This window comes from Litchfieldella anticariensis FP35 = DSM 16096, from assembly GCF_000409775.1.
GTDB lineage: Bacteria > Pseudomonadota > Gammaproteobacteria > Pseudomonadales > Halomonadaceae > Litchfieldella > Litchfieldella anticariensis.
Genome location: NZ_KE332388.1, coordinates 120,372 through 177,605, shown reverse-complemented (window position 1 = coordinate 177,605; position 57,234 = coordinate 120,372). Strand labels below are relative to the sequence as shown.

Here is a 57,234-nt window from a genome sequence, read left to right as displayed (position 1 = left end):
CGCTCGACCGCTCTATCGACGTGCATGTGTGCCGTCTGCGTCAACGTCTCGGCGAGGACGCCCAGCATTCGCAGTTGATCCGCACTGTGCGCGGTGCTGGCTATGTGCTGGCGTCCCAGGTGGAAGCCTTGCAGTGAGTGATGTGGGGCTTGGGCGTCGCCTGCGGCGGCGTCTCGCGCGTTACCTGCCGCGCACGCTGCGCGGTCGCTTCGTATTGATCATGATCGTCGGCGTGCTGGGTGCCCAGCTTTCCAGCTACGCCATCTGGACCGCCCAGGCGCGCTCCAGCCAATTGAAGCAAATCGACGAGTTGTCGAACAACGTGGCGTACAGCGTTGCCTCCACCGTGCGCTTCTTCCGTTCCTTGCCGTACGAGTACCGACATATCGTGCTGGATCAGCTACGCGATATGGGCGGTACGCGGTTCTTCGTCAGTATCAACGACCATCGCATTCCCATTCGCGATATCGGTGACGGCCCGGCCAAGACACTAGTGGTGAACAACTTCCAACGGGTGCTGGAGTCGGAGCTCGGGGTGCGTGAAGCTTTGGTGGAGTTCTCGTATCCCGAAGACTTACGCCTGCTCAACAACGAAGTATTGCTTCGCGACTTGCCACCGCGCTGGGGGCACTACAGCCTGCTGTTGGATCCGCTGGAACCACCGATACTGGTGGTGCAACTACAACTCGAGCCGGAGTCCTGGCTCTACGTGGCAACGTTGCTGCCGGTGCCGGATCTGTTCAACGAGCATGCTTGGCTATCCGAAGATCGCTTGTTCGCCGCCGTGATCGTGCTACTGGCGGTAATCGGTCTCTCACTGCTGGGTATTCGTAGCGTAACTCGTCCCCTGGCGCGACTGGCACGGGCGGCGCGACAGCTAGGCGATGACTTGGATACTCCTCCGTTACCGGAGCGTGGCCCCCGTGAGACTCTCGATACCACCCAGGCTTTCAATCGCATGCAAGAGCGTATCCGTCAGCAGGTCGAGGAGCGCGAGCGGCTGTTTTCGGCGATTTCCCACGACTTGAAGACCCCCATTACCCGCATGCGTCTGCGTGCCGAGATGCTCGACGACGAGATACAACGCGAACGCTTCTGTGCGGCATTGGACGAACTGGATCTATTGGTCAAAGGAGCACTGGCCTCGGTCAAAGGGTTGGACCTGCATGAAAACATCGAGCGTATCGATCCGTGCCGAGTGCTGAACGATCTGGCCGATGAACTGCGTCTGCATAATGGGAAAGTGAGTATCGAGGGGGAGGCGGCACCGCTGGCGGTCAAGCCGTTGGCTTTCAAGCGTTGTCTGGGCAACCTGTTGGAAAATGCCATTTTCTATGGCCGACGGGCCGAAGTGGTCCTTGTTGACGACGAACAGAATCTGACTATCACGATTCGCGATCATGGCCCGGGTATTCCCGACGCCCAGTGCCAGCGGGTCTTCGAGCCTTTCGTGCGGCTGGAGCCATCGCGCAGCCGCCACACTGGTGGCAGTGGTCTGGGGCTGGGCATCGCGCGCCATATCGTACGCGCTCACGGTGGCGAGCTAATGTTGGGCAATCATCCCGATGGGGGGCTAGTCGTCACCCTCGAATTTCCTCACCAGTGACCGGTCTTGCAACACTTTGCAGCATTAGGAAACACAGGAGGACAGCGGCGATCGGGTAGTCTGATGCTATTCCTGCCACTCCTTTGCTAGAACCTCCACTTTGCTAGAACCACAAGGATGCGATCCATGAACGTCTACGATATCGCCTTTCTCGAAAGCCATATCCGCAAGACCATGGCTTTCTATCACCCACGGGCCATTGATCCGCATGGCGGGTTCTTCCATTACCTGCGCGATGACGGCGAGATCTACGACCGCCACCATCGTCACTTGGTCTCTAGCGCACGTTTCGTTTTCACCTATGCTCGCTACGGCGAGTATTTCCAACGACCGGAATATCTGCGCTGGGCACGCCATGGTCTGAAGTATCTTGAGCAGGTGCATTTCCAGAGCGATTATCAAGGTTATGCCTGGACGCTGCGCGATGGGCAGGTCGAGGACGACACCAATCATTGCTATGGACTGGCCTTCGTGCTGCTGGCCTATGCCACGGCACTCAAGACCGGTATCGAGGAGGCGCGTGATGGCCTCTATGCCGTGCATGAACTCCAGACACGACACTTCTGGGAACCGCAATGGCAACTTTATGCTGATGAGGCGGATCGCCACTGGCGCGCTTCCGACTACCGTGGCCAGAACGCCAACATGCACAGTTGCGAGGCGTTGATCGCGGCATTCGACGCCACCGGTGACGAGCAGTTCCTGACGCGGGCGCTGCAAGTGGCCCAGGCGATCTGTTTGCGCCAGGCGGGACAGGATGAGCAGGATAGGGGCTGGATCTGGGAGCATTACGATCGTCAGTGGCGTCTGGACCTGGATTATCACCGTGACAACCCGCGTCATCTGTTCCGCCCGTGGGGCTATCAAGTCGGCCACCAGACGGAGTGGGCCAAGTTGCTGCTGATGTTGGATCGACGCTGCCCCCAAGCTTGGTTGCTGCCGACGGCGTGTCGCTTGTTCCTCACCAGTGTCGAGGCCGGCTGGGACACCGAGCACGGAGGGCTGGTCTATGGCCTCGATCTCGAGGGCAACATCTTCGATGGCGACAAGTATTTCTGGGTGCAGGCCGAGAGTCTGGCGGCCGCGGCAATGCTCGGCAACCGTACCGGCGAGCGGCGTTTCTGGCGTTGGTACGAGCGGCTGTGGGACTTTAGTTGGCGGCACATGATCGATCACCAGCATGGCGCCTGGTACCGCATCCTGAGTCCCGACAATCAACGTTACTCTGATGAGAAGAGCCCTGCCGGGAAGGTCGACTACCACACCATGGGGGCGTGCTACGACGTGATCGAGACCCTGTCGCGAGGGAATGTTTCAGCTTCGTAATAAAGCCGCAATATTATCCAGCACTAGGTAACCCCTCTTGAGGCCTTGAATGCGCTAGCGTGTCATGAGCCGTTCCGGATACGGCTCATGACAATCGACGAGATAATCAACAATAAATGGAGACACGCCCTATGTGCGCATTCAAGCAACCCCTGACTCTCAGGAAGACCCTGCTTGGTCTGGCTGTCGCCGGTACCCTGGGTGCGACCCAGGCCCAGGCCGGCGATGTCGAGGTCCTGCACTGGTGGACCTCGGGTGGTGAAGCCCGTGCCGCCAACGTTCTCAAGGAGTTGGTGGAGGAAGAAGGCCATCATTGGGAAGATTTTGCCGTGGCCGGAGGCGGTGGCGAGACCGCCATGACGGTACTCAAGTCGCGGGCCATGTCCGGCAACCCGCCTTCCGCCGCCCAGATCAAGGGGCCCGAGATCCAGGAGTGGGGCGATCTGGGGCTGTTGGGCAGTCTCGATGATGTCGCTGAATCCGAAGGTTGGGACGAAAAGTTGCCGGGTGTCGTTGCCAATGTGATGAAGCATGACGGGCAGTACGTGGCGGTACCGGTCAACGTTCACCGCGTCAATTGGCTGTGGGCCAATCCGGAGGTGCTCGAAGAGGCCGGGGTGGCATTGCCCACCACGCTCGACGAGATGTTCGCCGCCGGTGAGGCGATTCGTGAAGCCGGTTACGTGCCGTTGGCTCATGGCGGCCAAGCCTGGCAGGACGCCACTGTATTCGAGACCGTACTGTTGGCAACCGCCGGCAACGATTTCTACCGCCGCACCATGGTCGATCTCGATCCCGAGGCCCTGGGCAGTGAGCAGATGATCGAGGCGTTGGAGAACTTCAAGCGCATGCGCGAGCTGATGGACGATGGCATGTCCGGCCGCGACTGGAATATCGCCACCTCGATGGTGATCAGCGGCAAGGCCGCCATGCAACTGATGGGGGATTGGGCCAAGGGTGAGTTCACAGCGGCGGGGCTCGAGCCCGGCAAGGACTACCTGTGCGCCCCGGCGCCGGGCACCGAGCATTCGTTTACCTTCAACATCGACAGTCTGGCGATGTTCCGCGTCAGCGAGGAGGCCGACCAGGAGGCTCAGCACACCCTGGCACGCTTGGTATTGGAACCCGAGTTCCAGAAAACCTTCAATCTGGCCAAGGGGTCGATTCCAGCACGCCCCGATCTCGATATGAGCGAGTTTGACCAGTGTGCCCAGAAATCCCTCGAGGACTTCCAACGTACCGCCGACGAGGGTGGACTGGTGCCCAGCATGGCCCATGGCATGGCCGTGCGCTCCGATGTTCAGGGGGCGATCTTCGACGTCGTCACCAACTTCTTCAACTCTCCTGACATGAGCGCCGAGCAGGCCGCTCAGCGTATGGTGAGCGCCGCCCAAGCTGTCATGTGAGTCCTGTCCATGGCGCCGTCTGGTTGGCGGCGTCGTGGCGTCACGCGAGGTTATCCCCATGTCGACCGTTACCACTTCGACACGTCCGGTGGACGCTGCACCGGGACGGACGGCCGCTGCACGCCTGCAAGCCTGGTTGCCGCGCCTGGTGCTATCGCCGTCCATCGCCATTTCACTGTTCTTCGTCTATGGCTTCATGCTGTGGACTTTCATACTGTCACTGACCAGTTCGCGCATGCTGCCGAGTTATGAGTTCGTCGGCTTCGCCCAGTATGCACGTCTGATGGAAAACGAACGCTGGTGGGTCGCTGCCACCAATCTAGGCATTTTCGGTGGCCTGTTCGTGATCATTTGCTTGGGGCTTGGGCTGTTGCTGGCGATTCTTCTCGACCAGCGAATTCGCCAGGAAGGCGCATTGCGCACGATCTATCTCTACCCGATGGCGCTATCGTTCATCGTCACCGGGGTGGTCTGGAAGTGGTTGCTCAATCCCGGGCTGGGCATTCAGGCAATGGTGCGCGGCTGGGGCTTCGAGAGCTTCACCTTCGATTGGCTGATCGACCCGAAGATGTCGATCTATACCCTGGTGATCGCCGCCGTGTGGCAGGCCTCGGGTTTCGTCATGGCGCTGTTTCTGGCTGGCCTGCGCGGGATTGACGACAGCATCATCAAGGCTGCGCAACTCGATGGTGCGGGCTTGCCGCGCATCTATTGGCGTGTGGTGATTCCTTGCCTGCGACCGGTGGTGTTCAGTGCGGTGATGATCCTGTCGCACATCGCCATCAAGAGCTTCGACCTGGTGGTGGCGTTGACCGGCGGTGGGCCGGGTTACTCCTCCGACCTACCGGCGACCTTCATGTACACCCATGCCTTCACTCGTGCCCAGATCGGGTTGGGGTCGGCAAGTGCCATGCTGATGCTGGGCGGGGTGCTGGCAATCTTGATTCCCTATCTCTACTCGGAATTGCGGAGCCGCAAGCATGGATAATGTGATTCGTCGACGCACCCCGGGAGCGCGTCTGGCACGGGCAGTACTGTATACCGTGCTGATCCTGGCAGTACTGTTCTATTTGATGCCGCTGGTAGTGATGCTGTTTACCTCGATCAAGCCGCTCGAGGAAATCCGTGCCGGCAGCTTGCTCGCAATACCACTCGACCCGACTTTCGCACCGTGGGCCAAGGCGTGGGGCGAGGCTTGTACCGGCATGCGCTGCGAAGGGGTGAGCGTCTACTTCTTCAACTCCATTGCCATCGTGGTGCCGGCAGTACTGATCTCCACCACCATCGGGGCGCTCAATGGCTATGCGCTGACCAAGTGGCGCTTCAAGGGCTCGGAGCTGGTCTTTGCGCTGATGCTGTTCGGCTGTTTCATTCCCTTTCAGGTGGTGCTCTTGCCAATGGCCCAGACGCTGGGCTGGTTGGGGCTTTCGAGTTCGCGAGCGGGATTGGTGCTGGTGCACGTGATCTTCGGTATCGCCTTCACCACGCTGTTTTTCCGCAACTTCTATGTATCGGTGCCCAGCGAGTTGGTATCGGCGGCCAAGCTGGATGGGGCCGGTTTCTTTCGTATCTTCTGGCGCATCCTGTTGCCGGTGTCCAAGCCAATCATCGTGGTCTCGGTGATTTGGCAGTTCACTCAGATCTGGAACGACTTTCTGTTCGGAGTGGCGTTCTCGGCCCATGACACCCAGCCGGTGACGGTGGCGCTCAACAACCTGGTCAACACCTCCACCGGCGTCAAGGAGTACAACGTCGACATGGCGGCGGCGATGATCGCCGCATTGCCCACCCTGGTGGTCTATGTGCTGGCAGGAAAATATTTCGTCCGAGGGCTTACCGCCGGCTCGGTCAAGGGATAACAAGAAGAGGTATCCGACATGTCCGCATTGGAAATTCGTGAGGTCCGCAAGGACTTCGGCAGCACCCGGGTGCTCAAGGATGTCAGCTTGGCTATCGATTCCGGTGAATTCCTGATCCTGGTCGGCCCCTCGGGTTGTGGCAAGTCGACCCTGATGAACGCTATCGCTGGCCTGGAGCCGGTGACTTCGGGTCAGATCCTGATTGCTGGCAAGGATGTCACCTGGCAGACCCCGGCGGAGCGCGACATCGCCATGGTTTTCCAGTCCTATGCGCTCTACCCGAGCATGACGGTTCGCCAGAATATCGCCTTCGGCCTCGAGATGCGCAAGGTGCCCAAGCGCGAGCGCGAAGAGGCGGTGGAGCGCGTCGCCGACCTGCTGCAGATCTCGCATCTGCTCGATCGCAAGCCGTCCCAACTCTCCGGTGGTCAGCGTCAGCGGGTGGCGATGGGCAGGGCGCTTGCCCGCGAACCCAAGATTTATTTGTTCGACGAACCGCTCTCCAACCTGGATGCCAAGCTGCGCGTGGAGATGCGTACCGAGATCAAGAAGCTGCACCAGCGTCTGGGTACTACTATCGTCTATGTTACCCACGACCAGATCGAGGCCATGACGCTCGCCGACAGCATCGCGGTAATGCGCGACGGCCACATTCTCCAGCTCGGCACCCCCGATGAGGTCTACAACGATCCGGTCGATATGTTCGTCGCCGGTTTCATGGGCTCGCCGTCGATGAATTTCCTCACCGCGACGTTGGAGCATGAGGCCGTCGATTATCGACTCCGTGTTTCGACCCAAGGCGAAGAGGATGTGCTGTTGCCATGGCCGCAGGCGCATGAGACGCCGGCGATGGCTGAGTATGTCGGACGAAAGGTCGTGCTGGGGCTGCGGCCCGAACACTTCAGCGAGGAGGATGAGCGCCTCGGCGAACATGCCGAAGGCACACTATTCTCGGCCCGGGTCACGGTCGTCGAGCCTACTGGCGCCGATATCCTGCTGCGTTTGCCGCTGGGTGAGAAGGAGGTAACGGCAAGAGTTGGGCCCAAGTGCCGGGTGGCAGCAGGTAAGCGCCTGGCGTTGCGCATCGATATGGGAAGGGCGGTACTGTTCGATCCGCAAACTGAACAGCGCTTGGCATGAGACAGCCGGCTGGCTCCACAGCCGGCCGGCGTTCCGCTTGGGCTCAACGCACCGTGATCACCGTACACTTGGCCGCATGCGTCACCTTATGCGACGTACTGCCCATGACCAATCCGGCAAGATCGCCAAGGCCGCGGCTGCCAAGGACGATGGCATCCACGCCCAAATTCTTGGCCTGGCTCAGGATGGTACGTGCCGGCTCGCCTTGATCGAGGTGGGTTTCGATCTGGCTGACACCTAGTTCTTCGGCGTTGGCCTTGGCCTTCTCGATGATCTGCGTACCGGCACGTTTCAGGTCCTCGGGGTTGGCCTCGAGGGGAATGGCACCAATTCCCCATACCAAGGTGGTCTCGTGGGCGAGGGCTTCGGGAATGTGCAGGATATGCAGTTTGGTATCGCTGTTCTTGATCAGTTCGCAGGCTACGCGTAGCGCCTTCTTGGCGTTTTCCGAGCCGTCGACGGCCACCAGTAACGATTTGAACATGGGGGTACCTCTTCGGTCGTTTTTGTCGCCTGGCCACATGGCCAGCTGCCCTTCAGAATAGACTAAAGGACAGGGGCATCGTCTTGACCTATATCAATAGGGGTATCGCACAGGCTCGATAGCTCATGTTGCGTCTTGTTCCTGTTCCAAACGTCGCAAGCGTTGCCAGAGTTCGCGGCGCAAGTCAGCGATGCGTGGTACCTCGTTTTCGGCGAAGGGCAGGGGGCGGGTCAGACGTAGGGTACGTAGCCCCAGGCGAGCGCTGAGCAGCCCCACGCCGAGCCCTTGACCGGCACGCGTCGACAGTTTGCCGGCCAGGTTCATCGACAGCAGCTCCATGCTGGCCTCGCTGGCCATCTCACTGGCACCGGCAAAGGCCATGTTGTAAAGCACAGCACGGAATAACCGCAGCCGGCTGGCGTAGCCCAGCTCCAGGCCATAAAGTCGAGCCAAACGATCGATCATGGCCAGGTTGCGCCATGCCACCAGGGTCATGTCGACTAGTGTCAGGGGGCTGACTGCTACCATGATGGCAGTGTCTCCGGACATGTGCGAGATCAACCGGCGTGCTTCACGATCCCGTGGTGCCAATAGGTGATGAGCCAGCAGCGACCATGTTTCGTGGCCATCGTGATGTGGTTGATGAGCCTGCATGAAGGCTTGCCAATGGGGATGGTCATCGTCCAGCCCAAGTTGTCGACGCAAGGTGTCGGCAAGCTGCTTGGCCTGACGAGGGGTTGCGGCATCGAGTGACTCCAGGCGTTCGCGCAAGCGAATATGGCGGCGTAGGCGTCTGAGACGCCAGAGTTCCCGTGCCAGTGCCGCCCCTCCCAGGCCCAAGGCCAGTAGGCCAAGCAGCCCCCAGGCACCACTGCTCCAGTCGCCTCCGAGCGTAGAGCCATACAGGAGTTGGCCGAGTTCCACGGCACCCAGCGTCAGACCGCCGCCCAGCAGCGTCATTAGCCCCCAGCGACGCTTACGTGGACGGGCCAGGTCATCGGCTATCAAGGCTTCTGTTCGTGCAGCCGTTTCTTCCGCCGGTAGGGGAAGCGTGTCCAGGTCAGGATCGAAAGCCTCGGTCGGGCGGGGATCCTGGGTGGATGTCTCACGACCGCCTTTGTCATCGAGGTGGAAACGCCGGCCCGGACGTGGGTCGTCATGCCGTGCATTACTCATTGCAACTTGTCTCCAAGCAACCAGTCCAGCGCTGCATCAAGGCGGATATGAGGCAATTCCCCCTTGGAATGGGGGGCTGGCCGGAAGGCGCGAAAGTCAAATCCTTGGCGGGCCCAGAAATCGGTATCGGGTAGGCGAGCCGGTACCTCGCCGGGAAATATCAGCACCTCTCCACCCTCGAGGGTAGTACCTCGCAGAGCCGGAGTACGCTTGCCCTGATATTCGACCTCGCGGGCCTCGGTGGCACGAATCGAGGCCAACGACATCGCCTTGACCGGGATATCGGCGAAACGCAGATCCTGCAAGGGCTCGGTCAACAATGCTTCGAGCAGGGCGACCAGGTTGGCATGCTGTTCCGGGGTGACATGGTCGGTCTTGGTGGCAGCAATGGCCAGTCGGTCGATGCGTGGCGAGAACAGCCGCGAAAGTAGGCTGCGTTTGCCATAAGCGAAACTTTGCATCAGTGTCGCCAGCGCCTGGGACAGGTCCTCGAAGCGCTCGGGGCCGGCATTCAGCGCACTCAGCACGTCGACCAGCACGATCTGACGGTCAAAACGTCGGAAGTGGTTGCGATAGAAAGGCTTGACGATGTGCTGCTGATAGTGGACGAAACGCCGGACCAGGGTCCGGTAGACACTTTCTTCGGGCAGGGTTTCCAGTGCCGTACGCTCGCTTTCGCTAAGTTCCGGCAGGGGGAAGAACTGCAGCACCGGGGCGCCCTCGAGGTCGCCAGGCAGCAGAAAGCGTCCCGGTTGCAGGTTGGAGAACCCCGCCTCGCGGGCATTGCGCAGGCCCTGAGCATAGAGCGCGGCAATCTCGGCAAGCTGCTCTTCATCGGCATCGGCGGCTGGGTCAAGCGATTCCACGGCATCGAGCCAGTCGGCAAACAGGGCGCGGCGCTCATGGTTGAGCTCGGTCGCGTTGGAAAGCGGCTGGTCGAGACTCCAACTCAGATAGTCATGATCCAGCAGCGGCAGGTCGAGGAGCCATTCGCCAGGATAGTCGAACAGATCCAGAGTGAGCGTGGCGGTGTCGGCCCGGAACAAGGGCCGGCCAGCCGGTCGGTAGCGGATCGAGAGGCGTAGTTCACTGATGCCGCGCGTTGGTTCTGGCCAGCGGGGTGGCGTCGCTTCGAGCGCTGCCAGAGCCTGGTCATAGGGAAAGCGTGGCACGCCAAGGTCTTGTTGGGCCACACGTTTGGCACCCAACAAACGGCCTTCGCGGGCCGCGGGGAAAAGGTCGAGCCGTGCCTCCCATCCGGCGTGGCGGAGTTGGTGGACCAGCGACGTCAAGAAGGCGGTTTTACCGGAGCGTGACAAGCCGGTGACCGCCAAGCGTAGCTGGCGATCACGGCTTCGTTCGAGCAGATCATTGAGTTCGCGTGCCAGGGACTGGCGCATCAGGGTCGATTCCGTTCGCAGGTATGTCAGCCACTAATGTGTGGGCGTTGGCCGCGTCTGACAAGCCGTTGCCAGGTCAGTAGGGCAATGGGCACCAGCGACAGCGGAATCAACAAGGCGTTGAGCAGCGACCAGCCGAGCGTACTGACCAAGGGGCCGGCAAGCCAAGCGGTTAGTGCTACGGTGGAAAAGACCAGGAATTCGTTTGCGGCCTGGGTGCGAGCCTTCTCGATTGGACGATAGGATTCGGTAAGCAGGCCGGTGGCCGGTAGGAAGGTGAAGTTCCAGCCCAACCCCAGCAGGATCAGCGCGACATAGAATCCGGTTATTCCGGCCTCGAGCTGGGCCACCACGGCACAGCCCATGAGTAGCGCACAACCGGTGACGATCATGCGCGTTGTCCCGAAACGGGCGGTGAGATGACCGGTCACGAACGAGGGCAGGAACATTGCCAGCACGTGCCATTGGATGGTGGTGGCGACATGGTCGAAGTGGAAACCGGCGCTGGCCATGGCCAATGGGGTGGCGGTCATTGCCAGGTTCATCACGCCATAGCCGATCAGCGCCGAGACCACGGCGACGATGAACAGTGGTTGACGCATGATCTCGCCGAGCGGGCGTGGCTGTCCTTCACCATGGGTGACGTCGGGTGGTGGAAGGCGTGTCAGGGACAGAATGACCAGCGCGACCAGATAAAGAACGCCAAGCCCCAGGAAACTGCCGAGGAAGGGGGTCTCTGCCAGTTCGCGGCTGACTCGCGCCAGCCAGGGGCCGAAGAAGGCGGCCAGTACGCCACCACCCATCACCAGCCCGATGGCGCGGTCGCGTAGTGCCAGTGGGGCGGCCTCCACAGCGGCAAAGCGATAGAGTTGGCCGAAGCCGATACCGATGCCGATCAGCCAGGTGCCCAGCATGAACAGGAAGAAGCGTTCGTCGATCAATGCCTGGGCGGCGACCGCCACACCGATCAGTCCCATCAGGTTGCCGAGCATGAAGCCGCGTTTGCGCCCCAGCCGGCCCATGATCAATGAAGCGGGAATGGTCGCGCACATCAGGCCCAGCCACTGGGTGGCTACCGGTGCGGTAGACCAGGCGGCATTGGGAGCCAGATTGGAACCGATCAGTGGTGAGACGGCGATCAACAGGATGTTGCCGCTGACCAACAGGGCTTGGCATAACGACAGTAGGGTGACGGTAAGCGGCATGAACAGTCTCCTAGGCTTCCTTGGCGGATGAGAGCGAGTGGTTGTCCTGGGGGCGGCGGCCAAAGCGTTGACGATATATCGTAGGCGAGACGCCGTAATAGCGTTGGAAAAGTCGTCGCAATTGTTCTGCGCCGCCTAGTTGCCAACGACGGGCCAGGCGCTCCAGGGAGGGTGGTTGAGTGTTCTCGATCAATGTCAGCCTGGCATGTTCCAGGCGCAGACGGGTTAGGTAGGTGCCGGGCGTGGTATCCAACTGGTGGCGAAACAGTCGCGACAGATGACGTGGCGAGACGGCGATGTAATCGGCCATGTCCTCCAGGCGATAGGCCTTGCCGGGATTGGCATGTAGTTGATCCAGTAACCGCCGCAGGGGACCGCTGGCCTTGTGTTGTTGGGCCAGGACTTCGCTGAACTGCGATTGGCCTCCGGGACGGTGCAGGAACATCACCAGCTCACGAGCCACGCGGCCAGCAAGCTCGCTTCCCTGGTCGGACTCGAGCAGTGATAGTGCCAGGTCGATGCCTGCCGTAACACCGGCACTGGTATACAGGCCTGCGGATTCCAGATACAAGGCATTGGCTATCACGTCGACGCGTGGATAGTCGCTGGCAAGATGCTGGCAGTGGCGCCAGTGTGTGGTTGCCTGGCGTCCGTCCAGCAGCCCGGCAGCGGCAAGCAGGAAGGCGCCGGTACACACGGACCCCAAGCGTCGCACTGCCTTGGCCTGGTCGCGAAGTATCTGTAGCAAAACCGAGTCCTGACGCTGTGCCATCACTCCGCTGCCGCCAGCGATCAGTAGGGTATCGAGCGGAGCGAGAGTATCGAGTGCTTGCCAAGCGTGCCCTGCCTCTAGGGTCAAGCCGCCGTTGGTGGTCACGGGCCCCGGGCGCTCGGCCACCAGATGCAGCCGATAGAGTGTGCGTTCACTCAGTTGATTGGCGGTAGCGAAGACTTGCCACGGGCCGCTGACATCCAATAGTTGGCAGTCGGGATAGGCCAGCAAGGCGATGGTACGAGACATGACGACACTCTCCTGTAGCGCTTCTCGAAAGTGTCGGTGTTGGAGGGGATGTCTGCAATGACCAGCAACCCACCGATAAGGACATTACCGTCAAAAAAATGCCCTGCCGATGAGGGCAGGGCGTGTAGATGTGCGAAACGAGGCTGTTTCTAGCCCGCGAAAGCCAAGTAAATGGCGATGACCAGGACCACCAGCACGATACCGCAAGGAATCGCGCCCTTCCACGGGGTCAGGTCGACGGCACCACTGTCTTCATGCACCCACTCCGTAGGGCGCGGACGAAGTTTACCGATCAGCAGCATGATGGCCACCAGCAACACGAAGACACTGGCCACGAAGTGGAACTCGTGCATGATGATGGGCAGTTTGTTGAAGGGCGGCACGAAATAGCCGGCGGCAATCAATAGGCAGCCGCCGATCAGAGCGACCTTGGCTGCCATGGGCGGTACACGTTTGGTCAGGAGACCAACGATCACGACCGCCAGGATGGGAATGAAATAGATGGCGTTCATCTTCTGCAGGTAGCTGAACAGACTTTCCTGGCCAGCCAGCAGCGGTGCGATGGTCATGGTCACGACCGCCATGATCCAACCGAATACTTTGCCTGAATTGACCACCTGCTCGTCGGTCGCGTTCTTGTTCAATACCCCCTTGTACAGCCCTAGGCTGAAGATGGTGGTAGTACTGTTGAGCGCCGAGTTGAATGAGGAGAGGATCGCACCGACCATCACCGCGGCGAAGAAGCCGGTGAGGTAAGGTGGCAACACATTGAACACCAAGTGGCCGTATGCCGCGTCGGCGCGTACGCCCTGATCGGCATACAGGTGGTAGGCGATGATGCCCGGCAGCACCAGATAGAGTGGTCCCAACAGTTTGAGTAGACCGGTCAGCAGTACCCCTTTCTGGCCTTCGGCGAGGTTCTTGGCGGCAAAGGTACGCTGGATGATCTGCTGGTTGGTGGTCCAGTAGAAGAGGTTGATCAGGAACACGCCGGTGAACAGGGTCGAAAAGGGCACCTGTTGCTCGGGACCACCAATCGAGTTGAGCTTGTCGGGATTGCTTTGCTTGAGTATCTCCCAACCGGCCAGCAGTCCCCCATCGTCACTGACGGCTTGCAGGCCAAAATAGACAATCACGAAACCGCCGATCAAAAGTCCTATGCCGTTCAAGGCATCGGATACCGCCACGGTACGCAGGCCGCCGAACAGGGCGTAAATCGAACCGATGATGCCGACGACCCATACCGTCATCCAGAGCAGTACGGTATTGGACTGGATGCCGGTCAGCCCCGGTAGATCGAGCATTCCCTGCAAGCCTATGGCGCCCGAATAGAGAATGATCGGCAGCAGGATCACCGCATAGGCAATAAGGAAGATGATGTTGCAGATCAACTGAGTGCCGCTGTCGAAACGAATCAGTAGCATCTGCGGCACAGTGGCGATACCGCTTCTCAAAAAGCGTGGCAGGAAGAACAGCCCCAGCGCGACCAGCGCCAATACGGCAACCACTTCCCAGGCCATCACACTCAAGCCATCAGTGAACGCAGAACCATTCAAACCCACCATCTGTTCGGTGGAGAGGTTGGTCATCAACAATGAGCCGGCGATCAACGGAAAGGTCAAGGTGCGCCCGGCCAGGAAATAACCGCCGGTGCTACTGTGATCGTCACGCCGGGTAAGACGCCAGGTGATGAAGGCCACCAGCCCGGTAAAGAATAGAAATGATGCCAGGGTAAGGGCATGCATGGGACCGAATCCTTTCAGTGGAGGGTGTGTTTGGGGCGGTAAGGAACCAGGATATGTGCGTAAACTTACCTGTTAGTCACAAATTCTATTTTGATGTCACGCTTCTTCTATTCGCCTTTAGTCGTGTTTTGCGTCGTAATACATGAAATATTACTGAGGTATGATGGGTGTCGCAGGAGGAGATACCAGTCCGAACAATTGTAGCAGCATGGGGCTGGCTGCAATCAAAAAGCCCAATACGGCAACACTGCCCCCCAATACCTTGCGGCGTCGGTATTTGACGAGTGTCAGGCCGATGAGACAGACGATCAAGCCCAGGATATTGAAAGCGAACCGGCTCATTTCCAGCACTTCATAGGCTGTCATGTACACTCCTTAAGAAGTGAGTGATAGATTGGGAGCGATATCGTCCTCGGCTATTTTCAGAGAGGCAACGATGACCATTCCCTTGCTGCATCGTCGAGGGGCCAACAAGGAATCCTGCCATGAACGAGACGGCTGTACAGGAAGTGCTGGCATTCTGGTTCGATGAATTGACACCGCGCCAATGGTTCATCAAGGATGAAGCACTTGATCGCATGATCGCCACACGCTTTTCAGCGTTGCTCGAGGCTGCCAGTAACGGTGAGCTATGGCAATGGCGCCGCTCGGCCCTAGGGCGGTTGGCCGAAATCCTGGTACTAGACCAGTTTTCGCGCAACATTCACCGCGACACGCCAGCGGCCTTCGCTCAGGACCCCTTGGCCCTGGTATTGGCCCAGGAAGCTGTGGCGAATGGCACCGATCGCTATCTGGATACCTCACACAAGCCATTCCTGTATATGCCATACATGCACAGCGAGTCGCTGCTGATTCACGACGAAGCGCTACGGCTCTTCGATCAGCCGGGGCTTGAAGAAAACCTGCGATTCGAGCGACGGCACCGTGACATCATTGCCCGCTTCGGGCGTTATCCTCATCGCAACGCCGTTCTCGGGCGAGGGTCGACACCGGAGGAGATCGCTTTCCTGCAGGAGCCTGGGTCTTCATTTTGAGTCAAGCTACAACGTAGTTTCGAGTGTGTGCCCCTTCGATATGGATGGATAGAAAAGGAGAGACTGATGGGTGTGATTCTATGGTTGATCATTGGCGGTCTGGCGGGTTGGATTGCCGGTAACGTCATGCGTGGAGGCGGCTTCGGTATTCTCGGAAATATCGGGGTCGGTATCGTCGGTGCACTAATAGGAGGCTTCCTGTTCAGCCTGCTGGGATTGGAAGCAGGTGGCTTCATTGGCTCGCTGGTGACCGCGACAGTGGGCGCCATCGTGCTGTTGTGGGTCATCGCTAAGGTAAGAAGCGGTTGAAGCGACGGATTTGCTCTCACCTGCTACGAACATCGCCCGGCTATTCAGCCGGGCGACTCTTATGACACAGAACATGACGTGTCACCTCCTAACACCGCACATCCTGCTTTCTCGACACCTATCCCACGTAGGAACCATTGGAGTGGCGTTCACACGTGACTCTAATGGCTGACCGTAGCCAGTGATAACGGGCGACAGCCCGTTTGCGTTCAAGCAGTTCGCATTCTCGTGGTTTGGCAGCGGCGGTGGTTATCATAGACATGGTTGGCATGATGTCGAGAGGGCGGAAGAGCATCGAAGAAGGAAGCAAGAAATGAAAACTATCAATTTTATCAGTCAATAGAGAAATTCATATGCTCATAATCATGAAAGAACAGTTGATTGCCAACAACATGCGGTCAAAGGGGGGCGTCAAGAATATCCAATCAGTGTCGAAGTGGATTCTAAGTAGTTGATAAAATTTTTAGCTGTTGAAAGGAAACTGACATGGCTACATTCAAAGTAAATATACCGGCAGGGCCTCTCTGGAACCAACAGGATGCGGAAGAAAAGGCGCCGAAGGTTGCCGCGGCTCACCAAGGGACCTGGACAGGCCAGTGGAATACGGTAGTAGAAGGTGAAATGAGTGTTGTTGAGGTGGAGCTGCCGGTTAAACCGACGGGATCCAATGAATTCAAGACGAGCGTTCTGGCAGGGCCGCTTTGGAGTAATGATGAGGCACAAAAGGTCGGCAGTGCCATTGCGGCCTCCTACGGTGCTGAATTCACCGGCGAATGGTGGACCATTGTCGAAAGTGTCATGAGTGTCATTGAAATTAAATACACTTTCTGATTTGCTTCAGGCTCTGTAGTTCGTTGCCGGAGCCCGCGCCGGCAGCAGGGGGCTTCTCTAGGGGAGTAACCCCATCCGAAGGGCCCGGACCGCAGCATTCATGCTGCGGTCCATCCAGGATTATTTCTCCGCTGTAGCCGACGCTAGGTCTGGTACGAAAAGTCGGCGAGCGATGGTCAGGCAAGGCGAAATTGGTCGAAAAACGGACCGGGCTCGCGTGCGAGTTTACGGGGGTGTAAATGAGCATTTTGAGACTGATTTCAACGCAGCATAACCGAGCGCAGACACTTTTCGTACAGAGCCTAGCTTTCTGCAGGCTCGGAACTTGACCCCGTCCCGCCTATAACTCCCCCACGAAAGACATGACCATCCCCAAAAGAGATCCTAACTAAGCTTATTTTCAGCAGCCTTTCCGGCAGGGTGGCGTTCTCTCGGCGGCAATGCCAATCGAGCCGTCAACGTCACTGAAAGTTGCTCTTTTTATCAATGCTCTTTCATCAGAACAGCTTCAGGGTTGTGTGAGGTCTCGTCCTCTTTTCCCTAGCAGCAAGATTGCGATGATCGGAGCCTTCTTTACCTTCATTTTCTCAGTCATTGATAATGTATCATGCTTTGACAACGTAGAAATTGTAGGCAATGTATTACACCGTGTAAGATATTCCTTACGCCAATTGGTACTATTTTCTACATTTGTGATGGTTATATACTTACAGGGAATTCAGCGCTCTTTGCTATAATGGGTTAATGCCATGAATTTGACCATTTTATTAAGGATGCTTACCGAGCATTAGATGGTTGATACATGGAGTTAGTGTGGTACGTATGGGATGGGGGTAACGCCATGATAAAGTCAAGAACGAATCCTTCAGCTGTCAAATTCCTCGATATTGATTATTTTGATAAACAGAAGCTTGCAATGGAAGTAAGGGAAAATACAGGCTTTGAATTTTTTTCTCTTGTGCTGAGGCCGTGCATACCGTTCACAAACAACTACTTGTATATAATAGATAATTATGGATGTGAATGGGAGGGCTTGTATCAAGATAAAAAATTTTGGACGATAGATCCTGTTTTACAGCATAAAAATTATGTCAACAAAAGCGGGATTTTATGGGAGAATAGTTTATTTGATAAATCTAACGAGTTATGGAGGTCAGCTAAAGACTTCGGGCTTTGTTCAGGGATGAGTTTTCTGGTTTCTTTTTCAGATATGCCTGTAAGAGGCGTTTTTTCCATTTCATCTAAAGATTATTATTATGCTAATAATCAAGATGTTAAGATGCAGAGATATAATGTTTGTCCATTGTCAATCAAGGTAATGGATTGTATAAAGGGTAAAGTTGATGTGGGCAAGTCGGTTGCAAATCCCGTTTTTCTATCTGTTAGAGAAGCCGATATATTAAGATATTCTGCTGATGGATTGACGTCTTCGGAAATTTCTAAAAAGCTGTATGTGACAAAAAGCACAATTGATTTTCATATAAAAAATGCGATAGATAAGCTTGGGTGTAAAAATAAAGTTCAAGCTGTCTCGAAAGCTTTACTGTTAGATATATTGTAATTCCATAAGATCAATACGGCGTCATGAGAATTAATTATATTCAGGGTTTGTAAATAAAATAACTGAAGTTGCAGGGATGAAGAAAATGAACCATGGATTGACAACTAAAGTGGTGGTTTATGATGATCTATCTGATTCAAAAGAAAGGGAGATATATACTGTAAGAAAAGAAGCATTTGTTGATAGACGAGGATGGGATATACCAACCTATGATGGGGGGGCGTGGGAGCGGGATCAATATGATGACTCTAGTTCAATGTACATTGTTGTTGAGACAGAAGAGCATATACAAGGATGTGTTAGGGTTAGACCTTCCTTGATCCCTAATGTGACAAGAGGAATCGTAAGTGAGTTGTCTTTGCAAGAGGATTATTTCCTGGCTAAAGTAGGAAATGGGCAGGTTTGGGAGGCAAGTCGATTTGCCTTGAAAACGACTCGAAACTCTAGTTTTGTTAGGGTAGATGGCGTCGATATCCGCACCGTCCTTTTATTTGGTGAAATGTTAAATCTAGCGTTGCAGAATAATACCTCATGCTATGAGGTGATTGTCGATGGCTTGATGAAAAAGGTCTTGAGTCGAGCAAAGTGGGATCTGGATATCGTTCATAAGGGAAGAGGAAGCAAAAATGAGTCTGTGTATTATGGATTGTTGGGTTGCTCTGAAAATCAGTATAAAAAAATGAAGTTATTAATAGATAAGGCTTTTGGACTGCTTGTATAGTTGGCTGTTAGTTTAAGAGTGATGTAGTCTGGTGTGTGTTCCAATATGTAACACGAAAAATCTTGCTAATACAGATTTGTTTAGATAACTAAGGAGGATCCGTCGGGCCTGCTTCAGCCGGGATTCCAATCTCTTCTGGTGGCGACCATCCCTCTCCTGGGTCCGGGCCTGTTCCAGGAATTCGCGGTAGTTCAGGTCTTGCTTACAGAGGCTGTCGAGTGAGGTCTGGAGATTGGCCGCGCGGTGGTTTTATGGTCAATCAGAGCGCTGCGCGGCGATTGTGAATTTCTCTTTCACACATGTGTAGATTCAATTTGTCCCACTTGTCCCGATAGGGCTACGTTGCAAGGTGCAAGATCGACGGTTCGCACGGCCTGGGACGTTCCTGAACGTCAGGGAGCCGGAAGCAGAGTCGGCTTGTGGGTTCGTGCGAGTTGGGTTTGGACGACACATCAGCAAACGAGGTGCTGACCATGGCGAACAACCCGCATACGAAACCGAACAGCGGTGGGCCGAATGATAGGGATTTCAGGACCACTGGCGACAGCAAATCGGAGAACTTGGAGACGTATCGCAGCGATGCCGAAGGGCACGATCTGCGCACCAACCAGGGCTCGCGGATCTCCGACAACCACAACTCGCTGAAGGGCGGCGAGCGTGGTCCGACGCTGATGGAAGACTTCGTCTTCCGCGAGAAGCTCAATCACTTCGACAACGAGCGTATTCCCGAGCGCATCGTGCATGCTCGGGGGGCGGCGGCACATGGTTACTTTCAGCCCTATGACAACGCTGCCCAGTACTCCAAGGCCGGGCTGTTCCAGGATCCGGCCAAGAAAACGCCAGTGTTCGTGCGTTTCTCCACGGTACAAGGGGCGCGTGGCTCCAACGATACAGTGCGTGACGTACGTGGTTTCGCGACCAAGTTCTATACCGACGAAGGTAACTGGGACCTGGTCGGCAACAACCTGCCGGTGTTCTTCATCCAGGATGCGATCAAGTTCCCCGATTTCGTGCATTCGGTGAAGCCCGAGCCGCACAATGAGATCCCCCAAGGGCAGTCTGCCCACGATACCTTCTGGGATTTCGTGTCGCTGATGCCGGAATCTACACACATGGTGCTGTGGACGATGTCCGATCGTGCCTTTCCGCGTCACTTCCGTAACATGGAAGGCTTCGGCGTGCACAGCTTTCGGCTGATCGACAAACAAGGCAAGGCGCGTTTCGTCAAGTTCCATTGGAAGCCGGTAGCAGGAACCTGCTCGCTGATCTGGGACGAGGCCCAGAAGCTGTGGGGGCGCGACCCCGACTTCAACCGCCGTGCGATGTGGGACGACATCGAGAAGGGCGATTACCTTGAATACGAATTGGGCATCCAGGTGGTCGAAGAAGAGGATGAGCACATGTTCGACTTCGACATTCTCGATCCAACCAAGATCATTCCCGAGGAGCAGGTGCCGGTCACCTTGATTGGCAAGATGGTTCTCAACCGCAATCCGGACAACTTCTTTGCCGAGACTGAGCAGGTGGCGTTCAATCCGGCCAACGTCGTGCCGGGCATCGACTTCAGCAATGACCCGTTGCTGCAAGGGCGGTTGTTCTCGTATCTCGACACTCAGATGTTGCGCCTGGGTGGGCCGAACTTTCATGAGATCCCCATCAACCAGCCGGTGTGCCCATTCCATAACAACCAGCGCGACTCCATGCATCGCCAGACGATCAACAAAGGCCAGGCTTCCTACGAGCCCAATTCGATCGATGGCGGTTGGCCGAGCGAGACGCCGCCGGCGTCGGAAGACGGTGGTTTCGAGTCCTATCAGGAGCGTATCGATGCCAGCAAGATTCGCGCGCGCAGCGAATCGTTCGGCGATCATTACTCCCAGGCGACCCTGTTCTGGAACAGCCAGAGCGAAGCGGAGAAGGAACATATCATCGATGCCTATACCTTCGAGCTTTCCAAGGTTGGGCGGCCGTGGATCCGCGAGCGGGTAATCAAGGAGATCCTGCCCAATATCGATCTCGAGTTGGCACGCCGGGTCGGCGAGCGACATGGTATCGAGGCGCCAAGCAGCAAACCGGCACCCGCCGAGGAGCTAGGCAAGAGTTCGCTGCAGGAGTCACCGGCCCTGAGTTTGATGGCCCGTCTACCGAAGAATATCCGCAGTCGCAAGGTGGCCATTCTGATGGCCGATGGGGTCGATGCCGACGCTGTCGAAACGGCCCGGAACAAGCTCGAGGCTGAAGGGGCCGAAGGTGTGTTGATCGCTCCCAGCATGGCGCCGGTGAAGGCGGCCAACGGTCAGTCCATCACGCCCGACGCGATGCTCAATGGTCAGCCTTCGGTAACCCTTGATGCGGTGATCGTCCCCGGTGGCGAGCTAAGCGTCAGGTCTCTCGCCCACTTTGGGCAGGGCTTGTATTACGTACAGGAAGCCTACCGCCACCTCAAGGTGATTGCCGCGGTCGGGGAGGGCAAATCGCTGCTGTCAGCTGCCAACGTGCCCATCCAGGAAGATGGCATTGTGCTGGGTAACTCGATTGATGATATCTTCACTACGTTCAGCGAAGCCTTGGGTAAGCACCGTGTCTGGTCGCGCAATGCCAAGGCCGCCGAGATGCCGGCCTGATCGCAAGGAAAAAGCGATGACACGACCCCGGCCAACTTGGTCGGGGTTTTTTCGGTCCGTGGAGCACGGTCGTACAGGCTGCCGTCCAGTATCTCCAACAAGGAAAAGTCATCACTTCATGGAAAGAAAGCCTCAGACAGCAAAGAAAGAGCGATTCGTCGGCCTTGAGTGGCTGCGATTCGCGCTCGGCTTGTACATCGTTATCTTCCATACCCTGCATGCGTACCCATCGATCAGGAGTTGGTCGCACTATGTGACCGATATCGGGTTCTTCTCGACTAGCTCCTTCTTCGTGCTTTCCGGCTTCTTGCTGGCCCATGTGTATCTCGATGAGAGTCGACAGTTGCGGGAGCCGGCGCGCAGCTTCTGGATCAAGCGCTTTGCGAACCTCTACCCGATCCATATCGGCGCGATGGTACTGGCCATCGTCGTGACATCGATGGTCGGCTTTCTGGCCCTGACGCCGGAAGATGCCGGTATGTCGATGCGCTTCGTGCTGTACGACGTCAATAACGACCTACGACTGACCGATCCCGAATCGTTACGTCATACCATGGGTAATACGGAGTTGGTGGTTAACCTGGGGCTCAACTTGACGCTGTTGCATGCGTGGAATCCGTTCTATCTGACGTTCAATCCTCCCTCGTGGTCGATTTCCGCGCTGATGTTCTTCTATCTGACGTTCCCCTGGTTGGCACCGTGGCTATTTCGTGTCAAACATGCCGGGCGCGCGCTGGTATTGACCAACCTGCTGTACCTGGTGCCGCCGCTGGTCGTCATTGCCTTGACCGATTACGGTATGCCGGAAACCGGTATCCTGCATCGCAATCCATTGGTTCGTTTACCTGAATTCGCGGCGGGGATTCTGCTGTGCGTGTGGTATACCCGTTATCGTGCGGCGCAAGGGTACCTGAGTGGCTGGCAACAGGTAGGCATTGCCGTGTTCATCGCCACCTCTATCGTGACGGCTGTATGGCTGCTGGGGCTTGGCCATACCTCGTACTATTTGCTGCATAATGGGTTGTTATTGCCGGCACAACTGGGGTTGATCCTGCTGGCCACACAGTGGCGGACGCCGCAGAGTTCGCATGTACGCCGCCTGGCCGCTCGCTTGGGTGGGGCATCGCTTCCGATGTTTGCCCTGCATGTGCCGCTGTTCGTGATCTTCACACGCACCGAGCAAATACTTTCCGGCGATCCCATGCTCTGTTTCAGCGATCTGCGAGGTTGCCTGGACGCGGCCGGCGACATTTCATTGGCACTCTACCCTCTGTTTCTCCTGGTCACGGTAGTGTTCTGTGTGATGTTCCAGGAACGATTCGTTCTGCGCGTACGTAGCATCCTGGAGCGATACCTGTTGCCGCGAGCCGTCCCTGCCGTTCGCTCTGATAAGGATGGTGTGGTGCGCTGAGTCTAATGCGCGAGCCAATGCAAGCGCCCCGCTGAATTTTTCAGCGGGGCGCTTTGGTTTGACTCTACGTCGATGACGATAGCGTCAGGCGGTAGCGGTCGTTTTGCTACCGACCAACTCGGTCAACGTTTCCTCGATGATGTTGAAACCTTCCTCGAGAATCTCGTCCTCGATGGTCACCGGCATCAGGAAACGGATGGAGTTGCCGTACAACCCGCAGGAGAGCAGGATCAGCCCCTTCTCGCGGGCCTTCTTGCATAGTGCCCCAGCCAGATCGGCGTCCGGCGTGTGAGCCGTCTTGTCAGAGACCAGGTCGAAGGCCGCCATGGCACCCATGTTGCGCGGGTTGTCGACACACTCGAACTGCTGCTGCCACTTCGCGAAGCGCTTGGCCAGCTTATCGCCCAACGCTTGGCTCTTCTCGAGAATGTTTTCCTCTTCGAACACTTCCATCACGGCGAGGGCGGCGGCGCAGGAGACCGGGCTACCAGTATAGGTGCCACCCAGCGAGTTGCCGCCCGAAGCATCCATCACTTTGTCGGTACCGACAACGGCGGAGATTGGCATGCCGTCCGCCATGCTCTTGGCCATGGTGATGATGTCCGGCTCGACGCCACTGTGCTCGATGGCGAACATCTTGCCGGTGCGTCCGAAACCGCTCTGCACCTCGTCGACGATCATCAGCATGCCGTGCTCGTCGCAGATGTCGCGAATCGCCTTGAGGAAGCTCGTTGGTGCCGCGTAGAAGCCGCCTTCGCCGAGCACCGGCTCCAGCACGATCGCGGCGGTGTCGCTAGGGTTGGCGTCGGTCTTGAGGGCCATCTTCAGGCCACGTAGGGCTTCGTCCTCACTGACGCCGTGATAGGGCACCGGATAAGGGGCGCGAAATACGTTGCCCGGCATCGGCCCGAAGTCAGTAGCGTAGGGCGCGACCTTGCCGTTCATGGCCATGGTCATGAAGGTACGGCCATGATAGCCGCCATCGAAGCAGATCACGTTGCTCTTGCCGGTAGCCGCACGGGCAACCTTGACCGCGTTCTCCAAGGCCTCGGCACCGGAGTTGGCCAGCATGACCTTGGCATGGCCGCGAACCGGGGTGACTTGGCTGAGTTTTTCCGCCACACGCACATAGCCTTCATAGGGCATCACTGTCTGGCAGGTGTGCATCACCTTGTCGAGTTGGGCCTTGACTGCCTCAACGACCTTGGGGTGGCAGTGACCGATATTGAGCACGCCGATGCCACCGGCGAAATCGATCAGGCGGTTGCCATCGGCATCCCAGATCAGGGCGTTCTCGGCGCGCTCGGCGAACTGGGTGGATGGGCTGGCAGCGCCGCTAGCGACATAGCGCTGCTTCAGCTCGTTGAGTTGGGCATTATTCATGAGGTTGCTCCTGTCGAATGAACGATTGGCACTCAAAGGCCGCCGACACACACGTATTTTAGTTCAGTGAAATCTTCCAGCCCGTGGTGCGACCCCTCGCGACCCAGGCCGGATTCCTTGACGCCGCCGAAGGGGGCGAGCTCAGTGGAGAGCAGCCCTTCATTGATCGCCACCATGCCATATTCCAAGCCCTCCATGACATGCCAGATACGCTGGTAGTCGCGGGCATAGAAGTAGGCGGCCAAACCGAACTCGGTGGCATTGGCCATGGCGATGGCCTCCTCGTCGGTGTCGAAACGGAACACCGGTGCCAGGGGGCCAAAGGTCTCGTCTCTGGCCACGTGCATCTCAGGCGTGACGTCGGCGAGCACCGTGGGTTGGAAGAAGGTACCACCCAGCCTGTGGGGCTCACCGCCACAGATTAGCCGTGCCCCCTTATCCAAGGCATCGCGGATATGCGATTGGACCTTGTCCACCGCTGCTGCGTTGATCAGTGGCCCTTGGACCACACCATCCTCCAGACCGTTTCCGACCTCGAGTGTGGTGACACGCTTGGCTAGCTTCTCCACGAAAGCGTCGTACACATTGGCCTGAACCAGCAAACGATTGGTGCACACGCAGGTCTGACCGGAATTACGGAATTTGGAAGCGATGGCACCTTCTACCGCAGCATCAAGGTCGGCATCGTCGAAGACGATGAATGGCGCGTTGCCGCCCAGTTCCATGGCAGCCTTCTTGACAGTGCCGGCGCATTGAGCAAGCAGCTTCTTGCCCACCGGGGTGGAGCCGGTGAACGAGACCTTGCGCACGCGTGGATCGGTGGTCAGTACCTCACCGATGTCGGCGGGTCGCTCGGCGGTTACAACGTTGAGCACACCAGCCGGCAGCCCTGCCTGTTCCGCCAGTCTGGCCAGTGCCAGGGCCGTCAACGGTGTAGCCTCAGCGGGTTTGACCACAACCGGGCAACCAGCGGCCAGTGCCGGTGCACACTTTCGGGTGATCATCGCCAGTGGGAAGTTCCAGGGCGTAATCGCCGCGACCACCCCTACTGGCTCGCGAAACACCAGGATGCGCTTGTCCGACCCATGGCTGGGCAGGGTTTCACCGGCCATACGTTTGGCTTCTTCGGCATAGAACTCGACAAAGGCCGCGCCGTAGGCTACCTCGCCGCGCGATTCAGCCAGTGGCTTACCTTGTTCCAGGGTCATTAGACGTGCCAAGTCTTCCTGATGAGCCATGATGGCATCGAACCAGGCACGCAGCAGTGCCGAACGCTCCTTGACCGGTCGCTTGCGCCAGGCGGGCCAGGCGGCTTCGGCGGCCGCGATGGCATCGCGGGCATCGTCGGCACCCAAGTCGGGAACCTCGGTCAGTACCTCTCCAGTGGCGGGATTGGTGACAGCGAAACGCTGTGGAGCATCACGCCACTGAGCATTGATATAGGCCTTGGGAATCAACAGGTCGGGAAGTGTCGACATGGTGTCTCCTGATGTCAGGGGCTCAAAAGCCCAAAACAGGGTGTGGTTATCATGTTTAACGCAGTGTGCATTATTTAAAACGACTCGCCAAGCGCTATTTCACAGTGCTTGCCATGTCCCGGTCTGGTCAGCGAATCTGAGTTGATGACGTAACGAGCATCGGCGTAGCCGTCGCTTTCCGCTACACTAGTGCGCCGATTTCTTCTCGAGTGATGAGGTGAGCCTTGGTCGATCCCTTGAATGCCTGGTGGGCTCAACAACTGGTGCTATGTGACTGGGCCTTCGAACCTGATCCGACTGCCGTGGATGAGCAGTTGGCAGTGGCGCGTCTGATAGAACTGGGGGTCATCGAGCGAGGTGAGTTGGGGTGGCGTTTGATCGAAGCCTTCCCGCCCGGTCCCATCGAACCGCTACGGCAACTCGCGAGTTTGGAACTGCTCGCGCTGGCCTCGTCCGCTGGCTGGATGCCATGGACGCAGGCGCGTGCCTGGGTACAACGTTTGGCTGGGGATATCACCAAACGTTACGGTCAACTCGATGAATGGCTGCAGGCATTGTTGCAGGCTCGCGGTCAGGAGGGTTGGGTACGTGGGGACGATGGCTTCTTCGAGGCATGCGAGGCGTTGGCGGTCCTGGAGCACGAAGGAGAGGGGATCACTTGGGAGGTACTGACCGAATATCTGTCACATCAACGTGCACCTGGTGCGCTATGGCCTGAAGGTGGGGATCTATGGCGTTTGCGTGCGGCATTCGCTCCGGTGTTGACGCTGCCCCCCGACGAAAACCAAGACTGGTCGACAATGGGGGGCTGGTTGGCTGATGTGTGGCAGGTGCATGACCGCGAGGAGTTGGTTCGCGTGATGCTGTGGTTGGCCGCGCAAGGCGATCGTTATGGCTGGGACCTTGAAGCGGCTCGTTTACTCGATCAGGATGCCGAAGCACGTCGTGAGTGGTTGACTAGCTTGGAAAGTGCCGAGCCTTATGGCCAAGTGATGCTAGCGTTCCTGAAACGAGGTGAACCTCTGGAGTGGGGTGCCTGGGATTGGCTGCGATTGGTCGATTTGGCCTATGTCGGGTGGGGTTTGGGGTGGTTGTCCGATGACGAGGCGGTCGGTTTCGCTGCCCATGCCGCCGATCTTCTGACACGTCGCTATAGCGATTGGGTCGCGATGGTGCACGCTTACCAGCGTGGGCGCAGCCTGTTCGAAGGCCGCGATGGCATGGCACACATCGAGCGTGACTGGGAACTCTTGCTGCAGTCGCCGGTGAGCCCTTGGAAGAAACCCTTGCACGATATACTCGATGAGGGGACCCGGCAGGCCGGTCAGGCATTGATTCGCGCTTGGCGCCTCGACGCACGGCACTGGTTGTTGTCGCTGGCATCGATACGCGAACCGGATCTGTTGCAGCGTCAAGGTCCACCAATGGACAGCACAGCGGCACGGCGTCGAGACGTACAAGGCTATCTGCGTGAAACGCTGGGGTTGTATCCCGATGACGGGCTTGCAGGATTATCGCGTTACTGGTTACCGGCTCAGGCGCATCATCTCAACCAGTTGGCGGCGGATGCCGGCCACAATGCACTTCCTCTGCTAGCCACTCCCTTTGGTAAACCCAGTGAACGAGCGGTGCTCCAGCGTGATGGACTCAAGGCATGTAGTCGACATGCCGCGACCATTCATATGGCCGAGAAATATGCTTTCTATCTGCAGATGGCCTTGGATAGTGGTGATTTCGATGCCCAAGGCATAATGGACTTGGCTGAATCCCTACGCGGTGTGCTGTGTCGTTTTTATTCCGGCCCTCGTCGCCTGCTGGATGCGTGGGCTGCCTGGGAGCAAGCACTACCTGAGGATGGCCAGGCCTCGCTGGTTCATGAGATCCGTTGGCATCGCGAGGATCCTGGCAGTCCATTCCACTGGCTGGACTGGCACTCGGGGGCTTGGCAGGAGCCGGGGCCACGACCGACGCTGACACGTTTTACGGCGTTGTCACTCGTCGGCCCCCTGAATGCCGGCGCCTGGAGCGAGCCGCTGCGCGAGAGCGAGCGTGAAAGCGAGGATATTCGCGAGTGGATCGATGGGCACTACGGCCTGCATGACGCGGAAGGACTACGCGAATTTCTGGCATTTCTACTCGATGCTGGCGATCGTCAGGACTATCAGATCAACTATGCCCCCTACACCCTCAACGTGGCACGTTTGGAATCGGAGATCGCGACTCTCGAATCCGATGATTGCGACGAGGATGAACGCAACCATCTGCTGCGCCTCAAGCGGGTCCGTGACAACGATGCCGGTTGCAACGAGATGGATATGACCGCTTGGGATGTGGCACAAGCGGTGGACCTGGCGATTGCCGGGCGGCAGCTCGGTTGGCTCAATGAAGCGCGCTTTGCCACGACCCTGGATGCAGCGCTGGCCTTGGCCGAAACGCATTACTCGGGGTGGTCGGAGTATGCCCGGGGCTTGTATGCCGGTTTCGCTTTTTTCATGGGAGAAACCGAAGAGCGAGAGGCCTTTCTGACGAGTTTCCGCGAGGCACTGGTCGCCTGGCTGACGGGGGCTCCCCCTTTGGCCGGCGCTTGGGCAAGCCTCGATTTTCCCGGTGCGCGGCCACGTCATTGGGCGCCGTTGCATATTGATACATTGCCGGGAGATGTGCGCACCCTCCATTGAAGAAAAGGGGTGCTTCTTCGAGGAAACGTAAATACCTGCACTACATGGTGCGGGTTTCAGCCCATTTTCAAGGGGCTCGCCAAGCAGACCGAAAATCGATTATAGTCTGGCCGTTTATTGAAATGGCTCGTCCTGTCAGGAGCTTGCGGAATTGCTGACAGGCCGCTATGGCAGTGGTGCTTGCAAGGTCGCGGTGAGACCTCAGGCTTCACTCCCACAGCGACGCCTCCTCCCTTGATAACGAGTAGCTTTACTCGCTACCAGGGGCGGGAGTGGTTCAAGGATTTGGAACGAGGTCGCAAGAATGCTTCGTGTCGTGGGATTGTGCTTGATGCTGGCCCTGTTGGCCGGTTGTGCGGGAACTTCGCAGAAGGACAATCAGAGCTCTGCCCAGTCCTTCAGCTTCAATAAATCCCGAACCGGGGTTCTGCCGATGTCTCCCGTGGATAACCCTATCCACGAGATGAATAGCTTCCATACGCCACCACCAGCCGTGATTCGTCGGGTACTGCTCGCCGAGCACGAGCGTTGGGTCGGCACGCCCTATCGTCTGGGAGGCGAGGGATTTTCCGGCATCGATTGTTCGGCCTTGATGCAAAATATCTTCAGCGAACGCTTCCGTATCGACCTGCCACGATCCACTTCAGGACAAGCGTTGCAAGGTCGCCGAATCGAGCGTGAAGAATTGAAAGTTGGTGACCTTGTATTTTTCCGTCCCCCGGGCCCCTACCGGCATGTCGGCGTCTATGTCGGCGATGGTTACTTCCTTCATGCCTCCACCTCTCGAGGCGTGAAACTCTCCAAACTGGATAACGTCTACTGGCGGCGCTACTACTGGCAGTCACGTCGCCCAATGGAACAGACCCAGTTGGCGCAGCGTGCCGCGCGCAGTTGGGAAGGATAATAGCGCTAAAGCGCTTCACTATTTTCCAGGACGAAATCGACAAAGGCCTGCTCGGCACGTGACAGGTAACTCCCACGTGCCCAAGCCAGCGATAGGTCGAGCCAGGCGGCCGGGGCGAAGGAGACGGCAGCCAATGCCGGCTCATCGACTACCCGACGTAGAAAGGTGGTGATACCGAAGCCTTGCCGCACGATCGCCTTGGTCAGCGGGATCAGGTTCGATTGAAAGGCGATGTCGGCGGTATGTCCTGTTTTCTGAGCCAGAGCATCGACGAATTCGCGATGAAAGTAGCCATCCTGGAACAGCACCAGTGGCTCTCGGAAGAAACGTTCGGCGGAAACTGCTTCACACTGTGCGAATGGGTGATCCACTGGCACGCAGACGACCATCTCTTCACTCAGGAAATGTCTCCTTTCCAAGCCTTGGCTGCTGGTATCGGCGATTACCACTCCCAGATCCAGCTCACCTTCGTGAATCATGCGCTGGAGCCGTCGTGTACCGGCTTCTACCACCGTCAGCCGAATGCCTGGGTGGCGTGCCTTGAACCCCATCAGTAGAGGTGGGAAGTAGTACGAACCCAGCATTGAGGGAATGCCGATTCGTACCTCGCCCTTGACCAGACCATGCAGCTCGAGCATGGCCAAATGAGCTGCATGAGCGCGCTCCAGTAGCTCGCGGGCATGCTGACGCAGTGTCTCACCCTCCGGCGTCAGGCTGATACGTCTCTCATGGCGGTGGAACAATGTTAGTTCCAACCGTTTCTCCAGGTTGGCGATGGTCTGGCTGACCGCCGATTGAGCGACATGAAGCTCCCGAGCCGCCGCACTGAATCCACCTTGCTCGGCAACCGTCAGAAAGACCCGCAGAGCACGCAGGTCGAAAGGTAACGTCATAATGAAAAGAGATCGTTAGTATCTTGATGTTCTATTTGGCTTATCAACGTGCGCGAACGATCATGTCCTGTCAAGGAAAGCTGTTGATCGACCCTTCCATGATCGAAGCCTCTTATGATTGAAGCCTATAATCGCGACTGGTGGCGGGCGACCCTAGCCTTGTGCCTGGGCTCCTTCACTGTGTTCATCAATCTCTATGCGCCACAGCCACTGCTGCCCGCATTGCGCCATACCTTCGGTGTTTCGACTCTGGCAGTGGGAATGATCATGTCGCTGGCGACTCTGGCCCTGGCAGCATCGCTGCTGGTATTCGGCACGCTTTCCGATGCGGTGGGCCGACGCTTGATCATGCGTGTGACGCTGCTGCTGACCACGTTATGTACCTTGGGATTGGCGCTGGTGCAGAATTTCGAGGGTTTGCTGGCACTGCGCGTCGTTCAGGGGTTCGTGCTTGGCGGGCTGCCAGCAGTAGCCATTGCCTGGATGGGTGACGAGTTCGATAAGCGTGCTTTGATGCTGGCGGTAGCGCTCTATATCAGTGCCAATACCTTGGGTGGTATCGGTGGGCGGATCATGGGCGGTGTGGCCGCTGAATTTGGCGGCTGGCACATGAGTTTCCTCGTCGTCGGGGCGGTCAGTCTGGTATGTGTGGCGGTATTCTGGAAGCTACTGCCGGCATCACGAAATTTTCAGTCGGCACCGTTCCGGCTGGGAACGGCCTTTTCCGCCATTGTGGGGCACTTGCGCAATCCCACGCTGTTTGGCGCGTACCTGCTTGGTGGTTTGAACTTCCTGATCTTCATCAATCAGTACAGCTATATTACCTTCCGCTTGAGCGAGATGCCCTATGGCCTGAGCACTCAGTGGCTGGGCATGATCTTCCTGACCTATCTGGGTGGCACACTGGGGTCGGCGTTATCGGGGAGGGTCGCACAGCATCTCCCACAACCGCTGTGCATGATGTTGGGCGTGACGATTTTCATGCTCGGTACGCTGGTGACATTGTCACCCGCTTTGCCTCTGATACTGATTGGGTTGACCGTCAACGCCTTCGGCTTTTTCTTCGCTCACTCCATGGCGTCGAGTTGGGTAGGGCGCCATGCCAGAGTCTCGCGGGGTAGTGCCTCCGCCCTGTACCTCGTGTTCTACTACTTGGGGGCGAGCCTGGGGGGCATCTATCTGGAGCCGTTCTGGCAAGTGGCTGGTTGGCAGGGAGTTGCCATTGCCAGTTGGTTGATATTGGCGATTACTTTCGCGATCGCTGTCTGGTTGCGGCAGCACGAGCAAGTACTAGCCGCGCACAACGCCACATAGCTCTAGAGCGTCTTCAATCAGCGAAGCCTTTACCAGAGTAAGCTCTTGACTCAGGCGTACTGCTATCCGGTTTTTTCCAAGCCTCCGGCTTCGTCGCCCCATACTTCCTCCAATCGCTCCTTGCGACCACAGGCTGATTTGTAGAAGCGGTAGCGAAGCGGATTTTCCTGATAGTAATTCTGGTGATATTCCTCGGCGGGGTAGAACGCCTCGAAGGGTTCGATCTCGGTGGCGATGTCGCGACCGAAGCGTTTAGCCAGCTCGTCGCGGGTTGCTTCGGCCTGTTCTCGCTCTTCTTCATTGCGATAGAAGATGGCACTACGGTAAGACTCGCTGGCGTCGCAGAACTGGCGATTCTCGGCGAAGGGATCGATATTGCGCCAGAACACATGCAGCAGCTCGGTATAGGTGACCTGCTCAGGGTTATACTCGACACGCACCACTTCAGCATGGCCGGTGCCGCCGCGCACGACTTGATCGTAGCTGGGGTCTTCGACGTGACCGCCGCTGAAGCCTGATGTGGTGGAGATCACGCCTTTGACCGGATCGTAAGCTTCTTCCATGCACCAGAAGCAACCACCGGCGAAGATCGCTTCCTTGGTCTGGGTGGTGCTCGTTGCTTCTTCAGCGTGACTGCCGGCAGCGATGAATATGCCGACGGTAGTGAGTATCACGGCAGTGAACAGCGGTATCATCGGAATGGAGCGTAAACCTTGCATAAGAGTTACCTTGCCGTGGGGTACTGAATGCTTGGATAGCGAGCCGGAGCGGGGGCCGCATCGGAGTCGTGTAAGGACCACTATGGAATCGTGACTCAAGGAGTGGGCCTGTGCAAGCTGGCACGGGGTTTTCGGGGTGCCGCCCCAGATCGATCGAGGGAGTGTTCGTCTTGAAGCGCCAACGACTTATCATCATTGCCGTCATCGTCGTGGTAATCGCGGTATTCTTCGCCAGCGGGGCTCATGAGGCCCTGACGCTGGACAACCTCAAGGCCGAACAGGCACGTTTCCAGGCCTTGTTTGCCGAAGCTCCGTTCACCGTGGCCGGCGGCTTCTTTGCCATCTATGTGGTCATGGCCGCCTTGTCGCTGCCTGGTGCAACATTGTTGACAGTGTTGGGGGGCGCCCTATTCGGGCTGGGTTGGGGGCTATTGATCATCTCCTTTGCCAGTAGCCTCGGGGCGACATTGGCGTTTCTGATTGCTCGCACCCTGGCGCGAACCCCAGTCGAGCGACGCTTCTCTCGCCAGCTCGAGAGCGTCAACCGTGGTATCGCCCGCGAAGGTGCCTTCTATCTGTTCACCTTGCGCTTGATTCCGCTATTTCCGTTCTTCGTCATCAATCTGGTTCTGGGGTTGACGCGTATGCGTACCTGGACCTTCTACTGGGTTAGCCAGGTTGGGATGTTGCCGGGTACCGCGGTGTACGTGAACGCCGGGCGTGAACTGGGTGAGCTCGAATCGCTGGGCGGCATCCTCTCGCCGGGGTTGATCGTCTCTTTTGCCCTGATCGGTATCTTCCCGCTTCTGGCTCGGCGCGGTGTGGATTATGCCAAACGCCGGCGCATGGCACGCGAGTATGGCAAGCCCGCCGGATTCGACTATGACATCGTGGTGATCGGGGCAGGTTCGGCGGGACTGGTGGCCAGTTATATCGGTGCTGCACTCAAGGCGCGGGTCGCTCTGGTCGAGCGTGACCGGATGGGTGGCGATTGCCTGAATACTGGCTGTGTGCCGTCCAAGGCACTGATCCGGGCTGCGCGAGTGGCTCAGGAAGTTCGTGATGCCAAGCGCTTCGGTATTGAGGCGGGCGAGCCGCGCATCGATTTCACCGCGGTCATGGAACACGTGCACCAGTCGATACGCGAGGTGGAGCCGCATGATAGCGCCGAGCGCTATCGCGATCTGGGCGTGGAGGTGATCCAGGGCGGGGCCAAGCTGTTGACGCCCTGGGAAGTGCGGGTCGGCCAGCGGGTGCTGACCACACGTCATGTGATCATCGCCACCGGGGCGCGATCAAAACTCCCTGAATTGCCGGGGATGGATGACATCAAGGTACTGACCTCGGACAACCTGTGGCAGCTCGAATCGCTGCCTGAGCGTTTGGTGGTGCTGGGTGGCGGACCCATAGGCTGTGAGTTGGGCCAGAGCTTCGCTCGTCTGGGTAGCCGCGTAACGCTGGTGGAAATGGCTCCGCAGCTATTGCCACGCGAGGATCGTGATATCGCCGCCCAGTTGGCACTTCGTCTGGAGAACGAGGGCGTTAGCTTGTGTCTTGGCGCTCAAGCGCTGCGTATCGAACCGGGGCCCAGCCTCAGCGACAGCGACAGCGACAGCGGCAAGGTATTGGTGATCGAGCGTGACGATGAACAGGGGGTAAAAACGGAACGGTTGGTTTTTGACCGACTGTTGGTAGCGGTGGGGCGCGAGGCGGTGGTCGAGGGGCTAGGCCTCGAGTCCTTGGATATCGCGACTCGGGCTGACGGCACCTTGGATGTCGACGAGACCCTGCGCAGTCTGCATCCCAATATCTGGGCGTGTGGCGATGTCGCTGGCCCTTACCAACTGACGCATGCCAGCGCCCATCAAGCCTGGCACGCCACGGTCAATGCCTTGTTTGGCGATTTCAAGCGTTTTGCCGTCGATTACCGCAACCTGCCGGCGGTGACCTTCACTGAACCCGAGGTGGCGCGGGTGGGGATCAGTGAACGTGAGGCCAGGCAGCGTAACATCGAATACGAGGTCACACGCTACGACTTCAGCGAGCTTGATCGTGCCATCGCCGACGGCCGCAAGCAGGGCTTCGTCAAGGTACTGACAGTGCCCGGCAAGGATCGCCTGCTAGGGGTAAGTATCGTCGGTCACGGTGCCGGAGAGTTGCTCGGTGAGTTCACCTTGGCGATGACCCAAGGCATCGGCCTGAACAAGCTACTGGGGACCGTTCACCCTTACCCGACATTGTCGGAAGCCGCAAAGGCCACGGCCGGCGTATGGAAGAATGCCCATAAACCCGAGCGAGTGCTGGGCTGGCTAGCGCGCTACTTTGCCTGGCGACGGCGCAGTGGCCCGCTCGAGGACATTCGCGAGAGCTTGCGTGGACACGACGGTAGGGTGTGACCCGGCGGGATCAGGCCAGGGCATCTAGCTGTCCAGCATTGAGCCGGTAGCAGCGGTTGGCAACTCGTGATAACAAGGCAGCGTCGTGACTGATGACCAGCATTCCCATGCGGCGGCTGGCAACGACCTGCAACAGGGCATGCCATAGCTCGGCTTGGGTCAGGGCATCGAGCATCGAGGAAATTTCGTCGGCGATCAGGTAGCGTACTCCGGGTGCCAGGGCGCGGGCCACTGTCACCCGTTGCAGTTCGCCGCCGGAAAGTTCATGGGGAAAGCGCGAGTACCAGTCGCGACGAATGCTGAGGGCCTCCAGCAATGTGGTGTCGGGTGTCCAGGCCTCGTGCAGGATGCGCTCGATCCGCCAGCGCGGGTTCACTGCCAGTTCGGGCGTTTGCATCAATAACTGCACCGGCTGCAGGCCGTGTCGAGGCAGGGGAGTACCATCGAGTTCTATGCGGCCGGCCTGGGGGCGAAGAAGACCAGCCAGTAGGCGGCCCAAGGTCGACTTGCCTGCCCCGGAATCGCCTGTCAGGCCGACGATTTCACCAGCCTTGACGCGTAACGACACGCTGTCGATTACTGGGTCGCGATGCCGGTCATGGCAGTAGCGGAGTGCACTGGCACTAAGCAAGGCTCAGCACCTCCTCATGTGTCCGCTCCCGGGCGGGTGCCTGGAAACCATTGCTCGGCAGCGCTTGCCACAGTGCACGAGTATAGGGCATGGTCAGCCGTTCACCTTGACCGTCGAAGGCATCGCTGGGTGCTGTTTCCAGTGTCGTGCCAGCGTGGAATACCGTGACCCTATTGGCTACCGTCAGGGCATGCTGGAGATCGTGGGTGATCAGCAGGATACCTTTCCCTGCATCGGCCAGCTCGCGCAGGTAGTCCAGCACGCGCTGGCGATTGCACGGATCCAGACCGGTAGTGGGCTCGTCGGCGATCAGCAAGTCGGCGTCACCGGCGGTGGCCATGGCCAGCAGCACTCGGCGTGCCATGCCACCGGAGAGCGTATGCGGGTAGGCTTGTTCGACGTCAGTTGCCAGACCATAGCGGCTCAGCGTTTGGCGGGCGATATGGGGGGTTCGATGAGCAGCGATGCCGGCACGACGGGCCGACCAACGGACCTGACGACCGCTTCGCACCAGTGGATCGAGAGCAGCGATCGACTGGGGAATCAGTGCCAGGCACTTGCCGCGCAGCGCTGCCAGGCGTTCGGCATCTAGTGGCAGTCCATCGAAATTCAGCGTGCCCGATAAATGAGCGTTGGCCGGCAGCAGACCCATCACTGCCCAGGCCATCAGGCTCTTGCCGGCGCCGGAGGCTCCCACCACTGCATGCACCTCGCCAGGCACGACCGTTAGCGAGACGTCGTTCAGGCAGGGCACGGCATGACGCCGGAACCAACCCGAATAGCGCTGAAACGACAGCGATAGGGCATCGACAGCAAGCAGTGCTTTCATGTTTGAGCCTCGCGGGGGGTGAACAATGCCTGCATACTGGCACCGAGACGGTCGAAGATGAGCACAGTGAGCAACAGCCCCAAGCCTGGAAACACCCCCAACCACCAATGACCGGCACTCAGGTAGCGCAGCGATTCAGCCAGCAGTACACCGATGGCGGGTTGGCCTGGCGTCAGCCCAAAGCCGAGGAAGGTAAGTGCCGCCTCATGTAATATGGCGTGGGGAAACAACAGCAGGAAACCGACCAGACACTGGGGCATCAGGTGCGGCAGCACATGATGGAACAGCACGAAACCGTGTGACTTGCCGAAGTGGTACGACAGGCGCACGTAGTCGGCATTGATGATCTGCAGTAGTTCGGCACGCAGCAGCCGGGTCAGGCGTGGCCAATGGGTCAGGGCCACGGCGACGATCACCGCCTGAGTGCCACCACCCAAGGCAAAGGCGATCAGAATCAGCAGCACCAGATGCGGCAGCCCCAGGATCATGTCTACCAGCAATCCTACCGCGGCATCGAAGGGGCGTCCCAGTGTCGAAATGACAGCCAGTACCAGCGCCACCAAAGTGCCCAGCCCTGCGGCCAGCAGGCCCACCCACAGGCTCAGGGACAATCCCTCGATCGTGCGGGAGAATAGATCGCGCCCCAATGTATCGGTGCCGAACCAGTGATCGATACCTGGTGGCAGCAGTCGGGCCTGGAAGTCCGGCCGTGTGGCTTGCTCGCCGAGCAGGGCGCTCCCGGTCAGTACCAGTCCCAGGGCCAGTAGCGTCGCCAGCGCGATCAGCAGAGTGCGCAGGCGTCGATTGTCGAAACGAAGTGTGGCAGTAACGGAGGGCATCATGGACGGACCTCCTCGCGCAGTCGTGGGTCCACCCAGCGGTAGAGTAGGTCGGCGAAAGCGTTCCCCAGGCTGACGAACAGCGTGGTAAACAGAGCGATGGCGAGCAGCAGTGGGATGTCGCTGCGCAAACCAGCCTCGACAGTCGCTTGTCCGAGCCCAGGGTAGGCAAAGACCTGCTCGACCAGGATCGAGCCGCCGAACAGTTCTCCCAACGATGCCAAGGCCAGCGTCAGGGCTGGTAGACAGGCATGACGGGCGCCGTGACGCCAAGCAATATCGCGTCGTGTGGCACCCTGGGCCAGGGCATAAAGGGCGATGTCGGAGCGCATCAGTTCGAGCATGCGTGCACGGGTATGCAGGGCAATCTGCGCGACACCCAGCAATGACAAGGTCAGTGCTGGCAGGAGCAGGTGGTGCAACCTGGTCAGCCAATCGACGTCTGCCCGCAACATGCCAGGTGGGCTGGCACAGCACACCGGGGTCCAGCCCAGTCCTACCGAGAACAGCAGCAGCACTGCAATGGCCAGCCAGAAGATTGGGGTAGAGGCTAGCGTGTAGCTGTAGAGGCGAATCAGACGGTCGGCGAGGGAGCCTTCGTGAGAGCCGGCGATCACCCCGAGAGCGAACCCCAGGAGCGTCGAACCCAGCCAAGCAATTGCCAATAACGATAGGGATGCGCGGAAGCGGCTGGCGATGATGTCACTTACCGGAGCGTTGTAGACATGGCTCCAGCCCAACTCGCCATTGGCCAGGTTGCGTGCCCATTTGACGAACTGAACAGCTGCAGGGTCGTCGAAACCCCAGCGTTCAGCAATCAGAGTCCGTTGCTCGGGGCTGACCTGGGCCACTTGCGGCCCCAGGTAGGCGTCTACTGGATCGATTGGCGATGCCTGGATCAGGCTGAAAGCGGCCACAGCGACTGCCGCCAACACCAGCAGCAGTCGGCCGCATCGAGCAGTGAACCGGGCGATCAGTCGCATTCCCATTGCCAGTCCAGCAAGCTGGCGGTGAGTGGCCAACCATGGCCGTGGGGGGCTATCGGTAATTCTCCGAGATCGAGGCACTCGTCGACGTAGTAGACATGCTCGAGATTGACCAGCCAGGCCCAAGCAGCATCGCCACGCATGCCATAGCCAGTCTCGCCGTCCCACTGGGCCTTTTGCCATAGGGAAAGGGAGTCTTCAAAACTGGCTGCCTGTTGGGCGGCATCCAGGTAGTCGTCGACCGTGGCGTTGGCGTAGTCGCCGGCGTTATAGAATGCCTGCCCCGCATGCTGACTATGGTAGAGGTAGTAGATTTCCTGTGGGCTATGGCTACCCCAGCCGAACAGGATGGCATCGCGATGCAAGGCCTCGCGTTCGATTTCGTCCCAGTGACGGCCTGTCGGTTGTGCTTCGATACCCAGCGGGGTGAGCATTGCGGCCACCACCTCGGCGAGCATCTGCCGGGTCGAGTCTGATGCCGGGTAAGTCAGTCGAAAGCGTGCGGTCTGGCCATTCTTGTGGCGCAGGCCATTGTCTCCCAACCGCCAGTCGGCGTCCTCGAGTAGTGCGATAGCGGCTTCGGGATTGGCATCCTCGATCTGATCCTCAGGATTCGACCATGGCAAGCCATCGGCAGGGCCGTAAGCCGGGCGGCCATGGCCGTGCAACGCGACTTCGACCAGCATCTCGCGATCCAGGGCAAGGTTGATGGCATGGCGAATGGCCGGGTCAGCGGTCACGTCGTTGCCGATCGGTGCCCCTGTGCCGCGGCGCTCACCATCATCGGGATGCATAGGGAACAGGATGCCGCGATTGTCGACCGTTTCCATCTCGAGTGGATACATGCCCGTGGGCGGCTGGCCTGCCAGTGCCGGCGGCACCGCGGCGACATCGAGACGCCCGGCATTGGCCGCCGCCAGCGTGGTATCTTCGCCGGTGAACAGGAATACCAGACGCTCGAAGGCTGGTGTTGGGCCATGGAAGTAAGGGTTGCGCTCGACGATGAGTTGCTCGCCTTCCTGCCACTCCACCAACTGGTAAGGGCCAGAACCGAGCGGCTGACGTCCATAGCTGTCGTGATAACCGTTATCGCGCCCTGCCGCCGGCACGATGCCTAAGGTGTAGAAGCTTTCGACGAAGGTGATGCGTGGTTCCTTGAGTGTCAGTCGTACATGGCGGTCGTCGAGTGCTCTAGCATGCTGGAGCACGCTCAGGTCGGCGCGCCCACCGGCCTTCGCCGCCTGGTTGAAGGTGAAGGCGACATCGGTAGCAGTCAATGGCGAACCGTCGGAAAATCGCACGTCGTCACGCAGCTCGAGGGTCCAGGTCAGGCGATCGTCGGATAGTGACCAAGCGGTTGCCAGGTCAGGCTTGGAACTGAGGTCGGCACGGCGCACCAGTAGTGTCGATTGGAACAGTGGATGGCCATATTGACCCCAGCCGAGCAGGGGGTCATAGCCTTGGTCGGGCTCACCGCCGATGGCCAACACCAGCTCATCCTTGGCCAGGACGGGTAGGGGGAAAGTGAAGCTCAAGCAGATAGCCACGCTGGCTGGCCAGAAGACAAAGCGTCTTGGCATGAGTGTCCCTTGATATTTTGTTGTCAGGTGGCTACGTCGTGCTTGCCATGCGCGAACGCGAGGTTTTTTTATTACCCTAAAGTTCAACGAGTATGATGTCTAGCTAGAAACATCATACTGACAAGGCTCAGGAGACACTATGCAGCGGGTAACGGTCACCTTGGACGATGACCTGATGGAGGATCTGGACCGCCTGATCGAGTATCGCGGTTATCAGAATCGCTCCGAGGCAATTCGGGACTTGGCGCGGGCGGGGCTAAAGGACATGACGTTGCAAAGTGAGTCGGATCAGCGCTGCGTAGGCGCATTGGTCTACGTCTACGACCATAGCGCCAGGGAGCTATCGAAACGACTGACACGCCACTCCCATGAGCACCACCATCTCACGGTATCGACGCTACATGTACATCTCGACCATGACAGTTGCCTGGAAGTGGCGGTACTCAAGGGGAATGCGAGCGAACTGCAGGACTTCTCAGCTCAAGTTACTACCGAACGCAGCGTGCGATACGGGCAGTTAGTGCTGGTACCAGAGGAACAGGCACCGAACTAAAGACCGCTCCGATGCCCAGCCGGTCACGGCTGGGCATCGGAGTTCAGGGAAGTCCCTCAGTGCTCGACGCCACCTTCGCCGTGCACATGGCCGTGTTCGAGCTCTTCCTGACTGGCTTCGCGAACGCTGGCGATTTCGACATCGAAGTTCAAGGTTTGACCAGCCAACGGATGGTTACCATCCACGGTCACGGTATCGCCCTCGACCTTGGTCACGGTGACCATCAGCGGGCCGCCTTGGGTCTGTGCCTGGAATTGCATGCCCGGCTGTACTTCCTCAACACCCTGGAAGGCATCGCGAGGAACTTCCTGGACCAGTGATGGCTGGGTCTCGCCATAGCCTTCAGCAGGGGCCACGGTGACTTGCAGCTTGTCACCGTTCTCACGACCTTCCAGTTCCTTTTCCAGACCAGGGATAATGTTGCCGGCGCCATGGAGGTACGTCAGCGGCTCACGGCCTTCCGAACTGTCCAGCACCTCACCTGCATCATTGGTCAGGGTGTAGTGGAACGCGACAACGGAATTCTGCGCAATTTGCATTAAGGGACCTTTCGGTGAGTGCATGTCTATACCATGGTAACGTGCCATTACCGAGGCTGTCAGGGGCATCGGGGAATTTTTCAGTTTTGTCCTGCCAATCATGATGTTGATTCAACCCATCGGACGATGGTTGCGTGGGTCTCAGGGCAGGGATAACCTACCAGACAGAATTTTCGTGCCCGGCACTTTCCGTCTGTGGTACTCACCCATTACTTGGAGCCAGCTCCATGATCGTGACCTTGATTTGGCTGATCGCCTTCGCTGTGATCTTGTATATGACCCTCAAGGGGTGGAATGGGCCGTTGGGTTCTTTCTTCGAACGCCATTTACCGGGACCGTTGAAGTCCAAGAGCGACGAACGTTGGATATGGTGTCCTGCCCTTGCCGTATTGGGGGCTACAGCCATCGTACACCCCGTTGATATGCTGCTGACATTGATCGTGCTGGCGGTGATAGGCTGGGTTATCAAGAAAGTGTTTGATCTGTTCCTGAAGAAGGGTAAGCACTCTTGAAGCACTGAATGTCCTGGATAAAGAAGGAAGCCCGCGAGAATTCTCGCGGGCTTCGTCGTGTGAGAGCGTGACGGCCCTGCTCAGTAGGGGGCGACACTCAAGTTGGCGCCGCTGCCGATCAGGCGCACACGCTGGCCGACCTGGAAGGCGCGATCTGCCTTTTGGACCACGATCACGTTGTCGCCTCTGTCACGACGGATTTCCATTTCCCAGGCAGTAGTGCGGTTGGCGCGATCCTCGATCTTGCTACCGGCCACGCTGCCACCGATGGCGCCAGCGGCGGTTGCCAAGGTGCGGCCTGAGCCACCACCGATCTGATTACCCAACAGGCCGCCAATCACCGCGCCGCCCAAGCCACCGACCACGTTGCCTTGGGGGTTGTCGGCCTGAATCTGCACTTGGCGCAGGGCGACGATGGTACCGTAGCTGACAGTCTGACCAGTTTGGGCCTGGCTTCCTCGATAAACATCGCCGGAGTAGGGAGCGGTATTGGCGCAGCCTGCCAGAGTCAGCAGGCCGATGGCCAGAATGGGAAGAAGACGTTTCATGGATCCTCCTGCGCCTAGGGCACTTGATGGGCAAGACAGAAGTTAAGGAACACTGTTTCCAAATAGTTTATCGACTCTTGGTCTTTTGGACCAGCGCTTTGTGCATAGTGTAACGCCGGGAAATGACAAACAATAAGGAAAAGGCGAAACACAAAAAAGGGGCGCCTGTTCGGGCCCCTAAGGATCGACACGCGAGCGTTACCCAAACTGGTTCATGGTATTGTCCTTGCCGCCGGCTTTCAGTGCTGCTTCGCCGTGGAAGAATTCCTTGTGATCGTCGCCGATATTGGAACCGGCCATGTCCTGATGCTTGACGGTGGCGATGCCTTCACGAATCTCACGGCGTTGAACGCCTGCCACATAAGCCAGCATGCCGTCGTCACCGAAGTACCCCTTGGCCAGATTGTCGGTGGACAGGGCTGCCGTGTGGTAGGTCGGCAACGTGATCAGATGATGGAAAATGCCCGCCTCGCGTGATGCGTCGCGCTGGAAGTTGCGCGTCCACTCGTCGGCCAGCTTGCCCAGGTCGGTGTCGTCGTATTCGGCGCTCATCAGATTGGCACGATCGTAAACCGACACGTCCTTGCCTTCCTTCTCCCAGGCATCGAATACCTGCTGGCGGAAGTTCAAGGTCCAGTTGAAGGACGGTGAATTGTTGTAGACCAGCTTGGCGTCCGGCACCACTGCGCGGATACGGTCGACCATCCCCTTGATCTGACCGACGTGGGGTTTTTCGGTCTCGATCCACAGCAGGTCGGCGCCGTTCTGCAAGCTGGTGATACAGTCCAACACCACGCGATCCTCACCAGTGCCTTGCTTGAATTGGTAGAGGCCGGAAGCGAAGCGCTTGACCTTGACCAGTTTGCCGTTCTGCTTGATCACCACGTCGCCATTGTCGATATCAGCGGCAGAAGTGATCTCGTCTCCATCGAGGAAACTGTTGTACTGGTCGCCCAGATCGCCCGGTTCCTTGGTAACCGCGATCTTCTGGGTCAGGCCGGCACCCAAGGAGTCGGTGCGAGCGACGATGACGCCGTCTTCCACACCAAGTTCCAGGAAGGCGTAACGCACGGCATTGATCTTGGCCAGGAAGTCCTCATGGGGCACGGTAACCTTGCCATCCTGGTGGCCACACTGCTTCTCATCGGAGACCTGGTTCTCGATCTGAATGCAGCAGGCACCGGCCTCGATCATCCTCTTGGCCAGCAGATAGGTGGCTTCGGCGTTGCCGAAACCGGCATCGATGTCAGCGATGATCGGCACCACATGGGTCTCGTGGTTGTCGATCTTATCCTGGAGTTCGGACATCTTGGCGCTGTCACCCGCTTCTTTCGCCGCTTCCAGATCGCGAAACAAGTGGTTGAGCTCCCAGGCGTCGGCCTGGCGAAGGAAGGTGTAGAGCTCTTCGATCAGGCCGGGCACGCTGGTCTTCTCGTGCATGGACTGGTCGGGAAGCGGGCCGAATTCGCTACGCAGTGCGGCAATCATCCAGCCTGAAAGGTAGAGGTAACGACGCTTGGTAGCGCCGAAGTGCTTCTTGATCGAGATCAGCTTTTGCTGGCCGATAAAGCCGTGCCAGCAACCCAGGGATTGAGTGTATCGAGAGCTGTCGACGTCATAAGCGGCCATGTCCTCGCGCATGATCTTAGCCGTATAGCGAGCGATATCCAGGCCGGTCTTGAAACGATTCTGAGCCTTCATGCGGGCAACGTATTCGGGATTGATATTGTCCCACTTGCCGCTTTTGGCTTCGCGTAATTGGGCTATCGCTTTGAGATCGTCTTGGTATGCAGACATGGGGCCATCCTTCGTTTGTGAGCGGTAAGGGTCGTCCAGCAGCAGTCAGGGTGCAGCCTCCAAGATTCGTTCCAGCATCTCTCTCGATCTGCCAAGGTCATGGCAGCGTGTTCTCGGGCTATGCTGCACTTGCGAAATGTTTACAGCTTCGACCACATCGACATGGCTGTCTGTGCTGCCTTGGTCGAATGGGACAAGAAATAAAACAAATATTTATTCTCGACTACAGAAGTGTTGTAAAACACTTGTTTTAATCTTGTCTTGATAAGCACTATCGCCCACAACGGCGAGGACTGGCAATTATTACTTTGGGGCAGAAAGGGTTGTAGTTTGACTACAAGAAGGTTGGCCAATGCCCTTTTCCTGTAGTCAATTTTCGCTGGAAGGGAGTGGAGAGGATGAAATCAACTATCTAACGTGAGGCGCATGTTGCGGTGCGGTATTCCGGCGTCGAGAAATTCATCGCCGAAGGCTTCAAAGCCCAGGTTGGTATAGAATGCCAAGGCGTGAGTCTGGGCAGCGAGTTCAACATGGGCGTGTCCTTGCTGGCGCGCGACCTCGATCGCGGCCTGCATCAGTTGCTGTCCAGCTCCGAGCCCACGCGCATCGCGGAGCACGGCGACTCGGCCGATATGGCCGTCCGGCAGCAGCCTGGCGGTGCCGATGGCGCGCTTGTCTTGCCAGGCCAGGAAGTGGATGCAATCGCCGTCGCGTCGATCCCACTCTTCTTCCCGAGGCACGGCCTGCTCTTCGATGAAGACGATACGCCGAATCTCGCTGGCGACAGGACCAAGGGTCGCCCAGTCGCCATGCTCTACGAAGAGGGGGGCAGGGGTATTGCTCACGCATCGTCCTCCGCATCCCATGGATCATCCGGATGGCCGTACTCCTCCTCTTCCTCCGACGGCCAGCTCAAGCTGCCGCGGTCGAGCAAGTGAGCGAGTAGCTCGGCGGAGCCAGGGTAGGTCAGCATGTCGGTATCGATCGGTACTCGAGAGGCCAGAGCACGGGCCAGATCTGCTGGACAGTCAATTCCATCGCCGTCGACGAACAGTGTCGCTTGGCCATCGTTCTGAAGGCGGTAGGCAAAGCGCGAGCCCAGAGTTCGCTCCAGTTCGACGCCAGTCTGTAGTTCGGTGACAAGATCCTCGACTTCAGTGGGGGTCTCGTTAGGCACGAGTTGGTCAACATACTTGGGCTGAGTCATTACACGACCGAACCATTGGGCAAGTTGTGTTGGATCGTCAATCGCGCTGAGGATCAACTGCCGCATGCGCTCGAGCGCGGCGTCGTCGAGTTCGCTGGGATCGGCAGGAGGGGCCATGCCACCATCGGCATAGCGACGGGATGCTGGCAGCCCCTCACCCACGTAATCGGCGAAGGAAGTAATGGCTTCATCGGCAGAAGGTGCACGGAAACCTACCGAGATCGTCATGCAGTCGTCGGACTGGCTGACGCCGTGATGAGCCCAACCCGGAGGCAGGTAGAGCATGTCGCCGGGTTCCAGTTCCCAATCCTGACCGTTTTCTACCTCGAAGCGCTCGAGGATGCGCAGGTCGATGCCGGCCAGAATCGGAGCGTCGTCATCGACCTTGCCGCCCAGTTGCCAATGTCGCCGGCCGCTGGCCTGTAGCAGGAAGACATCGTATTGGTCGACGTGTGGGCCGACGCTACCGCCTGGTGGGGCATAGCTGATCATGATGTCGTCGAGCCGCCAGCGTGGCAGGAAAGTGAAATCCTCGAGCAGTTCGGCGACATCGGGTACGTAGTGATCCACTGCTTGAACCAGCAATGTCCAGTCGCGCTCTGGTAGGCGCACGAAGGTGGCCTCATCGAAAGGCCCATGGCTGACCTGCCAGGAACCGGCCTTGCCGTGTTCCTCGACCAGACGCGCCTCGACCCCTTCCTCGCAAGCCAGCCCCGCCAACTCGTCCGGGGCCAATGGGCTTTCAAAATCGGAGTAGGCGCCACGTATCAGCAGTGGCTTGCGTTGCCAGTAATCGCGCAGGAATTCAGTGGCTGTGAGGCCACCTAGCAATTGCAGCGGGGTATCGGAAGGCATGGGGCCACCTGATGTTAATGCTATAGATAAGCTCGGAGCTGGAAGAGCGGCGCTGCGCGCCTGGAAGCTGGAAGACGCGGCTTCGCCGTTGGAAGTAGGAAGACGGCACTCCGTGCCTTGAAGCTAGAAGATATAAGAAAGAAGACGGCACTTCGTGCCTTGAAGAGGGAAGAAAAAATCCTTGTGCACTAGTACACCAACTCCCTCATACTGCCTTCCTTCTTCCTTCTTCCTTCTTCCTTCTTCCTTCTTCCTTCTTCCTTCTTCCTTCTTCCTTCTTGCGGCTTATAGCTTACAGCTTTCTAGCCTGTTCCTCGGCATTGCCGATATAAGTCGCCGGTGTCAGCGCCTTGAGTTCGGTCTTGACCTGATCCGGCAATTCCAACGTGTCGATGAACGCGGCAAAGCCTGCTTGGTCGATGCGCTTGCCACGAGTCAGTTCCTTGAGCTTCTCGTAGGGCTTTTCGATGCCGTAGCGGCGCATCACCGTCTGAATCGGCTCGGCCAGTACTTCCCAACTGGCGTCGAGATCCTCAGCCAGGCGCTGAGGATTGGCCTCGAGCTTGGAGATGCCCTTTAACGACGCTTGGTAGGCAATCAGGCCATAGGCCAGGCCCACGCCCAGGTTGCGCAGCACCGTGGAGTCGGTGAGGTCGCGTTGCCAACGAGAGATCGGCAGTTTTTGGGCCAGGTGGCCAAGAATGGCGTTGGCCAGCCCCAGGTTGCCTTCGGAGTTCTCGAAGTCGATGGGGTTGACCTTATGCGGCATGGTCGAAGAGCCGATTTCGCCCTCGACAGTCCGCTGTTTGAAGTAGCCCAGCGAGATGTAGCCCCAGACATCACGGTCGAAGTCGATCAGGATGGTATGGAAGCGGCAGAAAGCATCGAACAGCTCCGCGATATAGTCGTGAGGCTCGATCTGGGTAGTGTAGGGGTTGAAGGTCAGTCCGAGGCTTTCGACGAAGGTGCTGGCATTGGCCGCCCAGTCAACCTCCGGATAGGTAGCAAGATGCGCATTGTAGTTGCCCACTGCACCGTTGATCTTGCCGAGGATTTCCACCGACTCGATCTGCTGCAACTGACGGCGCAGGCGGTAGGCGACGTTGGCCATCTCCTTGCCCAGAGTAGTGGGGCTGGCCGTCTGGCCATGGGTGCGTGACAGCATCGGCAGGGCAGCATGTTGATGGGCGAGTGCTTCCACCGCTTCGGTCACTTCGCGCATGACCGGCAGCAGCACCTCTAGTCCGCCCTTGAGCATCAGGCCGTGGGAGAGGTTGTTGATGTCTTCGCTAGTGCACGCGAAGTGCACGAACTCACTGATGGCGTGGAGTTCGGACTGGTCGGCGATCTTTTCCTTGAGGAAGTATTCCACCGCTTTGACATCATGATTGGTGGTGCGCTCGATTTCCTTGATGCGAGCCGCATCGGTTTCAGAGAAATCACGTACCAGAGCGTTGAGAAACGCCGTGGCCTCAGCGGACAAGGGGGGGACTTCCGTGATCTTCGGGTGAGCGGCCAACGCCTCGAGCCAGCGCACCTCGACAGTGACGCGGGCTCGGATCAGGCCGAACTCGCTGAAGTGTTCGCGAAGGGCCGCGGCCTTGGCGCCGTAGCGGCCGTCGACGGGGGACAAGGCGGTCAATGAAGAGAGCTGCATGGTTGAGGTTTCCGTGGATGATCGCATAACGGGAAATGGAATCAGGCGTGGTTCAACTGGTCGAGTGCCTTCTTGAGCGCATTGCGCTGGAAGATCAGTTTCCAGCGTCGCCCACCTTGCTGATGCCACAACAGGGCAAAGCGCACGCCAGCAAGCAGAGCGGCGCGCACTCGTTCGGGCATCATGTGCTGTTGTAGTAGCGATGGTTCACCCTGCACCACGATGCGGTACTTGAAGGTCGAGAGCGTGTCCTGGTAAAGCTCGCCGAGGCTGGCTACCACGTTTTCGTGGGTATCGCCGAAATGTTCTGCCTGTCCCTGGACACGAGTCAGACGCGAGCCGAGCATGTCCAGCATGTCATCGTTCTTGCGCAGCTTCTGCATCAACAGTAGCAGTGAGAAGCCGTAACGCAGGACGGCCGGATTGGCCTGCTTGCGACCGACTACGGCATCGAGCAGCTCGAGCCCCTGACGCAGGTAGTTGGGGTGGCCGCCATAGATCGCCTCGAAGCTTTCCGGATTGGTATCGACAGTGGCGCGAATCAGGGTGGTCCAGGAACGTTCGTCAGCCTGTCCATGGCGAGCGAGGTCATCGACCACGCCGGCAGCTTGAAAAACGCCGGCCAAGGCCAATGCCTGGCGTGATATCGGATCGTCCGGGGCGCGATGGATAGGGATGGTGGTCATGCAGTAAGCTCCGAACGTTTCCAGGTCTCACGAATCACCCCACCGCCGAGACAGAGTTCGCCATCATAGAGAACCAACGACTGGCCGGGAGTGACTGCGCGTTGCGGTGTATCGAACACGACTTCCACACCACCCTCGGAGGTGGTGCGTATCTGGCAAGGAACGTCGGCCTGTCGATAGCGCGTTTTGGCGGTGAGGTGGGCCTCGGTTGCGGGCGCTTCGCCGGCCACCCAGTCCATTGGCTCGGTGATCAGGGCATCGCTGTATAACAGAGAATGATGTTTGCCTTGCACAGCGACCAGTACATTGCGGTCGAGATTCTTGGCCGCAACGTACCAAGGCTCTTCCGGGTAATCGGCCAGGCCGCCAATCCCCAGCCCTTGACGCTGGCCGAGGGTGTAGTACATCAAGCCCATGTGCTCGCCAATGACGTCGCCTTCGGGCGTCTCGATGACGCCCGGCTGAGCCGGCAGATACTGCTGCAGGAAGTCGCGGAAGCGACGCTCACCGATGAAGCAAATACCGGTCGAGTCCTTCTTGCGTGCGGTTGCCAGCCCATGGCGCTCGGCAATGGCACGGACTTCGCCCTTGTCCAGCTCGCCCACCGGGAACAGGGTACGGGCGATAGCGGCCTCGGATACCGCGTGCAGGAAGTAGCTCTGGTCCTTGTTGGTATCCAGTCCCTTGAGCAGTCGCGGTCGGCCATCACGCAAGCCCTGGCGTACGTAGTGGCCGGTGGCGATCTTTTCGGCACCGAGCATTTCGGCATATTCCAGGAACACCTTGAACTTGATTTCCCGGTTACACAGGATGTCGGGATTCGGCGTGCGCCCGGCGCGGTATTCGGCCAGAAAGTGCTCGAAAACGTTATCCCAGTATTCGGCTGCAAAGTTGGCGGTATGTAGCTTGATGCCGAGTTTTTCGCACACGGCTTGGGCATCCGCCAGATCTTCCTTGGCGGTGCAGTATTCAGTGCCATCGTCCTCGTCCCAGTTCTTCATGAACAGGCCTTCGACCTGATAGCCCTGTTCGAGCAGCAACAGTGCGGAGACGGAGGAGTCGACACCGCCGGACATGCCGACGATGACCTTGCCCGTGGATGACATACGCATTCTCGGAGATTGGGGTGACGTCAAATGGGGCGCGATTATACCTTATCTTGGTTTCGAGCCGAAATGAGCGAAAAGCTTGAAGTTGGAAGACGCGGCTTCGCCGCTGGAAGTAGGAAGACGGCACTTCGTGCCTTGAAGCTAGAAGATATAAGAAAGAAGACGGCACTTCGTGCCTTGAAGAGGGAAGAAAACCCCTTGTAGCTAGCGCATTAATACCCTCACACTGCTCTTCCTTCTTCCTTCTTCCTTCTTCCTTCTTCCTTCTTCCTTTTAGCGTTCGTGAATCACGTCCATCGGGAACACCCTTCCCAACCGGGCATCGCGAACACGCCGCAGTACCAATGGGCTGCGTAGGCGCCCAGCGCGATCGAGGTCTTCGATTTCGTCGAAGGTCAGCCAGTGGATGGCAAGGATATTAGGGTCCAACTCGTTGCCGAGATGCGCCAATGCCATGCCGACGAAACTGTGGCTATGAAAGGTTAGTCCGGCTTGCGCTTCATGGACATATAGGCCCAGATAATCGGTAATACCCACGCGCCAGGCACTTTCCTCGCGCACCTCGCGTTCGGCGGCTTCCAGTAGCGTCTCACCCGGTTCCAAGTGACCGGCTGGCTGGTTGAGCAGGGTAAAGGGGCCGCCATGGTCCTCCTCGACCAGCAGGTAGCGTCCGGCACGTTCGACCACAGTGGCCACGGTGACTCTAGGGGTCCAGCGTTTCATCGGCGCCTCCGGCCTGCTGAAGATGAATGGCGACCTTGGCGAGTGCTAGCGGCAATCGGCGCATGCAAGATCTCGCGGCGCCATTGACCAGGCGCCAGGCCATCCAGACGCCAGGGGCCGATGGCCACCCGGATCAAGCGTAATGTCGGATAACCGACATGGGCGGTCATGCGTCGTACCTGGCGATTGCGGCCCTCGCTGATGGTAAGTTCCAGCCAAGTGGTAGGCAGGTGCTCGCGATGACGTACCGGCGGCTGGCGTTCAGCCACTTGGGGAGAGGCGAGCCGCCGTACCTGGGCTGGGCGGGTTGGGCCATCGTTTAGCGTCACTCCCCGGCGCAGGGAATTCAAGGCCTTATTGTCGGGTTCGCCCTCCACCTGCACCCAGTAGGTTTTTGGCTGTTTATGGCGAGGATGGGCGATACGGTGAATCAAATCGCCGTCGTCGCTGAGCAGCAGCAGACCTTCCGAGTCGTAATCGAGACGACCGGCTGGATAGATGCCGGGCACCTCGATGACACCGGCCAGGGTGGCACGGCCATCGCGATCAGTAAACTGCGACAGCATGCGAAAGGGTTTGTGCAAGAGATACAGCGCGCTCATCGGGCTTGGGCTATTACCATTGATTGTCGACAAATCCAGCTTCAAGCCTACTCTGATCGGTGGCCTCGATGCTATACTCCGCGCTCCACTGAACACACCACAGGGGAGTTCTCAATGGGGTTCCAGAAAATTGTCGTCCCTGAAGGCGGCGAAAAGATTACCATCAACGCCGACAACACCCTGAACGTGCCGAACGAGCCGGTCATCCCGTTCATCGAGGGTGACGGTATCGGTATCGACGTTACGCCGGCCATGAAGATCGTGATCGATGCGGCCGTGCAGAAAGCTTACAACGGCGAGCGCAAGATCCACTGGATGGAAGTCTATGCCGGCGAGAAGGCCACCCAGGTCTACGACGCCGACACTTGGCTGCCCGACGAGACCCTGGAAGCCGTCAAGGATTACGTGGTGTCCATCAAGGGGCCGCTGACCACACCGGTGGGTGGTGGCATCCGCTCCTTGAACGTGGCTCTACGCCAGAAGCTCGACCTCTATGTTTGTCTGCGCCCGGTACGCTGGTTCGAAGGCGTGCCCAGCCCGGTCAAGAACCCCGCCGATGTCGACATGGTGATCTTCCGTGAGAATTCCGAGGACATCTATGCCGGTGTCGAGTGGAAGGCTGGTACTCCGGAAGCCGACAAGGTCATCAAGTTCCTGCGTGAAGAAATGGGTGTGACCAACATCCGCTTCCCCGAGATGTGTGGCATTGGCGTCAAGCCGGTCTCCGAGGAAGGCACCAAGCGTCTGGTGCGCCAGGCCCTGCAGTACACCGTGGACAACGATCGTGAGTCGCTGACTCTGGTGCACAAGGGTAACATCATGAAGTTCACCGAGGGTGCCTTCAAGGACTGGGGGTATCAGGTGGCGCGTGACGAGTTCGGCGCCGAGCCTCTCGACGGCGGCCCTTGGATGACCTTCAAGAACCCAAACACTGGCAAGCAGATCGTGGTCAAGGATGTCATCGCCGACGCCATGCTGCAGCAGATTTTGCTGCGTCCGGCCGAATACGACGTGATCGCTACCCTGAACCTCAACGGTGACTACCTCTCCGACGCTCTGGCGGCTGAAGTCGGCGGTATCGGTATTGCACCCGGGGCTAACCTGGCCGACGCTGTAGCCATGTTCGAGGCAACCCATGGCACTGCGCCCAAGTATGCTGGCCAGGACAAGGTCAACCCCGGCTCACTGATTCTCTCCGCCGAGATGATGTTGCGTCACATGGGGTGGATCGAGGCTGCCGACTTGGTGCTTCGGGGCATGGAGAAGGCGATTGCCAAGGGTGAGGTCACTTACGACTTCCACCGCGTGATGGAAAAGGCCGTGCTGCTGAAGTGCTCCGAATTCGGACAGGCCGTCGCTGACAACATGTAATCCACGTGTGGCGGTGGCAAGGCCCTTGCCCGCTTGGCGGGCGAGGGCCTTTTTGCGTCCAGGGGGCTTGCAGAGTCGCGATGGTGGACGCATCTTTGTTAATGAACCCCCGGGAGGTATCAGGCGTCCAACCAGAGTTGATGCCGAGGGTGCCAACTGGCTTGTGAAGATGGATAGCGCCTCTTATGTTCAAGATAGACGAGCCTGATTTGAGATGGGTGATGGCGGGGATGACGCGACCCACGGCGCCGCAAGAGGAGGACGACGGCCAAGTGGCCGTGGATCCCGCCGAGCCGGAATTGGCCGAACCACCCCTATATAAGGTGATACTGCATAACGATGACTTCACACCCATGGAATTTGTGGTCGAAGTGTTGCAAACCTTCTTCAACATGGACAGTGAGAAGGCCGTACAGGTGATGCTGGCGGTGCATACTCAAGGCAAGGCGACCTGTGGAATCTTTACTCGCGACATTGCGGAAACCAAAAGCCATCAGGTCAATCAATATGCCAGAGAGTGCCAGCATCCACTGCTATGCGATATCGACAAGGCCGACTGACGCCTGGCATGGTGAATGTCAGGGCGACTGGCCGGCGCAAGAGCGGCTTGCCAAACCCGCAATTGTGCCCGATGGTGAGAATGCCGGTTTTTGAAAGTGCCGACCGATGCCCTAGGCGGCTAGAAGGGGACTGCCATGCTGAGCAAAGAACTTGAACTGACCCTGAACACGGCCTTTACCGTGGCGCGTTCCAAGCGTCACGAGTTCATGACCGTGGAGCACCTGCTGTTGGCTCTGCTGGACAATGCCTCTGCGGCGGACGTATTGCGTGCCTGTGGGGCCAACCTCGACAAGCTGCGCACAGATCTGCAGGATTTCATCAACTCCACCACGCCGCTGATTCCAGAGGATCAAAGCGATCGTGAGACTCAGCCGACGCTGGGCTTCCAGCGGGTGCTGCAACGTGCGGTCTTTCATGTCCAATCTTCCGGCAAGAGTGAAGTGACCGGAGCCAATGTGCTGGTGGCCATCTTCTCTGAACAGGAAAGCCAGGCGGTCTATTTCCTCAAGCAGCAGAATGTGGCCCGCGTGGATGCGGTCAACTACATCGCGCATGGCATCTCCAAGGTGTCAGGGCATGGGCAGAATCCGTCGTCACCTTCTCCGGACGCCGAAGACGCTGAAGATGGTGTAAGTGAAGGCAGTGCCCATCCACTGACGGGATATGCCACCAACCTCAACGAGCAGGCTCGACTGGGCAAGATCGATCCATTGATCGGTCGTGATCACGAGCTCGAGAGAGTGGTACAGATTCTCGCTAGGCGGCGCAAGAACAACCCGCTGCTGGTGGGCGAAGCCGGCGTCGGCAAGACGGCCATTGCCGAGGGGCTGGCCAAGCGTATCGTCGAAGAAGATGTTCCTGAGGTGATCGGCGATGCGGTGGTCTACTCGCTGGACATGGGAGCCTTACTCGCGGGTACCAAATACCGTGGTGACTTCGAGAAGCGCCTCAAGAGTCTGTTGGCAGAACTCAAGAAACAGCCCAACTCGATTTTGTTCATCGATGAGATCCATACTGTTATCGGTGCCGGGGCAGCATCAGGTGGCGTGATGGACGCTTCCAACCTGCTCAAGCCGTTGCTCTCATCCGGAGAACTGCGTTGCATCGGTTCGACCACTTTCCATGAGTTCCGTGGCATCTTCGAAAAGGATCGTGCGCTGGCTCGGCGTTTCCAGAAAGTCGATGTCATGGCGCCATCGGTGGAAGATACCATCCGTATCCTCAAGGGACTGCGCGGCCGTTTCGAGGAGCATCACCGACTCAAGTACACCGACGGAGCGCTGGAGAGCGCGGTACGGCTGGCCGATCGCTATATCAACGATCGCCATCTGCCTGACAAGGCCATTGACGTCATCGATGAAGCTGGGGCTCATCAGCGGTTGCTGCCGCCGGAAGTCCGAGTCGATACCATTGGCGTTGAACAGGTCGAGGCGGTGGTGGCGTCCATTGCGCGAATACCGCCGAAGAGCGTCAGCAGCTCCGACCGCAAACTGCTCGAGAATCTCGAGCGCGATCTCAAGATGCTGGTGTTTGGTCAGGACGAGGCCATCTCCAGTCTGTCAGCGGCAATCAAGCTGTCGCGGGCTGGCCTCAAGTCACCGGACAAGCCGGTGGGCAGCTTCCTGTTCTCTGGCCCCACCGGGGTCGGCAAGACAGAGGTGGCTCGCCAGTTGGCAGCGCTGATGGGTATCGAACTGGTACGCTTCGACATGTCCGAGTATATGGAGCGTCACACCGTGTCGCGGTTGATCGGTGCGCCTCCCGGCTATGTCGGCTATGACCAGGGCGGTCTGTTGACTGAGGCGATCACCAAGCAGCCGCACTGCGTGCTGCTGCTCGACGAGATCGAGAAGGCACACCCGGAAGTCTTCAACCTACTGTTGCAGGTAATGGACCACGGACGGCTCACCGACAACAACGGTCGTGAAGCGGACTTCCGTCACGTGATCCTGATCATGACTTCCAATGCCGGCGCTGAGCAAATCGCACGGCGTTCCATTGGCTTCCAGACCCAGGATCACTCCACCGACGCTATGGAAACGATTCGCAGGACCTTCTCACCGGAGTTTCGCAACCGCCTGGATGGCATCATCCAGTTCCATGGCCTGGCGCCATCGGTGGTGCGCAACGTAGTCGACAAGTTCCTGGTCGAATTGCAGGCCCAACTCGACGAGAAGCGCGTGCAGCTCGACGTCGACGAGCAAGCGCGAGGCTGGTTGGCGGAACAGGGTTACGACCCCGAGATGGGGGCGCGTCCCATGACTCGCCTGATCCAGGACAAGCTCAAGAAGCCACTGGCGGAACTGATCCTGTTCGGCGAGTTGGCCGAGCATGGCGGTGTCGTGCATGTCACCGTGGAAGGTGGCGAGCTACACTTGGCCACCGAGGCCGAGGTGGCCTGACTGACCTTGCCTGCGTGAGCAGCTCCATGGCATGGCGCCCTGTCGACAATGACGGGGCGTCTTTTTTATTGTGCTCTGGTGTCGCGCCGTTCGGGCGTGAGGGATCGGAAGGGCTCAGCGTGAGCGATAGACGATGCGACCCTTCGACAGATCATAGGGAGTCAGCTCGACCTTGACCTTGTCGCCGGTGAGAATGCGGATGTAGTTCTTGCGCATCTTGCCCGAAATATGGGCGGTAACCACGTGGCCGTTTTCCAGCTCGACGCGGAACATGGTGTTGGGAAGGGTGTCGACGACGACGCCTTCCATTTCGATGTGATCTTCACGTGCCATATAGGCGATTCCTCGTTACTCGATGATGTCGCTCGTTAACGTCATGATAGGACGTTAATCAAGATAGCGCGGTATTGTGCCGCATGCCGGCCGTCAAGGCAAAAACCTTGATCATAGTGGCACCAGGCGACGCCAATGGCGACCATCTAGATATTCCAGAGGCTGGAAATCTCGCTTGTAATTCATCTTGCGACATTCGCGAATCCAGTAACCGAGATAGACATGGGGCAATCCCCGCTGCTCGGCGAGGTCAATCATCTTGAGTACCGCATAGGTGCCCAGCGAGCGTCGATTGAAGTGGGGAGAGGGATCGAAGAAGGTATAAATGGCTGATAGACCATGCCCCAGTATGTCGACGGAGGCTACGGCCAGCAACTGGCCGTCGAGACGAAACTCGAACAGCCGGGCATAAGGATGATCGAGGGTCAGGAACGTCCGATATTGCTCGTGGCTAGGGGGATACATGTCGCCATCGGCATGACGGGTACGGATATACCGTGCGTAGAGCTCATAATGCTCAATGTAGAAGCTTGCCGGGCGTTCGCGGACCGTCAGGTCAGTGTTTCGCTTGATGGTCCGCTGTTGGCTGCGGCTAGGCTGAAACTCGGTGACAGGAATGCGTACTGAGACACAGGCACTGCAGCCCTCGCAATGTGGGCGATACAGGTGCCGTCCACTACGGCGAAAACCGAGTAGCGACAAGGCATCGTAGACGCCCTGGCCGGGAGACTCCTGGGGGTCGAGGAACAGCGTGGTGGCCTCACGCCCTTCCAGGTAGCTGCAGGCATGGGGAACCGTCAGGAAGAACCGCAGATCCCGCACCGGCTGTTGCGGAGCTCTACTGCTCACGATTGCCGTCTCCTTGAATGGTGGCGTGTATCGCATCCGGTGGTCCGGCCGGGCGTTCGCTCGACCTCTGAACAAAGGTTCGAGGGCCCTGCTGGACATACCTGTCAAGATAGTCGATGAAGTCGCGGCGAGCGATATCTCGCGCGCCCATCCAGGCCAAGTGCTGAGTGTGCATCTGACAGTCGATCAGCCCGCCACCGCGTGCCTGGAGATGCCGGGCCAGGTGCACCAGAGCGACCTTCGACGCGTCGCTTACGCGCGAAAACATTGATTCGCCGAAGAACATATTGCCCAGAGCGACACCGTAAAGGCCTCCAACAAGTGTCTTGTTGTGCCAGACTTCCACCGAATGGGCATATCCCAAGTCATGCAGCCTCAGATAGGCTAGCTGCATCTCGTGAGTGATCCAGGTACCTTCCATATAGGCACGGCTGGTAGCGCAGGCGTCGATGACGGCGGGGAAATCCTGGTCGATACTGACCCGAAAGCCGGCGTTACGTAGGCGTTTGGCCAAGCTGCGGCGAATGCGTATCTCTTCGGGAAACAGCACCATGCGGGGGTTGGGGCTCCACCACAGGATGGGTTGGCCATCGCTGAACCAAGGGAAGACCCCCTGTCGGTAAGCCCCCAGCAACCAGTCGGGCGTCAAGGCCCCGCCTGCCGCGAGCAGACCATCGGGTTCATCCAGCGCCTGTTCGACGTCGGGGAACTGTACGCGTTCTGGAGAAAGCCAAGGTAGCATCGCGTCGTCGCCATCATGGTAACAAGGTAAGTGTGACCGGGTTTGATCGGTGTCTCAAGCATATCAGGCCCCCCTGTGCCCCGGGCCAAAGCCTCGGTATGATGGCGCCAGATGGACCACGGAAGACGCCGTTGTGGCGCAAGGGGGATGGCCACTTGAGTGTCAAGAAAAAGACCACAGGACGCCGCGTGTCGGCGGCTCAAGCCAAGGAACAGGCCAAGCGCTTTGGTTTGCGCCTGCAAGGAGCTTCGCGTGAAGGCGTGGTGATCCTGCTGTTGGCAGGCTGTGTGTTCCTGTTGCTGGCGATGTTCAGTTACCAGCCGGGGGATCCTGGTTGGTCGCATAGTGGCCCGGAAACCCGGGTCGATAACTGGATGGGACCCATCGGGGCCTGGCTGGCCGATGTGCTCTATTCACTGTTTGGCGCCAGTGCGTTGTGGTGGCCCGGCATGCTGGGCTTCGCCGCATGGCGTTTGGTGCGTTCGCGCCAGGTACACTTCGAATGGGATGCTACGGCATTGGCAGTGCGTTCTGGCGGACTGCTGCTGCTGTTACTGGGGACCACCACCGTGAGTGCCCTGCATTTCTACAATCCAGCCAGCATATTGCCGTACAAGTCGGGAGGGATCCTCGGTGAGGGCTTGGTGGCCAGCTTGCAGCCACTCGTCGGCGCTCATGGCACGACCTTGTTGGCGCTGG

53 protein-coding genes (2 of these 53 running past the window's edge) are annotated in these 57,234 nt (G+C 58.3%); 24 read left to right on the top strand and 29 right to left on the bottom strand.

What is annotated here, in order from left to right:
• The 7 genes from L861_RS07800 to L861_RS07770 form a co-directional block, all read left to right on the top strand.
• On the top strand, nt 1–137 hold the final stretch of the coding sequence (locus L861_RS07800; protein ID WP_016416510.1) for a response regulator. It extends 586 nt beyond the left edge of the window; the window shows 137 of its 723 coding nt (coding positions 587–723); its start codon lies beyond the left edge, outside the window; the stop codon is at nt 135–137.
• Between the two features lie 83 nt (nt 138–220).
• Complete coding sequence (locus tag L861_RS07795; RefSeq protein WP_081645842.1) at nt 221–1,606, top strand: ATP-binding protein; 1,386 nt, start codon at nt 221–223, stop codon at nt 1,604–1,606.
• Between the two features lie 126 nt (nt 1,607–1,732).
• On the top strand, nt 1,733–2,932 hold the full coding sequence (locus L861_RS07790) for an AGE family epimerase/isomerase (protein WP_016416508.1): 1,200 nt from the start codon (nt 1,733–1,735) through the stop codon (nt 2,930–2,932).
• Between the two features lie 131 nt (nt 2,933–3,063).
• Nucleotides 3,064–4,338: an ABC transporter substrate-binding protein gene (locus tag L861_RS07785; protein ID WP_016416507.1), complete on the top strand. Its 1,275-nt coding sequence runs from the start codon at nt 3,064–3,066 to the stop codon at nt 4,336–4,338.
• A 58-nt stretch (nt 4,339–4,396) separates the two neighbouring features.
• Nucleotides 4,397–5,326 (top strand): carbohydrate ABC transporter permease, encoded by a 930-nt coding sequence (locus tag L861_RS07780; protein WP_016416506.1) that lies wholly within the window; start codon nt 4,397–4,399, stop codon nt 5,324–5,326.
• Nucleotides 5,319–6,197 carry a carbohydrate ABC transporter permease gene (locus tag L861_RS07775; RefSeq protein WP_016416505.1) on the top strand — a complete coding sequence of 293 codons (879 nt, stop codon included), beginning with the start codon at nt 5,319–5,321 and terminating at the stop codon, nt 6,195–6,197. The genes L861_RS07780 and L861_RS07775 overlap by 8 nt, the downstream gene beginning before the upstream one ends.
• Nucleotides 6,198–6,215: 18 nt before the next feature.
• Nucleotides 6,216–7,337: an ABC transporter ATP-binding protein gene (locus L861_RS07770; protein ID WP_016416504.1), complete on the top strand. Its 1,122-nt coding sequence runs from the start codon at nt 6,216–6,218 to the stop codon at nt 7,335–7,337.
• A 43-nt stretch (nt 7,338–7,380) separates the two neighbouring features.
• Here the strand turns inward: L861_RS07770 and L861_RS07765 are convergent, their stop codons facing one another.
• The 7 genes from L861_RS07765 to L861_RS07735 all read right to left on the bottom strand — a co-directional run bounded on the left by L861_RS07765 (nt 7,381) and on the right by L861_RS07735 (nt 14,734).
• Nucleotides 7,381–7,821 (bottom strand): universal stress protein, encoded by a 441-nt coding sequence (locus L861_RS07765; RefSeq protein WP_016416503.1) that lies wholly within the window; start codon nt 7,819–7,821, stop codon nt 7,381–7,383.
• A 123-nt stretch (nt 7,822–7,944) separates the two neighbouring features.
• Nucleotides 7,945–8,997 carry a TIGR01620 family protein gene (locus tag L861_RS07760; protein ID WP_016416502.1) on the bottom strand — a complete coding sequence of 351 codons (1,053 nt, stop codon included), beginning with the start codon at nt 8,995–8,997 and terminating at the stop codon, nt 7,945–7,947.
• Nucleotides 8,994–10,397: a YcjX family GTP-binding protein gene (locus L861_RS07755; protein ID WP_016416501.1), complete on the bottom strand. Its 1,404-nt coding sequence runs from the start codon at nt 10,395–10,397 to the stop codon at nt 8,994–8,996. Before L861_RS07755 ends, L861_RS07760 begins: the two co-directional genes overlap by 4 nt.
• 26 nt (nt 10,398–10,423) lie before the next feature.
• Nucleotides 10,424–11,602 (bottom strand): MFS transporter, encoded by a 1,179-nt coding sequence (locus tag L861_RS07750; RefSeq protein ID WP_016416500.1) that lies wholly within the window; start codon nt 11,600–11,602, stop codon nt 10,424–10,426.
• 10 nt (nt 11,603–11,612) lie between these two features.
• Nucleotides 11,613–12,623 carry a GlxA family transcriptional regulator gene (locus tag L861_RS07745; RefSeq protein ID WP_016416499.1) on the bottom strand — a complete coding sequence of 337 codons (1,011 nt, stop codon included), beginning with the start codon at nt 12,621–12,623 and terminating at the stop codon, nt 11,613–11,615.
• A gap of 149 nt (nt 12,624–12,772) precedes the next feature.
• Nucleotides 12,773–14,368, bottom strand: coding sequence for a solute:sodium symporter family transporter (locus tag L861_RS07740; RefSeq protein WP_016416498.1), 1,596 nt, complete (start codon nt 14,366–14,368; stop codon nt 12,773–12,775).
• A gap of 150 nt (nt 14,369–14,518) precedes the next feature.
• Nucleotides 14,519–14,734: a hypothetical protein gene (locus tag L861_RS07735; protein ID WP_016416497.1), complete on the bottom strand. Its 216-nt coding sequence runs from the start codon at nt 14,732–14,734 to the stop codon at nt 14,519–14,521.
• A 119-nt stretch (nt 14,735–14,853) separates the two neighbouring features.
• On the opposite strand from L861_RS07735, the gene L861_RS07730 reads away from it, so the two are divergent.
• The 7 genes from L861_RS07730 to L861_RS07700 all read left to right on the top strand — a co-directional run bounded on the left by L861_RS07730 (nt 14,854) and on the right by L861_RS07700 (nt 22,859).
• Nucleotides 14,854–15,402, top strand: coding sequence for a DUF924 family protein (locus L861_RS07730; RefSeq protein WP_016416496.1), 549 nt, complete (start codon nt 14,854–14,856; stop codon nt 15,400–15,402).
• A 66-nt stretch (nt 15,403–15,468) separates the two neighbouring features.
• Nucleotides 15,469–15,711: a GlsB/YeaQ/YmgE family stress response membrane protein gene (locus L861_RS07725; protein ID WP_016416495.1), complete on the top strand. Its 243-nt coding sequence runs from the start codon at nt 15,469–15,471 to the stop codon at nt 15,709–15,711.
• A gap of 486 nt (nt 15,712–16,197) precedes the next feature.
• Entirely contained in the window at nt 16,198–16,542 is a 345-nt protein-coding gene (locus L861_RS07720; RefSeq protein WP_016416493.1) for a mannan-binding lectin, read from the top strand.
• An 802-nt stretch (nt 16,543–17,344) separates the two neighbouring features.
• Nucleotides 17,345–18,103: an autoinducer binding domain-containing protein gene (locus tag L861_RS07715; RefSeq protein ID WP_016416492.1), complete on the top strand. Its 759-nt coding sequence runs from the start codon at nt 17,345–17,347 to the stop codon at nt 18,101–18,103.
• Nucleotides 18,104–18,188: 85 nt separating this feature from the next.
• Nucleotides 18,189–18,824, top strand: coding sequence for an acyl-homoserine-lactone synthase (locus L861_RS24075; RefSeq protein ID WP_161629047.1), 636 nt, complete (start codon nt 18,189–18,191; stop codon nt 18,822–18,824).
• 419 nt (nt 18,825–19,243) lie between these two features.
• Nucleotides 19,244–21,448, top strand: coding sequence for a catalase HPII (katE, locus tag L861_RS07705; protein WP_269078956.1), 2,205 nt, complete (start codon nt 19,244–19,246; stop codon nt 21,446–21,448).
• Nucleotides 21,449–21,566: 118 nt separating this feature from the next.
• The gene (locus tag L861_RS07700; RefSeq protein WP_016416489.1) at nt 21,567–22,859 is read left to right on the top strand and encodes an acyltransferase family protein; all 1,293 of its coding nucleotides are present in this window, start codon (nt 21,567–21,569) and stop codon (nt 22,857–22,859) included.
• 84 nt (nt 22,860–22,943) lie between these two features.
• Here the strand turns inward: L861_RS07700 and gabT are convergent, their stop codons facing one another.
• A complete protein-coding gene (gabT, locus tag L861_RS07695) occupies nt 22,944–24,242 on the bottom strand; it encodes a 4-aminobutyrate--2-oxoglutarate transaminase (RefSeq protein ID WP_016416488.1) in 1,299 nt (432 codons plus the stop codon).
• Between the two features lie 32 nt (nt 24,243–24,274).
• Nucleotides 24,275–25,720: an NAD-dependent succinate-semialdehyde dehydrogenase gene (locus L861_RS07690; RefSeq protein ID WP_016416487.1), complete on the bottom strand. Its 1,446-nt coding sequence runs from the start codon at nt 25,718–25,720 to the stop codon at nt 24,275–24,277.
• 224 nt (nt 25,721–25,944) lie between these two features.
• On the opposite strand from L861_RS07690, the gene L861_RS07685 reads away from it, so the two are divergent.
• Both L861_RS07685 and L861_RS07680 read left to right on the top strand, forming a co-directional pair.
• Complete coding sequence (locus L861_RS07685; protein ID WP_016416486.1) at nt 25,945–28,398, top strand: DUF1266 domain-containing protein; 2,454 nt, start codon at nt 25,945–25,947, stop codon at nt 28,396–28,398.
• 304 nt (nt 28,399–28,702) lie between these two features.
• Complete coding sequence (locus L861_RS07680; protein ID WP_016416485.1) at nt 28,703–29,302, top strand: C40 family peptidase; 600 nt, start codon at nt 28,703–28,705, stop codon at nt 29,300–29,302.
• Between the two features lie 5 nt (nt 29,303–29,307).
• Here the strand turns inward: L861_RS07680 and L861_RS07675 are convergent, their stop codons facing one another.
• A complete protein-coding gene (locus L861_RS07675) occupies nt 29,308–30,195 on the bottom strand; it encodes a LysR family transcriptional regulator (protein ID WP_016416484.1) in 888 nt (295 codons plus the stop codon).
• Between the two features lie 114 nt (nt 30,196–30,309).
• On the opposite strand from L861_RS07675, the gene L861_RS07670 reads away from it, so the two are divergent.
• The gene (locus tag L861_RS07670) at nt 30,310–31,509 is read left to right on the top strand and encodes an MFS transporter (RefSeq protein WP_016416482.1); all 1,200 of its coding nucleotides are present in this window, start codon (nt 30,310–30,312) and stop codon (nt 31,507–31,509) included.
• A gap of 62 nt (nt 31,510–31,571) precedes the next feature.
• Here the strand turns inward: L861_RS07670 and msrA are convergent, their stop codons facing one another.
• Nucleotides 31,572–32,228, bottom strand: coding sequence for a peptide-methionine (S)-S-oxide reductase MsrA (msrA, locus tag L861_RS07665; protein WP_016416481.1), 657 nt, complete (start codon nt 32,226–32,228; stop codon nt 31,572–31,574).
• Nucleotides 32,229–32,398: 170 nt separating this feature from the next.
• Between msrA and L861_RS07660 the strand changes: the two genes are divergently transcribed.
• On the top strand, nt 32,399–34,624 hold the full coding sequence (locus L861_RS07660; RefSeq protein WP_051149319.1) for a dihydrolipoyl dehydrogenase family protein: 2,226 nt from the start codon (nt 32,399–32,401) through the stop codon (nt 34,622–34,624).
• Between the two features lie 10 nt (nt 34,625–34,634).
• Here the strand turns inward: L861_RS07660 and L861_RS07655 are convergent, their stop codons facing one another.
• From L861_RS07655 to L861_RS07635, 5 genes are read right to left on the bottom strand one after another with little or no spacing between them, the layout of a single operon-like run.
• Nucleotides 34,635–35,255 carry an ABC transporter ATP-binding protein gene (locus tag L861_RS07655; RefSeq protein WP_016416479.1) on the bottom strand — a complete coding sequence of 207 codons (621 nt, stop codon included), beginning with the start codon at nt 35,253–35,255 and terminating at the stop codon, nt 34,635–34,637.
• Nucleotides 35,248–36,084 carry an ATP-binding cassette domain-containing protein gene (locus L861_RS07650; RefSeq protein WP_016416478.1) on the bottom strand — a complete coding sequence of 279 codons (837 nt, stop codon included), beginning with the start codon at nt 36,082–36,084 and terminating at the stop codon, nt 35,248–35,250. Before L861_RS07650 ends, L861_RS07655 begins: the two co-directional genes overlap by 8 nt.
• Nucleotides 36,081–36,926 carry an ABC transporter permease gene (locus L861_RS07645; RefSeq protein ID WP_016416477.1) on the bottom strand — a complete coding sequence of 282 codons (846 nt, stop codon included), beginning with the start codon at nt 36,924–36,926 and terminating at the stop codon, nt 36,081–36,083. The genes L861_RS07650 and L861_RS07645 overlap by 4 nt, the downstream gene beginning before the upstream one ends.
• A complete protein-coding gene (locus L861_RS07640) occupies nt 36,923–37,906 on the bottom strand; it encodes an ABC transporter permease (protein WP_016416476.1) in 984 nt (327 codons plus the stop codon). Before L861_RS07640 ends, L861_RS07645 begins: the two co-directional genes overlap by 4 nt.
• Complete coding sequence (locus L861_RS07635; protein ID WP_016416475.1) at nt 37,897–39,489, bottom strand: ABC transporter substrate-binding protein; 1,593 nt, start codon at nt 39,487–39,489, stop codon at nt 37,897–37,899. Before L861_RS07635 ends, L861_RS07640 begins: the two co-directional genes overlap by 10 nt.
• 139 nt (nt 39,490–39,628) lie before the next feature.
• On the opposite strand from L861_RS07635, the gene nikR reads away from it, so the two are divergent.
• The gene (gene nikR / locus L861_RS07630) at nt 39,629–40,042 is read left to right on the top strand and encodes a nickel-responsive transcriptional regulator NikR (RefSeq protein WP_016416474.1); all 414 of its coding nucleotides are present in this window, start codon (nt 39,629–39,631) and stop codon (nt 40,040–40,042) included.
• A 56-nt stretch (nt 40,043–40,098) separates the two neighbouring features.
• Here the strand turns inward: nikR and L861_RS07625 are convergent, their stop codons facing one another.
• A complete protein-coding gene (locus L861_RS07625) occupies nt 40,099–40,581 on the bottom strand; it encodes an FKBP-type peptidyl-prolyl cis-trans isomerase (RefSeq protein WP_016416473.1) in 483 nt (160 codons plus the stop codon).
• A 227-nt stretch (nt 40,582–40,808) separates the two neighbouring features.
• Here L861_RS07625 and L861_RS07620 point away from each other — a divergent pair, with 227 nt between their 5' ends.
• Nucleotides 40,809–41,093 carry a hypothetical protein gene (locus L861_RS07620; protein ID WP_016416472.1) on the top strand — a complete coding sequence of 95 codons (285 nt, stop codon included), beginning with the start codon at nt 40,809–40,811 and terminating at the stop codon, nt 41,091–41,093.
• Between the two features lie 80 nt (nt 41,094–41,173).
• Here the strand turns inward: L861_RS07620 and L861_RS07615 are convergent, their stop codons facing one another.
• The 9 genes from L861_RS07615 to L861_RS07575 all read right to left on the bottom strand — a co-directional run bounded on the left by L861_RS07615 (nt 41,174) and on the right by L861_RS07575 (nt 50,277).
• Complete coding sequence (locus tag L861_RS07615; protein ID WP_016416471.1) at nt 41,174–41,641, bottom strand: outer membrane lipoprotein; 468 nt, start codon at nt 41,639–41,641, stop codon at nt 41,174–41,176.
• 198 nt (nt 41,642–41,839) lie between these two features.
• Nucleotides 41,840–43,438 carry an isocitrate lyase gene (locus tag L861_RS07610; RefSeq protein WP_016416470.1) on the bottom strand — a complete coding sequence of 533 codons (1,599 nt, stop codon included), beginning with the start codon at nt 43,436–43,438 and terminating at the stop codon, nt 41,840–41,842.
• Between the two features lie 404 nt (nt 43,439–43,842).
• On the bottom strand, nt 43,843–44,283 hold the full coding sequence (locus tag L861_RS07605; protein ID WP_016416469.1) for a GNAT family N-acetyltransferase: 441 nt from the start codon (nt 44,281–44,283) through the stop codon (nt 43,843–43,845).
• Complete coding sequence (locus L861_RS07600) at nt 44,280–45,500, bottom strand: cupin domain-containing protein (protein ID WP_016416468.1); 1,221 nt, start codon at nt 45,498–45,500, stop codon at nt 44,280–44,282. The genes L861_RS07605 and L861_RS07600 overlap by 4 nt, the downstream gene beginning before the upstream one ends.
• 292 nt (nt 45,501–45,792) lie before the next feature.
• The gene (purB, locus tag L861_RS07595) at nt 45,793–47,157 is read right to left on the bottom strand and encodes an adenylosuccinate lyase (protein WP_016416467.1); all 1,365 of its coding nucleotides are present in this window, start codon (nt 47,155–47,157) and stop codon (nt 45,793–45,795) included.
• Between the two features lie 41 nt (nt 47,158–47,198).
• Entirely contained in the window at nt 47,199–47,843 is a 645-nt protein-coding gene (hflD, locus tag L861_RS07590) for a high frequency lysogenization protein HflD (RefSeq protein WP_016416466.1), read from the bottom strand.
• Nucleotides 47,840–48,949 carry a tRNA 2-thiouridine(34) synthase MnmA gene (gene mnmA, locus L861_RS07585; protein ID WP_016416465.1) on the bottom strand — a complete coding sequence of 370 codons (1,110 nt, stop codon included), beginning with the start codon at nt 48,947–48,949 and terminating at the stop codon, nt 47,840–47,842. Before mnmA ends, hflD begins: the two co-directional genes overlap by 4 nt.
• Before the next feature lie 276 nt (nt 48,950–49,225).
• On the bottom strand, nt 49,226–49,675 hold the full coding sequence (locus L861_RS07580) for an NUDIX domain-containing protein (protein WP_016416464.1): 450 nt from the start codon (nt 49,673–49,675) through the stop codon (nt 49,226–49,228).
• Nucleotides 49,672–50,277, bottom strand: coding sequence for a pseudouridine synthase (locus tag L861_RS07575; RefSeq protein ID WP_016416463.1), 606 nt, complete (start codon nt 50,275–50,277; stop codon nt 49,672–49,674). Before L861_RS07575 ends, L861_RS07580 begins: the two co-directional genes overlap by 4 nt.
• 114 nt (nt 50,278–50,391) lie before the next feature.
• On the opposite strand from L861_RS07575, the gene icd reads away from it, so the two are divergent.
• The 3 genes from icd to clpA all read left to right on the top strand — a co-directional run bounded on the left by icd (nt 50,392) and on the right by clpA (nt 54,611).
• Complete coding sequence (gene icd / locus L861_RS07570) at nt 50,392–51,648, top strand: NADP-dependent isocitrate dehydrogenase (protein ID WP_016416462.1); 1,257 nt, start codon at nt 50,392–50,394, stop codon at nt 51,646–51,648.
• 221 nt (nt 51,649–51,869) lie between these two features.
• Nucleotides 51,870–52,208 (top strand): ATP-dependent Clp protease adapter ClpS, encoded by a 339-nt coding sequence (clpS, locus tag L861_RS07565; protein ID WP_144063025.1) that lies wholly within the window; start codon nt 51,870–51,872, stop codon nt 52,206–52,208.
• A 135-nt stretch (nt 52,209–52,343) separates the two neighbouring features.
• Nucleotides 52,344–54,611 (top strand): ATP-dependent Clp protease ATP-binding subunit ClpA, encoded by a 2,268-nt coding sequence (gene clpA, locus L861_RS07560; protein WP_016416460.1) that lies wholly within the window; start codon nt 52,344–52,346, stop codon nt 54,609–54,611.
• 114 nt (nt 54,612–54,725) lie between these two features.
• Here the strand turns inward: clpA and infA are convergent, their stop codons facing one another.
• From infA to aat, 3 genes are all read right to left on the bottom strand, one after another.
• The gene (gene infA, locus L861_RS07555) at nt 54,726–54,944 is read right to left on the bottom strand and encodes a translation initiation factor IF-1 (protein ID WP_013332816.1); all 219 of its coding nucleotides are present in this window, start codon (nt 54,942–54,944) and stop codon (nt 54,726–54,728) included.
• Between the two features lie 111 nt (nt 54,945–55,055).
• Nucleotides 55,056–55,793, bottom strand: a complete 738-nt coding sequence (locus L861_RS07550; protein ID WP_016416459.1) for an arginyltransferase — start codon at nt 55,791–55,793, stop codon at nt 55,056–55,058.
• Nucleotides 55,783–56,535: a leucyl/phenylalanyl-tRNA--protein transferase gene (aat, locus tag L861_RS07545; RefSeq protein ID WP_016416458.1), complete on the bottom strand. Its 753-nt coding sequence runs from the start codon at nt 56,533–56,535 to the stop codon at nt 55,783–55,785. Before aat ends, L861_RS07550 begins: the two co-directional genes overlap by 11 nt.
• 155 nt (nt 56,536–56,690) lie before the next feature.
• Between aat and L861_RS07540 the strand changes: the two genes are divergently transcribed.
• Nucleotides 56,691–57,234, top strand: partial view of a DNA translocase FtsK gene (locus L861_RS07540; protein WP_051149317.1) — the 5' portion only. The gene runs 2,516 nt beyond the window's last position; only the first 544 of its 3,060 coding nucleotides appear in the window; it begins with the start codon at nt 56,691–56,693; its stop codon lies beyond the right edge, outside the window.

What these genes read in the sequence shown, in the direction of transcription:
- hflD (WP_016416466.1), bottom strand. Translation starts at nt 47,843, where the DNA reads ATGACCACCATCCCTATCCATCGCGCCCCGGACGATCCGATATCACGC.
- purB (WP_016416467.1), bottom strand. Translation starts at nt 47,157, where the DNA reads ATGCAGCTCTCTTCATTGACCGCCTTGTCCCCCGTCGACGGCCGCTAC.
- L861_RS07715 (WP_016416492.1), top strand. Translation starts at nt 17,345, where the DNA reads ATGGAGTTAGTGTGGTACGTATGGGATGGGGGTAACGCCATGATAAAG.
- L861_RS07785 (WP_016416507.1), top strand. Translation starts at nt 3,064, where the DNA reads ATGTGCGCATTCAAGCAACCCCTGACTCTCAGGAAGACCCTGCTTGGT.
- L861_RS07755 (WP_016416501.1), bottom strand. Translation starts at nt 10,397, where the DNA reads ATGCGCCAGTCCCTGGCACGCGAACTCAATGATCTGCTCGAACGAAGC.
- L861_RS07640 (WP_016416476.1), bottom strand. Translation starts at nt 37,906, where the DNA reads ATGCGACTGATCGCCCGGTTCACTGCTCGATGCGGCCGACTGCTGCTG.
- L861_RS07620 (WP_016416472.1), top strand. Translation starts at nt 40,809, where the DNA reads ATGATCGTGACCTTGATTTGGCTGATCGCCTTCGCTGTGATCTTGTAT.
- L861_RS07745 (WP_016416499.1), bottom strand. Translation starts at nt 12,623, where the DNA reads ATGTCTCGTACCATCGCCTTGCTGGCCTATCCCGACTGCCAACTATTG.
- aat (WP_016416458.1), bottom strand. Translation starts at nt 56,535, where the DNA reads ATGCTACCTTGGCTTTCTCCAGAACGCGTACAGTTCCCCGACGTCGAA.
- L861_RS07740 (WP_016416498.1), bottom strand. Translation starts at nt 14,368, where the DNA reads ATGCATGCCCTTACCCTGGCATCATTTCTATTCTTTACCGGGCTGGTG.
- L861_RS07725 (WP_016416495.1), top strand. Translation starts at nt 15,469, where the DNA reads ATGGGTGTGATTCTATGGTTGATCATTGGCGGTCTGGCGGGTTGGATT.
- L861_RS07770 (WP_016416504.1), top strand. Translation starts at nt 6,216, where the DNA reads ATGTCCGCATTGGAAATTCGTGAGGTCCGCAAGGACTTCGGCAGCACC.
- nikR (WP_016416474.1), top strand. Translation starts at nt 39,629, where the DNA reads ATGCAGCGGGTAACGGTCACCTTGGACGATGACCTGATGGAGGATCTG.
- clpS (WP_144063025.1), top strand. Translation starts at nt 51,870, where the DNA reads ATGGCGGGGATGACGCGACCCACGGCGCCGCAAGAGGAGGACGACGGC.
- L861_RS07790 (WP_016416508.1), top strand. Translation starts at nt 1,733, where the DNA reads ATGAACGTCTACGATATCGCCTTTCTCGAAAGCCATATCCGCAAGACC.
- msrA (WP_016416481.1), bottom strand. Translation starts at nt 32,228, where the DNA reads ATGCAAGGTTTACGCTCCATTCCGATGATACCGCTGTTCACTGCCGTG.
- L861_RS07645 (WP_016416477.1), bottom strand. Translation starts at nt 36,926, where the DNA reads ATGATGCCCTCCGTTACTGCCACACTTCGTTTCGACAATCGACGCCTG.
- L861_RS07690 (WP_016416487.1), bottom strand. Translation starts at nt 25,720, where the DNA reads ATGTCGACACTTCCCGACCTGTTGATTCCCAAGGCCTATATCAATGCT.
- L861_RS07650 (WP_016416478.1), bottom strand. Translation starts at nt 36,084, where the DNA reads ATGAAAGCACTGCTTGCTGTCGATGCCCTATCGCTGTCGTTTCAGCGC.
- infA (WP_013332816.1), bottom strand. Translation starts at nt 54,944, where the DNA reads ATGGCACGTGAAGATCACATCGAAATGGAAGGCGTCGTCGTCGACACC.
- L861_RS24075 (WP_161629047.1), top strand. Translation starts at nt 18,189, where the DNA reads ATGAACCATGGATTGACAACTAAAGTGGTGGTTTATGATGATCTATCT.
- L861_RS07625 (WP_016416473.1), bottom strand. Translation starts at nt 40,581, where the DNA reads ATGCAAATTGCGCAGAATTCCGTTGTCGCGTTCCACTACACCCTGACC.
- L861_RS07780 (WP_016416506.1), top strand. Translation starts at nt 4,397, where the DNA reads ATGTCGACCGTTACCACTTCGACACGTCCGGTGGACGCTGCACCGGGA.
- gabT (WP_016416488.1), bottom strand. Translation starts at nt 24,242, where the DNA reads ATGAATAATGCCCAACTCAACGAGCTGAAGCAGCGCTATGTCGCTAGC.
- clpA (WP_016416460.1), top strand. Translation starts at nt 52,344, where the DNA reads ATGCTGAGCAAAGAACTTGAACTGACCCTGAACACGGCCTTTACCGTG.
- L861_RS07580 (WP_016416464.1), bottom strand. Translation starts at nt 49,675, where the DNA reads ATGAAACGCTGGACCCCTAGAGTCACCGTGGCCACTGTGGTCGAACGT.
- L861_RS07680 (WP_016416485.1), top strand. Translation starts at nt 28,703, where the DNA reads ATGCTTCGTGTCGTGGGATTGTGCTTGATGCTGGCCCTGTTGGCCGGT.
- L861_RS07720 (WP_016416493.1), top strand. Translation starts at nt 16,198, where the DNA reads ATGGCTACATTCAAAGTAAATATACCGGCAGGGCCTCTCTGGAACCAA.
- icd (WP_016416462.1), top strand. Translation starts at nt 50,392, where the DNA reads ATGGGGTTCCAGAAAATTGTCGTCCCTGAAGGCGGCGAAAAGATTACC.
- L861_RS07750 (WP_016416500.1), bottom strand. Translation starts at nt 11,602, where the DNA reads ATGCCGCTTACCGTCACCCTACTGTCGTTATGCCAAGCCCTGTTGGTC.
- L861_RS07795 (WP_081645842.1), top strand. Translation starts at nt 221, where the DNA reads ATGATCGTCGGCGTGCTGGGTGCCCAGCTTTCCAGCTACGCCATCTGG.
- L861_RS07765 (WP_016416503.1), bottom strand. Translation starts at nt 7,821, where the DNA reads ATGTTCAAATCGTTACTGGTGGCCGTCGACGGCTCGGAAAACGCCAAG.
- L861_RS07700 (WP_016416489.1), top strand. Translation starts at nt 21,567, where the DNA reads ATGGAAAGAAAGCCTCAGACAGCAAAGAAAGAGCGATTCGTCGGCCTT.
- L861_RS07670 (WP_016416482.1), top strand. Translation starts at nt 30,310, where the DNA reads ATGATTGAAGCCTATAATCGCGACTGGTGGCGGGCGACCCTAGCCTTG.
- L861_RS07615 (WP_016416471.1), bottom strand. Translation starts at nt 41,641, where the DNA reads ATGAAACGTCTTCTTCCCATTCTGGCCATCGGCCTGCTGACTCTGGCA.
- L861_RS07600 (WP_016416468.1), bottom strand. Translation starts at nt 45,500, where the DNA reads ATGCCTTCCGATACCCCGCTGCAATTGCTAGGTGGCCTCACAGCCACT.
- L861_RS07575 (WP_016416463.1), bottom strand. Translation starts at nt 50,277, where the DNA reads ATGAGCGCGCTGTATCTCTTGCACAAACCCTTTCGCATGCTGTCGCAG.
- L861_RS07610 (WP_016416470.1), bottom strand. Translation starts at nt 43,438, where the DNA reads ATGTCTGCATACCAAGACGATCTCAAAGCGATAGCCCAATTACGCGAA.
- L861_RS07735 (WP_016416497.1), bottom strand. Translation starts at nt 14,734, where the DNA reads ATGACAGCCTATGAAGTGCTGGAAATGAGCCGGTTCGCTTTCAATATC.
- L861_RS07760 (WP_016416502.1), bottom strand. Translation starts at nt 8,997, where the DNA reads ATGAGTAATGCACGGCATGACGACCCACGTCCGGGCCGGCGTTTCCAC.
- mnmA (WP_016416465.1), bottom strand. Translation starts at nt 48,949, where the DNA reads ATGTCATCCACGGGCAAGGTCATCGTCGGCATGTCCGGCGGTGTCGAC.
- L861_RS07775 (WP_016416505.1), top strand. Translation starts at nt 5,319, where the DNA reads ATGGATAATGTGATTCGTCGACGCACCCCGGGAGCGCGTCTGGCACGG.
- L861_RS07635 (WP_016416475.1), bottom strand. Translation starts at nt 39,489, where the DNA reads ATGCCAAGACGCTTTGTCTTCTGGCCAGCCAGCGTGGCTATCTGCTTG.
- L861_RS07730 (WP_016416496.1), top strand. Translation starts at nt 14,854, where the DNA reads ATGAACGAGACGGCTGTACAGGAAGTGCTGGCATTCTGGTTCGATGAA.
- L861_RS07675 (WP_016416484.1), bottom strand. Translation starts at nt 30,195, where the DNA reads ATGACGTTACCTTTCGACCTGCGTGCTCTGCGGGTCTTTCTGACGGTT.